67 protein-coding genes and 1 riboswitch (1 of these 68 running past the window's edge) are annotated in these 53,468 nt (G+C 54.4%); of the genes, 30 read left to right on the forward strand and 37 right to left on the reverse strand.

Annotated elements, in window-relative coordinates; translation table 11 throughout:
* Window positions 1-211 carry the 3' portion of a GNAT family N-acetyltransferase gene (locus WCK51_11130; protein MEI7577438.1) on the forward strand. It extends 467 nt beyond the left edge of the window, so 211 of the gene's 678 nt are visible here — the last part of the coding sequence; the start codon falls outside the window, past its left edge; it ends in the stop codon at window positions 209-211.
* Here the strand turns inward: WCK51_11130 and WCK51_11135 are convergent.
* The 3 genes from WCK51_11135 to WCK51_11145 all read right to left on the reverse strand — a co-directional run bounded on the left by WCK51_11135 (window position 195) and on the right by WCK51_11145 (window position 2,993).
* Window positions 195-902 carry an SPFH domain-containing protein gene (locus tag WCK51_11135; protein ID MEI7577439.1) on the reverse strand — a complete coding sequence of 236 codons (708 nt, stop codon included), beginning with the start codon at window positions 900-902 and terminating at the stop codon, window positions 195-197. The genes WCK51_11130 and WCK51_11135 overlap by 17 nt on opposite strands.
* A gap of 213 nt (window positions 903-1,115) precedes the next feature.
* Window positions 1,116-1,640, reverse strand: coding sequence for a DUF1697 domain-containing protein (locus WCK51_11140; GenBank protein MEI7577440.1), 525 nt, complete (start codon window positions 1,638-1,640; stop codon window positions 1,116-1,118).
* Window positions 1,641-1,649: 9 nt separating this feature from the next.
* Window positions 1,650-2,993, reverse strand: a complete 1,344-nt coding sequence (locus WCK51_11145) for an alpha/beta fold hydrolase (protein MEI7577441.1) — start codon at window positions 2,991-2,993, stop codon at window positions 1,650-1,652.
* A 76-nt stretch (window positions 2,994-3,069) separates the two neighbouring features.
* Here WCK51_11145 and WCK51_11150 point away from each other — a divergent pair, with 76 nt between their 5' ends.
* A complete protein-coding gene (locus WCK51_11150; protein ID MEI7577442.1) occupies window positions 3,070-3,660 on the forward strand; it encodes a hypothetical protein in 591 nt (196 codons plus the stop codon).
* Here WCK51_11150 and WCK51_11155 read toward each other — a convergent pair.
* Window positions 3,657-4,202, reverse strand: coding sequence for a TetR/AcrR family transcriptional regulator (locus tag WCK51_11155; GenBank protein ID MEI7577443.1), 546 nt, complete (start codon window positions 4,200-4,202; stop codon window positions 3,657-3,659). The two genes, WCK51_11150 and WCK51_11155, sit on opposite strands and share 4 nt — an antisense overlap.
* A 54-nt stretch (window positions 4,203-4,256) precedes the next feature.
* On the opposite strand from WCK51_11155, the gene WCK51_11160 reads away from it, so the two are divergent.
* Window positions 4,257-4,841, forward strand: coding sequence for an NAD(P)H-dependent oxidoreductase (locus WCK51_11160; protein ID MEI7577444.1), 585 nt, complete (start codon window positions 4,257-4,259; stop codon window positions 4,839-4,841).
* Here the strand turns inward: WCK51_11160 and WCK51_11165 are convergent.
* The 3 genes from WCK51_11165 to WCK51_11175 are packed head-to-tail and all read right to left on the reverse strand — an operon-like array spanning window position 4,838 to window position 7,035.
* A complete protein-coding gene (locus tag WCK51_11165; protein MEI7577445.1) occupies window positions 4,838-5,299 on the reverse strand; it encodes a nuclear transport factor 2 family protein in 462 nt (153 codons plus the stop codon). The two genes, WCK51_11160 and WCK51_11165, sit on opposite strands and share 4 nt — an antisense overlap.
* Window positions 5,300-5,309: 10 nt before the next feature.
* On the reverse strand, window positions 5,310-6,134 hold the full coding sequence (locus WCK51_11170) for an arylamine N-acetyltransferase (GenBank protein ID MEI7577446.1): 825 nt from the start codon (window positions 6,132-6,134) through the stop codon (window positions 5,310-5,312).
* 28 nt (window positions 6,135-6,162) lie between these two features.
* The gene (locus WCK51_11175) at window positions 6,163-7,035 is read right to left on the reverse strand and encodes a prepilin-type N-terminal cleavage/methylation domain-containing protein (GenBank protein ID MEI7577447.1); all 873 of its coding nucleotides are present in this window, start codon (window positions 7,033-7,035) and stop codon (window positions 6,163-6,165) included.
* A gap of 86 nt (window positions 7,036-7,121) precedes the next feature.
* Between WCK51_11175 and WCK51_11180 the strand changes: the two genes are divergently transcribed.
* The 3 genes from WCK51_11180 to WCK51_11190 all read left to right on the forward strand — a co-directional run bounded on the left by WCK51_11180 (window position 7,122) and on the right by WCK51_11190 (window position 9,372).
* Window positions 7,122-7,553 carry an iron dependent repressor, metal binding and dimerization domain protein gene (locus tag WCK51_11180; protein MEI7577448.1) on the forward strand — a complete coding sequence of 144 codons (432 nt, stop codon included), beginning with the start codon at window positions 7,122-7,124 and terminating at the stop codon, window positions 7,551-7,553.
* 200 nt (window positions 7,554-7,753) lie between these two features.
* Complete coding sequence (pnuC, locus tag WCK51_11185) at window positions 7,754-8,419, forward strand: nicotinamide riboside transporter PnuC (protein MEI7577449.1); 666 nt, start codon at window positions 7,754-7,756, stop codon at window positions 8,417-8,419.
* A complete protein-coding gene (locus WCK51_11190) occupies window positions 8,407-9,372 on the forward strand; it encodes an AAA family ATPase (GenBank protein ID MEI7577450.1) in 966 nt (321 codons plus the stop codon). The genes pnuC and WCK51_11190 overlap by 13 nt, the downstream gene beginning before the upstream one ends.
* 62 nt (window positions 9,373-9,434) lie before the next feature.
* On the opposite strand, the gene WCK51_11195 is transcribed toward WCK51_11190, so the two are convergent.
* Window positions 9,435-9,947, reverse strand: a complete 513-nt coding sequence (locus WCK51_11195; GenBank protein ID MEI7577451.1) for a nuclear transport factor 2 family protein — start codon at window positions 9,945-9,947, stop codon at window positions 9,435-9,437.
* 103 nt (window positions 9,948-10,050) lie between these two features.
* Here WCK51_11195 and WCK51_11200 point away from each other — a divergent pair, with 103 nt between their 5' ends.
* Both WCK51_11200 and WCK51_11205 read left to right on the forward strand, forming a co-directional pair.
* A complete protein-coding gene (locus WCK51_11200) occupies window positions 10,051-10,335 on the forward strand; it encodes an autorepressor SdpR family transcription factor (protein ID MEI7577452.1) in 285 nt (94 codons plus the stop codon).
* Entirely contained in the window at window positions 10,313-10,966 is a 654-nt protein-coding gene (locus WCK51_11205; GenBank protein ID MEI7577453.1) for an SdpI family protein, read from the forward strand. Before WCK51_11200 ends, WCK51_11205 begins: the two co-directional genes overlap by 23 nt.
* On the opposite strand, the gene WCK51_11210 is transcribed toward WCK51_11205, so the two are convergent.
* Window positions 10,943-11,491 (reverse strand): DUF1990 family protein, encoded by a 549-nt coding sequence (locus WCK51_11210; protein ID MEI7577454.1) that lies wholly within the window; start codon window positions 11,489-11,491, stop codon window positions 10,943-10,945. The genes WCK51_11205 and WCK51_11210 overlap by 24 nt on opposite strands.
* A 29-nt stretch (window positions 11,492-11,520) precedes the next feature.
* Between WCK51_11210 and WCK51_11215 the strand changes: the two genes are divergently transcribed.
* On the forward strand, window positions 11,521-12,447 hold the full coding sequence (locus WCK51_11215) for a DUF1731 domain-containing protein (GenBank protein ID MEI7577455.1): 927 nt from the start codon (window positions 11,521-11,523) through the stop codon (window positions 12,445-12,447).
* Between the two features lie 24 nt (window positions 12,448-12,471).
* Here WCK51_11215 and WCK51_11220 read toward each other — a convergent pair whose 3' ends face one another.
* Window positions 12,472-13,677 (reverse strand): DUF1343 domain-containing protein, encoded by a 1,206-nt coding sequence (locus tag WCK51_11220; protein MEI7577456.1) that lies wholly within the window; start codon window positions 13,675-13,677, stop codon window positions 12,472-12,474.
* A gap of 41 nt (window positions 13,678-13,718) precedes the next feature.
* Here WCK51_11220 and WCK51_11225 point away from each other — a divergent pair, with 41 nt between their 5' ends.
* Genes WCK51_11225 through WCK51_11240 form a run of 4 tightly spaced genes read left to right on the forward strand, consistent with a single transcriptional unit; the run spans window position 13,719 to window position 16,657 of the window.
* A complete protein-coding gene (locus WCK51_11225) occupies window positions 13,719-14,495 on the forward strand; it encodes a hypothetical protein (GenBank protein MEI7577457.1) in 777 nt (258 codons plus the stop codon).
* A gap of 3 nt (window positions 14,496-14,498) precedes the next feature.
* Window positions 14,499-14,855, forward strand: a complete 357-nt coding sequence (locus WCK51_11230) for a DUF5990 family protein (GenBank protein MEI7577458.1) — start codon at window positions 14,499-14,501, stop codon at window positions 14,853-14,855.
* A gap of 9 nt (window positions 14,856-14,864) precedes the next feature.
* Window positions 14,865-15,713 (forward strand): neutral zinc metallopeptidase, encoded by an 849-nt coding sequence (locus WCK51_11235; GenBank protein ID MEI7577459.1) that lies wholly within the window; start codon window positions 14,865-14,867, stop codon window positions 15,711-15,713.
* Window positions 15,714-15,766: 53 nt separating this feature from the next.
* A complete protein-coding gene (locus WCK51_11240; GenBank protein ID MEI7577460.1) occupies window positions 15,767-16,657 on the forward strand; it encodes a DUF4349 domain-containing protein in 891 nt (296 codons plus the stop codon).
* Here the strand turns inward: WCK51_11240 and WCK51_11245 are convergent.
* Entirely contained in the window at window positions 16,559-17,518 is a 960-nt protein-coding gene (locus WCK51_11245; protein ID MEI7577461.1) for a DUF2330 domain-containing protein, read from the reverse strand. The genes WCK51_11240 and WCK51_11245 overlap by 99 nt on opposite strands.
* A 35-nt stretch (window positions 17,519-17,553) precedes the next feature.
* Here WCK51_11245 and WCK51_11250 point away from each other — a divergent pair, with 35 nt between their 5' ends.
* Entirely contained in the window at window positions 17,554-18,951 is a 1,398-nt protein-coding gene (locus WCK51_11250) for an ABC transporter substrate-binding protein (protein MEI7577462.1), read from the forward strand.
* A gap of 234 nt (window positions 18,952-19,185) precedes the next feature.
* Window positions 19,186-20,004, forward strand: a complete 819-nt coding sequence (locus tag WCK51_11255; protein MEI7577463.1) for a prepilin-type N-terminal cleavage/methylation domain-containing protein — start codon at window positions 19,186-19,188, stop codon at window positions 20,002-20,004.
* A 70-nt stretch (window positions 20,005-20,074) separates the two neighbouring features.
* On the opposite strand, the gene WCK51_11260 is transcribed toward WCK51_11255, so the two are convergent.
* Both WCK51_11260 and WCK51_11265 read right to left on the reverse strand, forming a co-directional pair.
* A complete protein-coding gene (locus WCK51_11260; protein ID MEI7577464.1) occupies window positions 20,075-20,461 on the reverse strand; it encodes an exodeoxyribonuclease VII large subunit in 387 nt (128 codons plus the stop codon).
* Between the two features lie 4 nt (window positions 20,462-20,465).
* Window positions 20,466-20,987 (reverse strand): adenine phosphoribosyltransferase, encoded by a 522-nt coding sequence (locus WCK51_11265; GenBank protein ID MEI7577465.1) that lies wholly within the window; start codon window positions 20,985-20,987, stop codon window positions 20,466-20,468.
* Between the two features lie 27 nt (window positions 20,988-21,014).
* Here WCK51_11265 and WCK51_11270 point away from each other — a divergent pair, with 27 nt between their 5' ends.
* From WCK51_11270 to WCK51_11280, 3 genes are read left to right on the forward strand one after another with little or no spacing between them, the layout of a single operon-like run.
* A complete protein-coding gene (locus WCK51_11270; protein MEI7577466.1) occupies window positions 21,015-21,662 on the forward strand; it encodes an SOS response-associated peptidase in 648 nt (215 codons plus the stop codon).
* A 57-nt stretch (window positions 21,663-21,719) separates the two neighbouring features.
* A complete protein-coding gene (locus WCK51_11275; GenBank protein ID MEI7577467.1) occupies window positions 21,720-22,601 on the forward strand; it encodes a prepilin-type N-terminal cleavage/methylation domain-containing protein in 882 nt (293 codons plus the stop codon).
* Entirely contained in the window at window positions 22,601-23,620 is a 1,020-nt protein-coding gene (locus WCK51_11280; GenBank protein ID MEI7577468.1) for a metallophosphoesterase family protein, read from the forward strand. Before WCK51_11275 ends, WCK51_11280 begins: the two co-directional genes overlap by 1 nt.
* Here the strand turns inward: WCK51_11280 and WCK51_11285 are convergent.
* Complete coding sequence (locus WCK51_11285) at window positions 23,615-24,676, reverse strand: Mrp/NBP35 family ATP-binding protein (GenBank protein MEI7577469.1); 1,062 nt, start codon at window positions 24,674-24,676, stop codon at window positions 23,615-23,617. The genes WCK51_11280 and WCK51_11285 overlap by 6 nt on opposite strands.
* Before the next feature lie 96 nt (window positions 24,677-24,772).
* Between WCK51_11285 and WCK51_11290 the strand changes: the two genes are divergently transcribed.
* Window positions 24,773-25,780 carry an aspartate-semialdehyde dehydrogenase gene (locus WCK51_11290; protein MEI7577470.1) on the forward strand — a complete coding sequence of 336 codons (1,008 nt, stop codon included), beginning with the start codon at window positions 24,773-24,775 and terminating at the stop codon, window positions 25,778-25,780.
* 61 nt (window positions 25,781-25,841) lie between these two features.
* Here the strand turns inward: WCK51_11290 and WCK51_11295 are convergent, their stop codons facing one another.
* From WCK51_11295 to fbaA, 4 genes are read right to left on the reverse strand one after another with little or no spacing between them, the layout of a single operon-like run.
* A complete protein-coding gene (locus WCK51_11295) occupies window positions 25,842-27,074 on the reverse strand; it encodes a hypothetical protein (protein ID MEI7577471.1) in 1,233 nt (410 codons plus the stop codon).
* A gap of 59 nt (window positions 27,075-27,133) precedes the next feature.
* Entirely contained in the window at window positions 27,134-27,946 is an 813-nt protein-coding gene (locus WCK51_11300) for a carbon-nitrogen hydrolase family protein (protein ID MEI7577472.1), read from the reverse strand.
* A complete protein-coding gene (locus tag WCK51_11305; protein MEI7577473.1) occupies window positions 27,947-28,123 on the reverse strand; it encodes a hypothetical protein in 177 nt (58 codons plus the stop codon).
* 15 nt (window positions 28,124-28,138) lie between these two features.
* Window positions 28,139-29,158, reverse strand: a complete 1,020-nt coding sequence (gene fbaA / locus WCK51_11310) for a class II fructose-bisphosphate aldolase (GenBank protein ID MEI7577474.1) — start codon at window positions 29,156-29,158, stop codon at window positions 28,139-28,141.
* A gap of 17 nt (window positions 29,159-29,175) precedes the next feature.
* Between fbaA and WCK51_11315 the strand changes: the two genes are divergently transcribed.
* Window positions 29,176-29,982 (forward strand): VanZ family protein, encoded by an 807-nt coding sequence (locus WCK51_11315; GenBank protein ID MEI7577475.1) that lies wholly within the window; start codon window positions 29,176-29,178, stop codon window positions 29,980-29,982.
* On the opposite strand, the gene WCK51_11320 is transcribed toward WCK51_11315, so the two are convergent.
* Window positions 29,930-30,364 (reverse strand): hypothetical protein, encoded by a 435-nt coding sequence (locus WCK51_11320; protein MEI7577476.1) that lies wholly within the window; start codon window positions 30,362-30,364, stop codon window positions 29,930-29,932. The genes WCK51_11315 and WCK51_11320 overlap by 53 nt on opposite strands.
* Before the next feature lie 29 nt (window positions 30,365-30,393).
* On the opposite strand from WCK51_11320, the gene WCK51_11325 reads away from it, so the two are divergent.
* Genes WCK51_11325 through WCK51_11335 form a run of 3 tightly spaced genes read left to right on the forward strand, consistent with a single transcriptional unit; the run spans window position 30,394 to window position 33,447 of the window.
* Complete coding sequence (locus WCK51_11325) at window positions 30,394-32,913, forward strand: DUF5695 domain-containing protein (GenBank protein ID MEI7577477.1); 2,520 nt, start codon at window positions 30,394-30,396, stop codon at window positions 32,911-32,913.
* Window positions 32,914-32,941: 28 nt separating this feature from the next.
* Window positions 32,942-33,193, forward strand: coding sequence for a type II toxin-antitoxin system Phd/YefM family antitoxin (locus WCK51_11330; GenBank protein MEI7577478.1), 252 nt, complete (start codon window positions 32,942-32,944; stop codon window positions 33,191-33,193).
* Window positions 33,190-33,447, forward strand: a complete 258-nt coding sequence (locus tag WCK51_11335) for a Txe/YoeB family addiction module toxin (GenBank protein ID MEI7577479.1) — start codon at window positions 33,190-33,192, stop codon at window positions 33,445-33,447. The genes WCK51_11330 and WCK51_11335 overlap by 4 nt, the downstream gene beginning before the upstream one ends.
* A gap of 54 nt (window positions 33,448-33,501) precedes the next feature.
* On the opposite strand, the gene rplE is transcribed toward WCK51_11335, so the two are convergent.
* The 15 genes from rplE to WCK51_11410 form a co-directional block, all read right to left on the reverse strand.
* Window positions 33,502-34,098, reverse strand: coding sequence for a 50S ribosomal protein L5 (gene rplE, locus WCK51_11340; GenBank protein MEI7577480.1), 597 nt, complete (start codon window positions 34,096-34,098; stop codon window positions 33,502-33,504).
* A 112-nt stretch (window positions 34,099-34,210) separates the two neighbouring features.
* Window positions 34,211-34,606: a 50S ribosomal protein L24 gene (rplX, locus tag WCK51_11345; protein ID MEI7577481.1), complete on the reverse strand. Its 396-nt coding sequence runs from the start codon at window positions 34,604-34,606 to the stop codon at window positions 34,211-34,213.
* Window positions 34,606-34,977, reverse strand: a complete 372-nt coding sequence (gene rplN / locus WCK51_11350; GenBank protein ID MEI7577482.1) for a 50S ribosomal protein L14 — start codon at window positions 34,975-34,977, stop codon at window positions 34,606-34,608. Before rplN ends, rplX begins: the two co-directional genes overlap by 1 nt.
* Before the next feature lie 90 nt (window positions 34,978-35,067).
* On the reverse strand, window positions 35,068-35,334 hold the full coding sequence (rpsQ, locus tag WCK51_11355; GenBank protein MEI7577483.1) for a 30S ribosomal protein S17: 267 nt from the start codon (window positions 35,332-35,334) through the stop codon (window positions 35,068-35,070).
* Window positions 35,334-35,540, reverse strand: a complete 207-nt coding sequence (gene rpmC / locus WCK51_11360) for a 50S ribosomal protein L29 (protein ID MEI7577484.1) — start codon at window positions 35,538-35,540, stop codon at window positions 35,334-35,336. The genes rpsQ and rpmC overlap by 1 nt, the downstream gene beginning before the upstream one ends.
* Complete coding sequence (rplP, locus tag WCK51_11365; protein MEI7577485.1) at window positions 35,537-36,028, reverse strand: 50S ribosomal protein L16; 492 nt, start codon at window positions 36,026-36,028, stop codon at window positions 35,537-35,539. Before rplP ends, rpmC begins: the two co-directional genes overlap by 4 nt.
* Window positions 36,028-36,834 carry a 30S ribosomal protein S3 gene (gene rpsC, locus WCK51_11370; protein MEI7577486.1) on the reverse strand — a complete coding sequence of 269 codons (807 nt, stop codon included), beginning with the start codon at window positions 36,832-36,834 and terminating at the stop codon, window positions 36,028-36,030. Before rpsC ends, rplP begins: the two co-directional genes overlap by 1 nt.
* Complete coding sequence (rplV, locus tag WCK51_11375) at window positions 36,834-37,361, reverse strand: 50S ribosomal protein L22 (GenBank protein ID MEI7577487.1); 528 nt, start codon at window positions 37,359-37,361, stop codon at window positions 36,834-36,836. Before rplV ends, rpsC begins: the two co-directional genes overlap by 1 nt.
* Window positions 37,361-37,648, reverse strand: a complete 288-nt coding sequence (gene rpsS / locus WCK51_11380; protein ID MEI7577488.1) for a 30S ribosomal protein S19 — start codon at window positions 37,646-37,648, stop codon at window positions 37,361-37,363. Before rpsS ends, rplV begins: the two co-directional genes overlap by 1 nt.
* Before the next feature lie 105 nt (window positions 37,649-37,753).
* Window positions 37,754-38,587, reverse strand: coding sequence for a 50S ribosomal protein L2 (gene rplB / locus WCK51_11385; protein MEI7577489.1), 834 nt, complete (start codon window positions 38,585-38,587; stop codon window positions 37,754-37,756).
* Window positions 38,588-38,589: 2 nt separating this feature from the next.
* Entirely contained in the window at window positions 38,590-38,931 is a 342-nt protein-coding gene (gene rplW, locus WCK51_11390; GenBank protein ID MEI7577490.1) for a 50S ribosomal protein L23, read from the reverse strand.
* Window positions 38,928-39,599 (reverse strand): 50S ribosomal protein L4, encoded by a 672-nt coding sequence (rplD, locus tag WCK51_11395; GenBank protein ID MEI7577491.1) that lies wholly within the window; start codon window positions 39,597-39,599, stop codon window positions 38,928-38,930. The genes rplW and rplD overlap by 4 nt, the downstream gene beginning before the upstream one ends.
* Window positions 39,599-40,225: a 50S ribosomal protein L3 gene (gene rplC / locus WCK51_11400; GenBank protein ID MEI7577492.1), complete on the reverse strand. Its 627-nt coding sequence runs from the start codon at window positions 40,223-40,225 to the stop codon at window positions 39,599-39,601. The genes rplD and rplC overlap by 1 nt, the downstream gene beginning before the upstream one ends.
* A 254-nt stretch (window positions 40,226-40,479) precedes the next feature.
* Entirely contained in the window at window positions 40,480-41,538 is a 1,059-nt protein-coding gene (locus WCK51_11405; GenBank protein MEI7577493.1) for a phosphotransferase, read from the reverse strand.
* A 255-nt stretch (window positions 41,539-41,793) separates the two neighbouring features.
* Window positions 41,794-43,506, reverse strand: coding sequence for a hypothetical protein (locus WCK51_11410; GenBank protein ID MEI7577494.1), 1,713 nt, complete (start codon window positions 43,504-43,506; stop codon window positions 41,794-41,796).
* A gap of 483 nt (window positions 43,507-43,989) precedes the next feature.
* Here WCK51_11410 and WCK51_11415 point away from each other — a divergent pair, with 483 nt between their 5' ends.
* Window positions 43,990-44,484, forward strand: a complete 495-nt coding sequence (locus WCK51_11415) for an RNA polymerase sigma factor (GenBank protein ID MEI7577495.1) — start codon at window positions 43,990-43,992, stop codon at window positions 44,482-44,484.
* A 4-nt stretch (window positions 44,485-44,488) separates the two neighbouring features.
* Entirely contained in the window at window positions 44,489-45,790 is a 1,302-nt protein-coding gene (locus tag WCK51_11420) for a DUF4349 domain-containing protein (protein MEI7577496.1), read from the forward strand.
* A gap of 50 nt (window positions 45,791-45,840) precedes the next feature.
* On the opposite strand, the gene WCK51_11425 is transcribed toward WCK51_11420, so the two are convergent.
* Window positions 45,841-46,041 (reverse strand): hypothetical protein, encoded by a 201-nt coding sequence (locus WCK51_11425; GenBank protein MEI7577497.1) that lies wholly within the window; start codon window positions 46,039-46,041, stop codon window positions 45,841-45,843.
* A gap of 228 nt (window positions 46,042-46,269) precedes the next feature.
* On the opposite strand from WCK51_11425, the gene WCK51_11430 reads away from it, so the two are divergent.
* From WCK51_11430 to WCK51_11450, 5 genes are read left to right on the forward strand one after another with little or no spacing between them, the layout of a single operon-like run.
* Window positions 46,270-47,076 (forward strand): prephenate dehydrogenase/arogenate dehydrogenase family protein, encoded by an 807-nt coding sequence (locus tag WCK51_11430; protein MEI7577498.1) that lies wholly within the window; start codon window positions 46,270-46,272, stop codon window positions 47,074-47,076.
* Complete coding sequence (gene aroA, locus WCK51_11435; GenBank protein ID MEI7577499.1) at window positions 47,034-48,362, forward strand: 3-phosphoshikimate 1-carboxyvinyltransferase; 1,329 nt, start codon at window positions 47,034-47,036, stop codon at window positions 48,360-48,362. Before WCK51_11430 ends, aroA begins: the two co-directional genes overlap by 43 nt.
* Window positions 48,359-49,024 carry a (d)CMP kinase gene (gene cmk / locus WCK51_11440; GenBank protein ID MEI7577500.1) on the forward strand — a complete coding sequence of 222 codons (666 nt, stop codon included), beginning with the start codon at window positions 48,359-48,361 and terminating at the stop codon, window positions 49,022-49,024. The genes aroA and cmk overlap by 4 nt, the downstream gene beginning before the upstream one ends.
* 50 nt (window positions 49,025-49,074) lie before the next feature.
* Window positions 49,075-49,962, forward strand: coding sequence for a 4-hydroxy-tetrahydrodipicolinate synthase (gene dapA / locus WCK51_11445; protein MEI7577501.1), 888 nt, complete (start codon window positions 49,075-49,077; stop codon window positions 49,960-49,962).
* A 6-nt stretch (window positions 49,963-49,968) separates the two neighbouring features.
* Window positions 49,969-50,736 carry a DUF2231 domain-containing protein gene (locus WCK51_11450; protein ID MEI7577502.1) on the forward strand — a complete coding sequence of 256 codons (768 nt, stop codon included), beginning with the start codon at window positions 49,969-49,971 and terminating at the stop codon, window positions 50,734-50,736.
* A gap of 47 nt (window positions 50,737-50,783) precedes the next feature.
* Window positions 50,784-50,924, forward strand: a riboswitch (cyclic di-AMP (ydaO/yuaA leader).
* Between the two features lie 899 nt (window positions 50,925-51,823).
* Here WCK51_11450 and WCK51_11455 read toward each other — a convergent pair.
* Window positions 51,824-52,417 carry a hypothetical protein gene (locus tag WCK51_11455; protein ID MEI7577503.1) on the reverse strand — a complete coding sequence of 198 codons (594 nt, stop codon included), beginning with the start codon at window positions 52,415-52,417 and terminating at the stop codon, window positions 51,824-51,826.
* Between the two features lie 520 nt (window positions 52,418-52,937).
* Complete coding sequence (locus WCK51_11460) at window positions 52,938-53,189, reverse strand: hypothetical protein (protein MEI7577504.1); 252 nt, start codon at window positions 53,187-53,189, stop codon at window positions 52,938-52,940.
* Between the last annotated feature and the right edge of the window lie 279 nt (window positions 53,190-53,468).

A 53,468-nucleotide genomic window follows, 5' to 3' on the forward strand; every position in this document is an offset into this window, starting at 1 on the left:
CGCGATCTGCACTCACCTCGACCACCGTGGCAAGGGCTTGGGGCAGAAGGTCACCAACTTCATGCTTCAAAGAATCATATCCAGAGGCAATACCCCGTTTCTCCATACCGAGTCCGACAATCCGGCCCAACAGATGTACAAGAAGCTCGGCTTCGAACCAAGGGCACTTCTGCCCGTCAAGGTCTTGGTGCGAACTACTCTTCCGAGCTAGCCACTTCATGAGAGTTCGTGGAATCTACCATGAACGTCACGCGGGGCTTTTGCCCGGTAGACAGAATGCGTAGTTCAAGCAACTTAGGATTCTCTCGCACGAGTCGGGAAGTATTGAGCAAACTTCGCATTGTCGCCGCCTCATGCCGAGCTCGAGCCAGAGCCACCTGCCCTTCGAGATCAGCTTTGAGCAGGTCTGCCATGGCCGACTTCAGCCCGCCGGTCGGAGTCATGTCGATCAAGTAAGTCTCGATGAGATCGAAGCCAACGCCAGCCAGCTTTTCCCGAATACCCTCAGCAATATCTGTATGCAACGTCGCCCGGTTTTCATAGGCCTCAGCAAAGGTCTTCGACGTCACCCACTCTCGAATCCCAAGCTGCGTAGGCACGTGGGCGACATTCAGCACGCTCAAACTCCCGAACATTAGGCTCAGAATCCCCTGCTGATATGCCAAGAGTGGATCAACCAACTGGCAAACCACCCCAACTGTCACCCGGAAATTTCCACCGTCCGACGACGAAACGTCCTGACCACCCACAATCTCATACTTCGGCTGAATCGACACATCAAAGACCTCGTGCCCCGATCCCAAAAAGACGTGCTGCCCAGGCGACAGGAGTCGTTCGAGCTTGCCCTTATAAAAGTACAACCCCTTATTCCCTTCGTAAACAGTGTGCTTACTCGTAAACATTGACAAATCTCTTTCCCGGGAGTGGAGGCAGAGCGGTGAGGTGGGGGTTTTGCACCCGCATAACCTTTACAGTCCTACCCTTGCGGGTTGCCTCCTTCCCGTTTCAAGTTCGATCCACAGTCGAATGGTCCACGGCAAGCCGTGCTGATTGAGAGTTTCCGCGTACGCTTCTGTCCCCAGCTTAGTCCGCTTGAAATGACCGATCTGATTGTATCACGACTTGCAGAGTTCAACCAGCTTTTCCACCGTGTTCATATTCCGTGTCGTCGTTGACTTCTTATAACGTGGTTTTGCGAACAGCTTCGAGAGGTCAGTGCCAAGCGTATCCCCTTTCGGAACGACCCAGTAGAGGCATTTCGGACCTCTTGCAAGGCGCTCGGTGGGCGAAGGTTGACCGACCTCGACAAGCTCGTCGAGGAGCTCGTCAGAATCTCCGAACACAACATACCGGTGGCTCGTTTCCGGCACGTCCTGCCAGGGAAACTCAGTGGCACACCTCCGCAACTCATCCGGAGAAAGGCTTAGCACTTTCGCAGAGTATCCAAAGCGAGCCGATAGAGAAACTTCACTCAGTTCGACCTGATCCCCCGCCGGAGGTGTACAAACTACGTTGCCGGTATTAAACACCGTTTCAACATCCCGGAACCCGGCTTCTTCAAGGCATGCCTTCAGCTCCGCCATCGGAACTTTGACGCCGCCGACATTGATCCCTCGAAGAAGCAAAACAACCCTGGACACCAGAAGAGATTACTTCTCGGCAATCACGTCGCGAATCCACTTCATCATCATGTTGCTGAAGTTCATGCTGAACTTCCCTTTTGTCCAACCCTTCATAGAGTCTTTCTCAGTCGCCCAATCGTGGAACAAGTGATCCGAATCTGGACAAAGTTCAAACTTGCCCCAACCTGGATGAACGGCATTTACAGCATCAGCAATAACCTTGTGATCAGCGTCATAGGTGACGTAGTCGCTCACGCCTCGGACTGAGAGAACACGGCAGTTCGCATTCACCCACTGCTTGGGGAAGTTTATGTCGTTCAACTGGCGCCAAAACTCCAACGTCTTTTGGTTGAAGAGTCCTCCCGGAAAATAGGCATCTGCGTAGGGCGCGAGTTGAGGATGAGATTTTTTAAGCGCAGCTGGACTCTTTCGCTCAATGATGACTTGAGCAAAGACTTGCGCGGCGATGCGCATTTCATCATCGGCTGCCGGCAGGGTTTGACCAGCCAGGACTCCTTGGTAGCGAATGATATCGAGTAGATATTCGAACCACGTCCGCGCCGCTGTACCGTAAGTTGCGATACCTTTCACTGGGCTCTCGGCCGCAATCATTGGCCCAAAAGCCCCACCCATCGAGTGCCCAAAGATGAAGATATTGTCCTTGTCAACGCCGCCATGCTCCTTGATTTGCTTCAGAGTTTGACGATAGATATCAAGTTCGGTCGTGTAGTCCATGTCGGCAAACGGGCCGCCTTCGCTATCGCCGACGCCTGGTTTCTCGACTCGAAAGGTCACAAATCCCTCTGAGGCAAACTGATGAAGCAAAGGGCCATCGATCGTCTTCACGTCCCCAGTCGAAGTCGAGAGTGTGAAATCGTAGGAGTTTGGTGAGAAACCTTGGATGAAGAAGAAGGCGGGGTACTTGCCTGGCTTCTTCGGGGTCGTGATGATGGTGCGCATTCGCTTGCCGTTGCTTACGATGTGCGAATAGTTCACGGTATAGAGGTCTGTGCCGGGGTCTCTTGGCTTCTCAACCATATCGGTTCGTAAGGTGATCGTTTTGTCCCCACGTCGGATTTCAAAATTGACAACCTGTGTGCTTGGGAGATTTCGCGCCATCTCGCCAAGCGTCTGCGGGGCCACTGATTTGCCGTTGATCTTTGCGATGATATCGCCTTTCATCAGTTTGGCTTTATCTGCCGTGAGGCCGGGAACAACCTCAATAACCGTGAGGCCTGTTCCCTCCTCAAGCTTCAGACTGGCGGCCTGCTCCTTAGGAACGGGCCCGCTGGCGAGGCCAAGCGCGCCTCGGCGAGGCAATGCATCGGCTTGAAGAAGAGTGGCGAGAACGAGAGTCGAGACAACAACCATATTACAATCCGTAATACACTATACACGCGCCCGGGAGTTTCTTGGGTTTACTAATTGCGTAAAGAAACTTTGAAAAATGCGAAAGTCGCGAAAACTCTCAACCATCGAGCTGATGTTGCTCGGCCTCTCCCACGAAAACGGACCAGGTTCGACATACCAACTGATGAAAATGATGTCGATGTCCGGGTCGACATATTACAAATCGCGAGCGGGAACCGCGTATTCGGTCACAAAGCGATTGGTAAGCGGAGGGTACTTCGAGCATGTTCCGCAGGAGTCTGGCGAACCGCATATTCGCATCACCGCCAAAGGGATCGAAGCTCTTCGCGAATGGGTCACGCCTCCGATCTCTGCGCAGGATATCGCGCACTCCGCCGACCTGATTCGTCTACGGTTCTATTTTCTTAATGTCGTGGACGCCGAAGCCCGCATAGCCTTCATCGACGACTCGATCAGAGGCCTAGAAGCAAGAATGGAGTTTGTTCAATCGACCATGCGCCTTAATGCCGCCGATGGTCACTACTTCTCAACTGTGGCGACGCTTTCATCTCTGATGGAGACGAAAGCCCGAATCGAGTGGCTCCGCCACGCCCGAAACCTCGTCACCGACCCGCCGGAGGACAAGGCTAAATGGGTGGAGATGATCTTGAAGGATGCGCCGGTCTAAGCGCGAGCGTCGGCAAGCACTCTTGCTAGTATGTTCCTCAGAGCTGACAACGGCACTGGTGTAATCAATCGCTCGATCGTAAGGTCAGCAAGTCCATGGACGAAAGCCCAGAGCCCGAGACCAGAAAGTCTCACTTCATCGTCGCTCATCTCTGGATGGTGATGATGAATGGCCGCCAATACGTGGGTAAACGAGTGATCCATATCCGTACATTCTTCTAGAGTGAGATACACGCCACCGAACATGAGCCGAAATAGGTGGGGCTTCTCGATCGCAAAGTCAACGTAAGCGTTTCCTAATGCTTCAATATCGAATCCAGCTCGGATGGATCGGGCTGTCAGATCCTCAAAGCCCTTTGCCGCGATAGCTTTTAGCAGGTGCTGCTTACTGGGAAAGTGCACGTAAGGCGCACGTGGGCTGACGCCTGCCCGCTCGGCAAGATCACGCAAGCTCAGCTCCTCGGCTGACTTTTCTTCTAGCAATACCAGGGCATCCAAAACGAGAGCGTTCGCCAAATCTCCGTGCCGGTAAGTATTTTTCATCACATCATGTATACAATGCTTACAATTCTTTGAAAAGTATGCAATGATTACATTGTGACACAGAAATCAGTTCTCATCATCCTTGGACATCCGCAGGCTGGCTCTTTCAACGAGGCCCTTGCCAAGTCCTACCATGCCGGTGCGGTCGAGGCGGGAGCGTCAGCCGAAATACTCCGTGTGAGCGACTTGGAGTACGCCTGGAAAGCAGACCCCAGACCGATTTCAGAATTGGAACCAGCTCTCATCGAGGCGCAACATAAGATTAAACAAGCAGATCATGTTGTTTGGGTCTATCCCCTCTGGTGGGGTTCGGCTCCCGCCGCCCTCAAGTCTTTTGTCGACAGGGTCTTCATTTCGGGTTTTGCGATGCAGTATGAGTCTGGCAAAGCACTGCCAAAGAAACTGCTTATTGGGAAAACGTCCCGAATCATCATCACAATGGATGCGCCCAGCTATTGGCACGCTCTGATGTATAAGCGGTCAGGAACAACGTGGCTCCGCTGGGCGACCCTCTGGTTCTCCGGATTCAAGACAACGAAGGCATGGGAGGTTGCGGGAGTCCGCGAATCAACATCCGAACAGCGAGAGACTTGGCTCGCCAAAGCCCGAGCAATGGGAGTATCCGAAGGGCGGGCCTAGGCGCCTTCCCAAAGTACCGTGTGGATGAACCAGCGAGACCCGTCGAAATAGAGTTGGATCGAGTTGGTTCCTTTATCGAACGGCTTCTTGTCTTCGGCGAGCTTGCGTGATTCGTAATCGCTCATGACGTTCACTAAGTTCGCAGCCTTCTGGGATCTTCGCTTGGTCTCCTTCTCGAAGAACCCGTTCTTCTCGAGCCAGGGACCGCTTCGGGTGATGTAGTCCTCGGGAGTCATGATGACGCAGATTTTTTTTCCGTCCTTGTTGTTCACCATCGCCGACAGGGTTGCCTTCGGGCCGAATAGCCCCCGGAACCGATCCCAATCTCGTTTTGCTTCTGCAGGGCCCGAGATCACTTGGTAGAGTGCCTTGATGATCGAATCCTCGGATTTTCCATCTGGATTCGGAGCGGCAGGCGTTTGAAGCGCCAGAGCGAAAACGAAACTGGAGAGCAACATGTCAACTACTTTAGCGCGTTGGCCAAGGTTTATCGCCACTACCAAACCGAGTTCCGGCGGGAAAATCGAGCCCGAACTCTTGGCGGAGCACTTCCAAGAGTTCTTCGGCAGAGCCGATTGTCCTGCTCGCTAGCACGACTCCGCCTCGGCGACGGGTCAGCGTATCGTTCAGCAACCCCATCCGCTCACCGTTAGGCAGAGCGCGGCTTGCCATCAGATTCTTAGCGAACTTGGCATTTGGCGATGTGCTTGTCCACCAGTTCCCAACTTCACGATCAATCTCTGGCATCTCTTCCCCGGTGAACTCGTAAACATCCATCCACCGCCCTTCTGAGTTCATTTGATGAAAGAATCGCCCATCTTCTTTCAAGACTCGGCGAGTCTCGTGTCGCGTCGGTTGCTCAGTATCCGAGTTTCGACGGATGAGAGTGGTCAGAGAACCACCGCCTACCCCGGCATCAAAGAACCAGTCCTCACCATCCAGCCGAACACTCAAGGTTAAGTGCGTTCGAGGCGGAGTGAAGTGTCTCTCCTGACCCAGCCTAACGCGCCCCGAAAGCGGAGTGACATCAAAGCCGATTTGCCTTAGAACGCCGAGCATCAACCCGTTCTGCTGGAAGCAATACCCTCCTCGCCGCCTAAAGATCAGCTGATCTTCAAGGCTGGCTGCATCGAGTTGGATCGGGAGTCCGCGCAGGATATCCAGATTCTCAAATGGGATCGATGAGACGTGGAGGAACGCAATTTCATCCAGCACCTCGCGCGTGGGAACGAGGCTTCCTGCAAACCCAATCCTACGTGCATAGGCGTCCAAGTCAAAGACGTGTTTTTCCATTCCTGAATGCCATTATGACAAGCCCTAACTAGTTCTTCCGTATGCTCCACATGTTGTCGGTCGCCGACCGGTAAGTAGCCGCAAACGGAAGCGCCTTGACGTGACTATCCGCAAACGCAAAGAGTTGGACTTTTCCGTACCGAGTGTTCCTCACCGGCATTCGGGGCAAACCGTGAACGTTCTGATTCCATTCGCCTTCCAACTGACTATTCCAGTCGCCGCAGTACGGAGCCGTTGGCAACAATGAGCACGGCGGAGCCGCCTTTTCGTAGCTATAGTGATACGGATTAGCCGTATTCGTCCGGTCCTCTGCCCATGGGTCGAAGCAGATATCAAAGAACTCCGAACTCCAAAATGGATCTGCGGCGTTGCTGATTGGCAATGGTGAAGGGACTGTAACTCCAACCGCCTGAGCCCAATTTCCGGCTCGTAGCGCCGAGTAGATGGTGCTCGCCGAATCTTCGATAGACGTTGCGTTTCGACTCATTCCCGTCATGAATCCGTTATTTGCATACGAGCCCCACATGACCGGATCGCCCTTATCGGGGTCAGCCGGGTCAAACCAGACACTCTGCTTCGAGGGGGCCAAGCCGTTGGCGTTGATGCCGCCCTTGCCGTTTTTGATGTACGGATTGAGCGCCTCCTGGTAACTATGGATTGCCCACCAACTAATCGTCTCTGGAACTCCCGTCGCTATATCCATTGTTCGCGGCAAGACATCGTCATTGTCGCCCGCATACATCATCACTCCGGTGTTGATCTGCTTCAAGTTACTGAGGCTTTGGGTCTTTTTGGCCGCGAGCTTCGCCTGCGCGAAGACCGGGAATAGAATCGCAGCGAGAATTGCGATGATGGCAATCACCACCAGTAATTCAATCAGTGTAAAGGCAGATTGCTTCATAGCTTAAGCTATTATAGCCAAAGCAATGATATTTCTTGAGAGCGGTTCAGCGATCTTAAGAAACTTTGCTAAACTGTTTTTCAGCCTTGAGACTCAATGCATTTGAAAAAACTCGACGAGACCATTCGGACGAGACGCTTGAAGACGTAACGGAACTGATTTTCCGCCTATCGGGAGCGACTGCGGATTCGCCAGCAGAGGAAGTTCAGGTTCGGACGGCGAAACTTGTCGAAGCTCTGGGCGTCTCGCAGCCCACGGTGACAAAAATGCTGAACCGCCTTGAGCGCGAAGGCGTGGTTCACATCCACCGTCGCCAGTTTGTTCACTTAACCGACGAGGGCCTTGAGATCGCGCGGCGATCTGCAGAAAGGCATACGATGGTTGTAGCCTTCCTGCGTTCGCTTGGTGTCAGCGATGTGACCGCCGAGCTTGATGCCGAAGGCATTGAGCATCACCTCAGCCCAGAAACGATGGACTGTATTCGAGGCTATCTCGCGATTTCTGGAGAGCGGGGATGACTCCCTTGCCAAAGCTTTCCACCCCCGCGCGGAAAGCGCTGACTTCCGTCGGCATCACTAGTTTGGAAGATGTCGTAAAATTCACTCGGGCAGAAATTTTAGGATTGCATGGGATTGGTAGGACCACAATCACGCCTTTAGAAAGTGCTCTCGCCTCCGCCAAAATGAGCTTCAAGTCTTGAGATCGGTATTCTATGTACTTGGAAGCTAACTCAAGAAGAAGCTTACTGGCCTTCCCTATCGCGGCCATCGCCTGCATAATCGGGCTGATCATCAAATCTAAATTTGGAGGAGATTGGTACGAGTTTGTTGGCTTTGTCACCGGTATCGTTGGCGTCTACCTTGTGGCGATAGAGCATATTGCTAACTGGCCCATTGGGCTAGCGAACGTGTCAGTTTACGGCTATGTTTTCTTCGACAGCCGTCTTTATGCAGACATGTCTCTCCAAGTCTTCTTTTTTGCGCTTGGCGTGATGGGGTGGATCACTTGGCTTAAAGGTGGTGAGAATCGGACTGAACTAAGAATCAGCTGTATCTCACGAACTCACTGGCTCTTCGTCGCATTGGCTTGGACTATTGGCACGGCGATCTACTATCCGATCATTCGCCACTACAATGGAGCGGCACCTTTTATCGACTCTTCGCTCACAGTGGCGAGCATGCTGGCTCAGTTGCTTCTGAACTTCAAAAAGCTTGAAAATTGGATCCTTTGGATCACGGTAGATATCGTTTTTATTCCCCTCTACTTCTCCCGAGGACTGTACAGTACTGCGATTCTTTACTCCATTTTTCTGCTGATCGCCATCCACGGTCTTCTCTCCTGGCGCCAGAGTTTTATTGGATCTCAGAAAGAATGCTCGGCGTAATTATTGGGAAGTTCTATCCGCCACATCTGGGTCACTCCTTCCTGATCCAATGTGCGATAGACAGAGCCTCAGATGTCGTCGTGATCGTCTGCGACCATCCACAGCAGGTGATCCGTGGAGCGGTGCGCGCCGCCTGGTTGCAGGAGCAGTTCCCGGGGGTCCGAATTGTGATCACACCGGATGATCTTCCTGACGAGCCGGAGCCGTGGGCGGACAGAACCATCTCTCTCCTGGGAAGAGCTCCGGATATCGTTTTCTCATCGGAAGACTACGGTCCAGGCTTCGCCTCCGCATTGAAGTGTCAACACTTTATGGTTGACCGAGAACGATGCAACGTCCCGATCTCTGCAACAAAAATTCGGGAGAATCCACTTGGCCATCTGGAGCATGTACACGCTTGCGTTCGGCGCGACATCATCCTGAGAGTGGTCATCATCGGAGTCGAGTCAACCGGAAAGTCAACACTCGCTGCGGCTCTGGCAAAAGCACTCAGGACCGAATGGGTTCCTGAATATGGTCGAGAATACTCAGCCCAGAAAACTGGCACCTGGGAGACCAAGGATTTCGTAGCCATCGCTAAGGAGCAGCAGCGACGGGAAAGTGATGCTGCATCTTCAGCCAACCAAGTGCTCATCTGCGACACGAATGCGGTAGCGACCAGCGTCTGGCACCGAAGGTACATGGGGGAATACTCCGACGAAGTCGAGGGCGTCGCCACCAAAGATCGAGTGGATCTTTACTTGCTCACGTTGCCAGACTTTCCATTTGTGCAAGACGGCACGCGGGACGGAGAACACATCCGGCACGAGATGCATGAATGGTTTGTCAGGAGGCTCGCACTTCAGCGAACAAAAGTTGTCGAGATCGGTGGCGGGCAATTAGCCCGGCTCGAAAAATCGCTGAAGGAAATCCAAGTCGCGGTTGAAACGAAAAACCGCGATATGTTCAACTGATCGTTATTCAACTAGTAGCGAGAGCCATTCGCTCGGGAATGGCTCTCAGAGACAGGGTCCTCTTACTTACCTGAACCAGGCATCGGCATCACTTTGCCGTCCTGCTTCATTTCCATCGTCTTCCATTCCATGACCGACATCTTCCAGGTTTTGCCTTCTTTGACGTAGGTCTCGATGGTGTTTCCGCCGAAGCTCATCGTGTGCTTCTTCTTGTCCGGCCCGATCATCGTGCCTTCCATGATGTTGCTCACGGTCGCGGTGGCCTTGTTGCCCTGAACCTGAGCTTCGATCATTCGCGATTTGAACTTGGTGACCTTTTGGAAGGTCTTCACCGACATGCTCATTTGATCAAACATTTGCTTGCGGCTCATGCTCTGACCGTTCTCCTTGTACACAAAATCCTTCGTCGTGTACATCTCCAACAGCTTCCCGAACTGCTTGATGTCCTTTTTCAGCATTGCTGATTCGTACTTCTTGGCGTGGGCGTTGACTTGGGTTCGGAACTCGTCCTCTGGTCCGGCCACGCAAAGTGCGACCGACAAGATCATTGCTCCGGAAGTTATGAGTTTCTTCATCCAGACGATTATATCTGCGGCGACACCAAAATGTAGACACTTGATTCTTTTTCGCAACCAAAGATTCGTACGTGCAGTAAAGTTAGATGATCGTCTAAATATCATGTCCGAGGTTCTGAAAGCTCTGAGCGACCCCACTCGCCGAGAAATTCTCTTCGCACTTCGCGAAAGGGACCTCACTGCCGGCGAGATCGCATCAAGATTCGAACAGACCGGAGCGACGATCAGCCACCACCTTTCCGTCTTGCGCGAAGCCGACTTAGTTAGGTCGCGCAAGAACGGAACCCAGCTCATCTACTCTGCAAGCGCCAGCGTGCTCGAAGACGCAGTCGCGTCACTGCTGGCCCTGCTTCCGGTGAAGAAACATGAAACAGAATCGAACCCTTAGTATCGGGGGCACCATCGTCCTCGTCACCTCCGCGTACTCGGCTTGGAAGTATGCCACCCTTCCCGACCAGATGCCGATGCACTTCAACTCCAGAGGCGAGGTCGACCGGTACGGCTCCAAACTCGAAGCCGTGCTCTTCTGCCCGATCATCATGATCGTGCTTCTTGCCATTTTTGTCGTCATCCCGAAGATGCTGCCCGAGGGAAAGAAAATCGACCCGTTCCAAAAAGCTTGGGACACAGTCGTCATCACCATGATGGGGTTCATGGCCTGCGTCCAGTTCATGGTCTTAAACCCCGGTCTGCTTGGTACGGGTCAGGGCCAAGTCAAGTTCATGATGGCGGCGATGAGCATCCTCTTCATCATCCTCGGAAACCTGATGGGCAAAACCGAGCGCAACTATGTCATGGGAATCCGCACGCCCTGGACTCTCGAAGACGACGAAGTCTGGCACCGGACGCACCACCTCGGGGGACGGCTCATGGTCGGGGCCGGGCTCCTTTGCTTAGTTCTCGCGCTACTGGGCGTCAACGTTCTGCTGATCACCGGTGTGATTCTATTCTCAGCGTTCTATCCCGTCTGGTACTCGTATGCGCTGTACAGAAAGCTACACCCAGGTAGCAAAGCGTGACATCGCCGCCTTTCGCGCACGCTCTTGCATGTACCTAGCGACCGGGACCGCCAACCAGTAAACCAAGCTTTGCGGCCGAGCTTGGCACTCCACCATAAGTGTGTATTCATCGTCTTCCCACTTCAAAGTCGCCTGCCACCAGCCCTTGGCAAAATGCCTCGACGTCGTGTAGTAGCCGATACGACAATAGTTCTCTCGTCTCTCCGCAACAGAAATCTCCGTGACCGTTCGCGTGCGATATCCGAACAGGAACGGAAGCCTTGCCAACTGCAGAATACGGTCTCCTTTTCGAATATCTCGCCTTTCACGGCGAAACTCGCCTTCGAAAACAATGATCTCCGGTGGGTAGTAATCGCCGCGCATCATGTGGTCCGCAATCTGGTCAAAGAGGCTCTGACTATCTCCGAGACCCATGACCACGGAGTCATTAAACTCAATCAGTGCCCGTCCCGTCATCATCTCCGGTGCCCCTGTAACTGTTGGCTTTTCAAGTCCAAGAAGAGTTTTTTCACTAATTTCAATCATTAGTGAAATCAATATACCATAATGGATTCATGAAGGTTCTCATCCCCGGCGGGAGCGGACACGTGGGGCAAATACTAGTTCCTTTCCTCACAAAGAGCGGCCACGAAGTCAGAGTTCTTTCGCGCAAAGGAGACCTTGCCTGGAACCCTCGGTACCCCGATAGTTTGGTTCATCACCTGGACTGGGCCGATGCAATCATCAACCTCGCCGGTCGAAGCGTCAATTGCCGCTACAACGCAAAGAATCTCGCCGAAATGATGGAGAGTCGAGTTCAATCGGTCGAAGCAGTCTCCGAAGCTCTGACCGATTGTGCTTACCCGCCGACCGTTTGGCTCCAAGCCAGCACCGCCACCATCTATTCGCACCGGCTCGATGCTCCCAATGACGAGCAAACCGGGCGCATTGACCCGATAGTTGGACCCCCTAAGTGGCAAGCTTCCGAACGAATCGCGCTCGCTTGGGAGGCGGCACTTTTCGCCGATAGCCATCCAAGAATTCGAAAAGTAGCCCTGCGCTCTGCGATGACCATGTCCGCGACTCCGGGGAGTGTGTTCGATGTCATGGCTAAACTCGCTCGGTGCGGGCTACTTGGCACCTACAGCGACGGTAAGCAATATGTGAGTTGGATTCATGAACTCGATTTCTGCCGAGCGGTAGAACTGCTTCTCGGAGACACATCCCTGGACGGCCCCGTCAACCTCTGCTCGCCACATCCACTGCCGAACAGGGAGTTCAACCGAATTCTGCGCGAAGCCGTCGGCTCTCATTTCGGCCTTCACTCCCCGAAATGGGCCCTCGAAATCGGTGCCGCAATGATGAAGACCGAGACCGAACTCATCCTCAAAAGCCGCCGAGTGATCCCGAAGCGCCTACTCGACCACGGGTTCAGATTTGACTATTCCGACTGGCAGCCAGCTGCCCAAGACTTAGCCAAACGGCTGAAAGCTGAAGGCTGAAAGCTGAGGGCTGACAGCTGAAGCCTAATAAAGCAAATACTTCGCCCGCTTCGCCCGGAACCCAGCCGCCCCCGCGTTCCACTTCTGCCAAATCGCCGAGGCTGATTGCCCCGAGTTGAACATCGCCCGAACCGACCCCGTTCCGCATACCTTATCAAACATACTCGCCGTTGACGCCTGGAAGAAATCAAACCCTGGTTTGAGCTTCCGAACGGCATCCATCAGTTCAAAGTTGATTCGTGAAAGTTCTACTTTTCGCTCGTCGGTGAAGAAGATGTTCACCCCGCCGCAAGACTGCCCCTTGAACGCCGCATAGAACGGAGTCCAAGTCATCGGCCGAAATGTCACGCCTGCCAACCCCCGTCGGTTCATCTCGCTCGCCAAGGCCTCGGCCCCAATCCCCGGCGCTCCAGCGAGTTCGAATGGCAGAGTGTAACCAACCCCAATCGATACCGAGTCAAGCTCGCCAAAAATCCCCGTCGCCGCGTAGTAGGCAGACGAATCAGACCGTGGCACGTGCGGAGAAGTCAGCACCCAAGGCAGACCAGTCTCCGCCCAGTTCATCGACCGTCGCCACCCTTTCATCGGAATCACCTTCAGATCGCACTTCTTGCCCCTTAACCACCCCTCACCATTCGCCATTCGGGCGAATTCGCCGATGGTCAGACCATGGCAATAGGGCAGAGGATAAGCCGAAACAAACGACTTATAGCCATCCTCCGTGATGTTCCCTTCCACGCGATCACCACCGATCGGGTTCGGACGATCTAGGACGTAAAGCGGCAGATTATTCTCCGCCGCCGCCTCCATGCAGACTCCCAGAGTGCTGATGTAGGTATAGCTTCGCGACCCAATATCTTGGATGTCAAAGACCAACGCGTCGACCCCTCGGAGCATCTCCGCCGTCGGCTTGCGAGTCTTGCCGTACAACGAAAACTCCGGCACCCCAGTCTTTGGATCGCGCCCGTTCTCAACATAAACCCCGGCTGGCACCGAACCCCGAACCCCGTGCTCGGGTCCGTACAGAGCCACCAACTTCACTCCGGCCCCTACCATCAGATCAATGTTCGACTTGAGCGTCCGATCCACCCCCGTCGGATTCGTGATGAGTCCAATATTCTTTCCTTTAAGCTCAACAAATCCGTTGTTCCTAAGGACATCCAATCCTGATTCGACCGGAGGAGCAACCACAGAAGCGGCCAGTAGAACCGTAGCAGAGGCAAAGATCATCACGCTACAGAATAACTGATTCTGATAATCTCTCCCATGCCATGCGTCCGGACTTTGACAAAGCCCAGGAGTTCACCCGCCAACTCGCCGTCTGCTTCGAGGAAATGAACAGCCCCGATCCTGCGGCTCGGGAAAATTTTGACGTTGCGTTCCTAAACTCCCTGTTTCATCACAACTGGGAGCAGCCTTACATCAGAACCGAACTTGGAGATCTGAGCTACCAGTTCATCTGGCCCGAAGTGGGAGAGATTCAACCCACGATCCCATCATTGGCTCTCGATGAGATTGTCTTCCACCACTCAGGGGCGCAAGTGGTCAACAGTGATGGCAAAGTCATGGCTTCGCTAACCCCTGGCGACATGCTGGGGCTCAAGCTGTTCAACTGCCGCAGCCTCAACTGGAAAGGGGGTTGGGCCGAACACGTCGATGTCGATGTTTACAGAGAAGGCGGCCCGGTTGAGATAGGCGTGCCCAACGACGTCATGCTACCACCACTGGTGGCGCGAAGTCTGCAATATGCAATGTCTCTCTTTGGAAGCACGTCCACGTTCGAACCTCGAATATCCCTGGTGCGGCCCAAAGGTCGAACAAAAGCGTCGGATCCGTCGGACCTGATCATCAATTGTCCCGCTTTTCCGCCGCAGGAACTCGAAACTCAGTTAACAAGGTATGTCCACGTCGTGTGTCGTCACGCGCCCGATCACATCGCTCGACGGATATTTGCGAGCTCTAGTTTGGTGATCGATGATCAAGATCTCTTCCCGTTGAACTCCTTGTTTCAGGAACCTAAACTTGTCGAGGGTAGGCTCATACTGTAGGCCATGCCAACGCTCCGAATCACTCTCGTCGATCCGCCCGAAGAGTTCCTTGGTTACGGCAAGATTCGGCACCAGCTACAGCTCAAAAAGGGCTATCTTCAGCCCTCGTCGCCGAACGTATACGAAACAGAGTTCGAGTTGGTCGAAGGCGTCCCCAAAGGGCAGATCGTCCACTACCACGGCGACAAGCGCCGGTTCATCTACATCCAATGGGTCGGGGCGCACGGCCAGATGTTTAGGCGGATCAAACTCTACTTCGAACACTTCTTGGAGGATGACAAGGAAAACTACGATCTGCGGATTGCGGGCACTATGAAGGACGGCTCACCCGCCTGTTCAACCGCACGACTTATCCCGTAAACTATCCCTATGCGTCTTGATGAAATCGAAGAGAGTTCAAATGTGGAGGATCGGCGAGGGTCGATCCCTCGCGGCGGGATGGTTGCGGGTGGAGGCATTGGTGTGGTTGTCCTCGCCATCATCGTAACTCTTCTCGGCGGTGATCCTCAACAAGTCCTTGACGCATCCAAGACCATGCAAGGCGGCGCACCCCAGACTCGGGGCGATGCGCGGCCTATCGATGACGAAGCCAAACGCTTCGTCTCCAAGGTCTTGAAAGAGACTGAGGATGTGTGGACTGACATCTTCCGCGAAAAGGGAATGACCTACCAAAAACCCAAGCTCGTCGTCTTCACCGAACGAGTGGAGACCGGCTGCGGAATCGCCGACTCCGGCGTTGGTCCCTTCTACTGCCCTGCCGACAACCAGGTCTACATCGACCCAACGTTCTACGACACGATGGAGAAGCAGCTTGGAGCTGGCGGCGATTTCGCCCAAGCTTACGTCGTTGCCCACGAAGTAGGACACCACGTCCAAAACCTCCTCGGCACCTCCGACAAAGTCAATGCCGCCCGCCGCCGCATGTCTGAAACCGAATTCAACAAGGTTTCTGTCCGCATGGAACTTCAGGCCGACTTCTACGCCGGAGTCTGGGCGAAACGAGCGGGCAAACTAAAGATCGACCGTCAAGACATTGAGGAAGCGATGAACGCCGCCTCCCAGATCGGAGACGACACCCTCCAAAAGCGAGGTCAAGGCTACGTCGAGCCCGAGAAATTCACTCACGGAACCTCGGCTCAACGAGTGAACTGGTTCATGAAAGGATTCCAGTCCGGCGACATCCGCGACGGAGATACCTTCAGCGCCCGAAACCTTTGAAGGAACCTTTGAACGATTCCAGCGGTTAGTGGCACTAAGTTAAAGAGATCGTCATGAAAATTTGGTTGCCCCTCATCGCCATTTCTGTATTCCTTGCTGGATGTAGCGGAGGGGCCGATGCAGCAAAACGAGCCCCGGCCTCGCCGAATGTGATGTCGGAGATGTCCACTGCCTCACCCGCCGATGCCGAAGGCGGAGCTGCACCCGCAGCAGTCCCAGCCCTACCGCGAAAGATCATCTACACCGGCTCAGTCGCCCTGCGAACCGACGACCTAGACGCCGCCGAGAAGAAGCTGGACGCGATGGTGAAGCAATTCAACGGCTACCTCGGCTCGGCCAGCCGATCCGGAACCAAGGGTTCCCAACGCTCCGGCTCCTGGACAATCCGAATCCCGAGCACCGGCTACGGCTCCTTCGTCAAAGCTATCTCAACAATCGGCGAACTCGAATCCAGTTCGCAAGAAGCCCAAGATGTCAGCGAAGAATTCTACGACGTCCAGGCTCGGCTGAAAAACAAGAAAGTCGAAGAAGCCCGCCTTGTCGAACTTCTCCAAAAAGCCACCGGCAAGCTGACCGAGGTGCTACAAGTCGAAAAAGAACTGTCCCGCATTCGCGAAGAGATCGAGCAAATCGAGGGCCGACTCCGGTTCCTCACCAACCAGACCGACCTTTCAACCATCACCGTGACCATCAACGAAGTCAAACAATTCCGCCCCGCCGGTCCCCCATCGCTCTCAAACGACATCAGCCGAACCTTCTCCGAATCCATCGGCCAACTAGGCGACGCTGCCCGCGGTCTCCTGCTGATCGTCATCGCCGTCTTGCCCTGGGCAGTATTACCCGGGTTAGTCGTTGGCTATCTTCTGCTTCGAGCGCGCAAGGCGAAAGCGGCGGTAACCATAGACTCCAGCGAATCCGACCAGAACATACGCCCCAAGATCTAGCCACAACGGACGAATGGAGTGAATATGGAGATAGCCGTCGTCAGTAGCAGACGATGGGAACTGTAAATCATCCCAGCCTGTTATGTGCATGGAGTGGTCTAGGGCTCCGGGGGGAAGAGTAAGATCATCTAGGAGCCCAGGGACGGCTCCCGGAAATAAAGGAGCATCCCAACTCGGCTTTGGAAGGACAACACCTTCCGCAGTCGCAGAGCCGACCCCTGAACTGAGCAAGAACACCTGGAGCTTGGCCGGCTTCCCTTGATTAGACGCAGGTACGAGATATGGGAAAAATGGTCTATCCGTCTTGAAAGACATCCGAATCGGCTCAAGTTCAGTGCGTTCACTCTTCTTCTTCAGTTTGAAGGCTGTCAGATACCACTTCTTCTTCAAATAGAACTGTGTCCATTCTTCGATGTCCTGACTTGCTTGGTAGCCGTTCTGGTTAAGATAATTGGTCAGTGCGGCAGGGTCATCAGAACGTAATGTCGTTGCCTCATAATTGCCAACTTCAACAATTTGGGCAACCTCAATACCACCCGCAACGGCCGCCTTCGACATCGTAGCTTCGCCTGCCGCCGCGGCCATCAGGACGGGAACGGGCCGATGATCCTCAATGGTGCGAAAGGCTCGAGTAGATGCTGCCTTGAGCTCCGGAACCGATGGACTGGGTGCAATGAAACCCATTTCTGGACTCGTCGATTGAAAAGATGCCTTTCGAACAAAGTGCTCGGTCTGGGTCGAATCATCCCAAATGACAATATCCTGTTGGCCGCCAAAATACACTCGGCTCTTTCCAACCCCACAACATGCCCAACTTTGGTAGGCGGCGAAGAGGGCGAAAGTTGTTAGGAACCGCTTCATGGTCGCAAGTTTAGCAGGGTTGGTAAGCTGAGTCAATGCGTTCGTGGTTGCCCTCCTGTCTATTGCTTTCGAGCGTTTTGCTGGCTGGCTGCGGAAGCGGGTTCAGCGAGCGGGGCGAACGGACGGCGGGAGAGTATCGGTGGCTCCTGCGCTACGACGTAAAGACCCTTGATCCAGCGGCAATCAACGACTGGACGACCGGCGAGGTTCTTCACTATCTGTATCCGACCATTGGCGAAGCGTGCGAGATTGAAACTGCAGACAACGTAACATTCAAACTACATGTCAAGGAGTTCGATTTCTCAGACAAAATTGGTAACGAGGTCACCGGCGAGGACATCCAACACACCATTGAGCGATGCCTCATACCCGAAGTTCAGTCGGGGTTGGGAAGTCTATTCGCCGCTCAGATCGCAGGAGCAGATTCCTTCGCAAAGGGCACGGCACCTCACATAACCGGAATCACGGCGGAAGCGCACGACGTCACAATTCAGCTGTCCAAACCGGATACCGCATTTGCCGACAAACTCAAGAATCGAGCCTTCGGAGTCGTCAATCACGACGTTGTCAAACTGAACGAGCCAATCAAGGATTGGAAGCCAGGGTATGGCCTTGGCAGATGGTCGCTCAAATCGTTCGAACCTGGTCGAGAGTGGGTTATCGCCAAAGGTGCGGAGACGATCAAGTTCCAATTCGTAGGCGACTCGGCGTCTCGGAAGACGCAGTTTGATGTTGACAAAGCCGACCAGGCAATGTTTGCCGCCCACGAGATTCCTGTCGTCAAGGGGCACCCGATGTTAACCAAAGGCGGACCGACCACGCTGGTTTATCTCCAGTTCAATCAGAAGATCGCACCATTCAATGATCGGGCGAACCGACTAGCAATTATCTCCAATTTGGAAACGGGAGGTCTTGGGTCGATTCTTGACAACAAGGTCGATCCCCCGGCCGGATTCGGAACGCTCAGTAGCCTCGGCAAAAGCGTCACTGGCTTCAAAGCAACTCAGCCCAAGCCGTTTGAGTTCGAGTTGGTCTACGCCGACATCGGTCACTCGAACCCGGTAGTCGAAGTTCTGATCACGCAGATGCGAAAGTTCGGCATCAAAGCAAGCGCGAAGCCGATGACTTCGGGTGGCTTGATCGCCGCCAATAATCGCGGCGAGCTGGCTTGCTTATTCACCGGCTGGCAACCCGACTTTCCGGGCCCCCTCAATACGGTTCCCTATCTCTTTCATTCCAAATCACCGGAGAACCACTCCGGTTTCGCGGACCCGCAGGCCGACAAGTACATTGAGCTAGCTCAAACTGGAACAGACCCGGAGGCGAACATCGCGAGGGCCCTCGATATCATTCACCAGAACATTCCGGGAGTTCCGCTTTATGTTCAGCGTGACCTAGTTTTGAAGCGACGCGAGCCGCCTGAAGTGTTTTAGCGGGCCTAGGCAATGCCGATAGGGACGACATGATAGTAATCGGCTCATTTGGGAGAGATCGGCAATCAAAGTCATAGCGCACATTGCACTGCGCCCTCGAAACTCGGCCCAAGGTGCTTGAACGTAATGATTCAGATTCAAAAATGACGAACCTGGTGTTCAACAGAGACCAGCGTAGGTGGATCGTCAGAATTGTAAAATGATGCCAACCTGAACACCGTCAGCATCATTGTCATGCGACGAGCTTTCACCTTGATCGAACTTCTTGTGGTCATCGCCATCATCGCGATCCTCGCTGCAATCCTCTTCCCCGTCTTCGCCCAGGCGAAGCTGGCGGCAAAGAAGACGACGAGTATCAGCAACATGAAGCAGGTTGCGCTCGGAACCCAACTCTACATTGGGGATTTTGATGACGTGATGCCTCCTCTACGTTGGTACAACCCCGCTGATCTCTCCATTCCCAGCACATACGGGTTCTACTTCTATCCAGTGCTTTTGCAGCCCTATACCAAGAGCACAGAGCTGTTTTTGGACCCCAACGACCGCGGCGATGATTCGGCAATGCACTACACCGGTTGCCCGGGAGCCGCGCGGTTCGACAAGACGGGCTGTGCTTATTGGTACCTCACCGGAGCGTTTCCGAGCTATGGCTACAACCGGCGGTACATGAACACTTCGCTTCCAGGTGCCTTCGGTGCACTGACTTACTTTGGAGTTTCGGCGACCTCGCTTGGTTCGCCGGCACAAACCGTCGTCTTTGCCGAGGCTACCGGAAAGGATCTCGTTTCACCGGGTCAGCCGATTGTTCGGCAACCGGTCGGATACCACCGAGTGGATGCCCCTTCATTCTGGATTCCAGCGTCCGCCGCAGATCCCGCGGCGGTGGGCGTGGATGCACGAACCCAAGGTCAGCTTTGGGGGCGATACGACGCGAAGAAGGTGATCGTCAACTGGCTGGACGGTCATACAAAGTATGTTCCGATTGATTCCTTGGTTGGGCAAGGAGCGACCGTACAGGAGCGAGACAGGTTCTGGAACGGGATCGGGAACTGAGGTTTCAGTCTTCAGCCCTCAGCTTTCAGCAATAGACTGAGGGCTGAGGGCTGAGAGCTGACGGCTGATCCTACTTACCCAAAATCTTGAGCTTCGGAGCCTCGCCCTTCTTACCACCGACAGTGACTTGGTTTTTAACAGAGAAGCTGTCACCGATCTTGTGCTCTTTCTCGAACTTCCCTTCGACTTCGACTTTGTCGCCGTCTTTGGGTTCTTTGTCGAGCTTGCCTCGACCATAGACTGAGATCTTCTCCTTGCCGTCTTTCAAGTCGAAGACGTAGTAGTCGTTGCCAGCTTTGCTGGTTTTGGCTTTGAACTTATCGACAGTTCCGGTGACTTTGACAGTCTTTTTGTCGAATTCATCGGCCTTTTTGACGAGGTCAGCGACTTTCGCGGCGTCTGCGGCGAAGGCAACGACCACGAGTCCAGCGAGGATGAGAGAGAGGGTGCGTTTCATTTTCTTAGAACTCCAGCAAGGCATGGACGGGTTTGCCGCCTAATGCGGTTCGCCCGTCCAAAAATGTTAAATCAATCATAAAGCCGAAACCGGCAACTTCGCCTCCAAGGCGCTCAACGAGTCGCTGCGCTGCGGCGGCAGTTCCGCCAGTGGCAAGCAGGTCATCGATGATGTACGCCTTCTGACCGGGCTGAATGGCATCGGTGTGCATTTCGACCGTGTTCGTGCCGTACTCCAGCGCATACTCTTCAGTGATTCGCTCGTAGGGGAGTTTGCCGAGCTTGCGAACCATCGCGAACGGGAGCTTGGCCTGGAGGGCAATCGGGGTTCCGAACACGAAACCGCGACTCTCGATACCGACGATCACATCCGCTCCGCTTTCGAGAGCTTTTGCCGTCATAAGGTCAATGACTTCCTGGAAAGCCGCCGGATCTTCGAGAACGGGAGTGATGTCTTTGAAGAGGATTCCAGGTTTCGGAAAATCAGGTACATCGCGGATCAGCGACGCGGCGAGGAGCTCAGCCATATTTACGATAGAATACCTAGCACCTTCATGTGCTCGGTGTACTATGCCAATCTGACCGCCGAAAAGCTCCAGCGTGAGCTTCCATTTTCGGTGCTTGAAGGATACTCGCCGAGGCTAAACCGGGGGATTGTCCGCCCGACAGACTGGGTGGAGGCGATTTGTATGGCGGGGGTTTTACAGCCGATGCGATGGGGATTTTCGCCTTCATGGAGCCAGGAAGACTGGAAGGCAAAGCTCATCAACATTCGCTCGGAGACAGTCGAAGAGAAGCCGATGTTCAAGGCGGCTTTTCGGGGGCGACGGGCCGTGTTACCGGTCAGTGGGTACTTTGAGTGGGTTGAGGAGGAGGTTGAAATTCCGAATCCCCAGGGAAGCCTCTTCGGCGAAAAGCCGCAAACCAAGAGCGAACAGCGCAAATACGCCTTGGTCGTCCGCGGCCACGATCCGTTCTTTTTTCCTGCCTTGTTCGAAGACTATCTGGACCCGAACGGGTCCGAAATTCGAACTGTCGGTCTCCTGACGTGTGAGCCGAACGGATTTACGCGGAAGTTTCACACTCGGATGCCGGTGGTCCTGACCGGCGAGCAAGCATCGGAGTGGCTAGACCGTGGCTCTTCGAACCTGTTGGGACCGCCGCCGTTTGCGGCAATGGACGCGATTTCAATTGTTAAGTGAATGTAAATCTTTCAGCTTCTTAACGCAATCTTTACTTAAGAGTCTTAACATTGACTCATGCGAAGAGCGTTCACTTTGATCGAACTCCTTGTGGTAATTGCAATCATTGCGATTCTTGCCGCGATCCTATTCCCCGTTTTTGCTCAGGCCAAGGAAGCCGCAAAGAAGACTAGTTGTCTCAGCAACAACAAGCAGATGGCGACTGCTTCGTACATGTACGCGGCGGACGCAGACGATATTCTCATGCAAACAAGCTGGGAAGGAACGATCACTCCAAACCCGATCAACCCCGGTGATAAGTTCCAGATTCATTGGACCTACAATATTCAGCCTTACATGAAGAACATGCAAATGCTGGTGTGCCCCTCCGACACGGATGCTCAGGTTCCAAAATTCCCTTGCGATGGTGTCACCAAGGTTCTTGGACAGCTGAGCGGAGGAGTGATGACCTGCGACTGGATGGCTCCGAAGTACAGCTACATTCCAAACTATAACCTGATCCCAGCCCACGACTGGCTTCCCGTCTCAATGACTTCGTTCGATCAACCAGCCAATCTAATCATCTTCGCTGAGCGACGAAACAAGCTAAAGAACGGCACTCTCATGGGTCAACATAAAGGAACTTCCGGGTTCAACCCATCTCAGCCTTGTCCGAACTGGTCGATCGTCTCGTTCACTGCTCTGACAGGAAGTCCTAGCACGGGAACATATTCCTACTGGACTCAGGCTCAAGCTGCAAACAATCTCCTTGTCGATACAAACGATAAGCGAGATATTGACCGCGTTGCCTTTGATCGGCACACCGAAGGTAGCAACTATTCGTACGCAGACGGTCACGCAAAGTACATGAAGATTGGCAAGGTTCTTGACCCGGCGGCCTATCAGTTCGGCGAGAAGTGGTACCCAACCCCGATGCCAGGTGGCGCAGTCTGTCCATAATGATCGCACTTCTACTTGCCCTTACGCAGGTAACGAACACTCGAGTCGCATGGCTCGGGTGTAATCGTTTGGATGCTAAGGATTGGGAATCCCAAAAAGCCGAGAATCCTTCATCCGCGAATCTCGTTCAACTGCGCCAATCTCTCTCTGATCTCGACAACTTGTCTCCTCGGCCGTCGGTGGTCTTTATTGCTGGAGACTTTGTAAACGGCTACGCTGATGATGATGGCACGACGCTTCGGGAGCAACTTGCCGCTTGGAAGGAAGAAGTTCTCAAATCGTCATTGTCGCGCCACGCCAAGATCATTGTCGTTCCGGGCAATCACGAGGTCAACAAAAAGGTCGGCGACAATCGAATGCCGAACTGGGAGACAACCCCGATTTGGAACACATGGCTCAAAAGCTCACCGTTTTGGGACGGCGTTGTACCAGGGCCTACTCCCGATAACGATGTTGCCGACGAGCTGGCAGACGATCAGTCACTGCTCAATGGAACGCTCACGGTTGGTGTTGCTAAGTTCATTCTGGTGAACACAGACTGCAACAAGAAGTCGCAGAAGGAGAAGCCTGAGGTCGGATTGGTGGCAACTTCCTGGGTTGCGAGTCAGCTTGGAATTGCACAAGCAGATCAGTCCGTCAAAGCGATCTTTGCGATTGGCCACAAAAACTTGTTGCAAAACGGCGTCGGTGACGCACCGGTAGCCGAGAAGGACGCCAAAGTGCTGCAAACAAGCATGGAAGGTACGGCAAAGTTTAAGGGCTTTCTCTGCTCTCACGTCCATGCCTGGCACAAGCACTCGTTCGGCGACGCTAAGTGGCAGATCATCGAAGGACGCGGCGGAAGCAAGTTGGAGAAAGATTGGAAACCCGAGGAGGGGCGGACGTTTGGCTTCACGGTTCTGGACATCGCGAATGATGGGCAGACGACAGCCACACGATTCGACCGACCCGTACCGACGGGAAACTACTTTGACGGTCCAGCTACACCGGCGAAGCCAAGCGTCAGTTGGAAGCTATAGCGCCTCGGTCCCAGTCATCGCTTTGATCGAAGCTTGCTGAGCAAGTCTTCCCGCGATTTGCTTCAACGCGTCGGCTTGGGCTGACTGCGGGTAGGCAACGACGGCAGGAATCCCCTGATCTCCAGCTTGCGATACTTGAGGGTCGAAGGGGACGGAGCCCAGGTAAGGAACCTTGAGCTGGGCGGCGAGGTCTTCACCAGAAAGGCCCGAGAACATTCTAGTCTCTGCACCGGTGATGGGGTCGATCAGAACTCCCATATTCTCAACGACACCCAAAATTGGCGAATTGAGCCGCTTGAAAAGTTGGACCGCCTTCCCTGCGATATTTGCCGCAACGTTGTGTGGAGTCGAAACAATCACTACGCCGGTAAGTGGAACAAGCTGCGCCAGAGACATCGGTGCATCACCCGTTCCAGGGGGAAGGTCAACCAGCAAGTAGTCAAGAGTTCCCCAGTTGACATCGGCAAGCAACTGCCGCACGGTTCCGGCAACCATCGGCCCACGCCACAGCACAGCTTGGTCATCATCCAGAAGGTATCCGATCGACATCGTGTGGACTCCAAATCGGAAGACCGGAACGATTTTCTGCCCTTCAGTAAACGGCTTCTCGTTTTGCGCGCCAAGAAGCAAAGGAACCGAAGGTCCATAGACGTCGGCATCGAGAATTCCCACGCGAGCACCCTTTTGCGCCAACGCCACGGCAAGGTTTACGGTAACAGTGCTCTTGCCAACTCCGCCCTTGCCAGAGGCAATCGCGATCACATTAGCAACTTCCGGAAGCAGATCTTGAGCTTCGCCTGGCCTCGCTCGGACCGTGGCGGTCATTTCGATTTCAACCTCTGAGACTCCCTCCAGACCCCGGACGGCTTCGTCAGCCTGTGCCTTGAGTTCCTCTTTAACCGGGCAAGCCGGAGTCGTGAGGTTGATGGTGAACGAAACATTGCCTCCCTCAATCACGACGTTTTTGACAAACCCGAGCGTCACGATGTCGCGGTGCAGGTCGGGATCCATCACGACTTTGAGGGCGTCAAGAACTAAGGACTCAGAAAGGGGCATTGGTTTAAGGGTACCAGCCAAGCTATGTGCTGATCGCTTGGATCTCATAATCATCATAGGCATCCACGACTGTAACGAGTGGGGTACACCTTAAGCGTGCCAAGCCACATTGCGATAGTCGGAGCGACGGGTGCCGTCGGGGCCGAATTTTTGAACTTGTTCCAAACTCGAAAGTTTCCTGTCGACTCGTTGAAGTTGCTGGCATCGGCCCGCTCGGCTGGAAAAAAACTGAAATTTGGGACTCAAGAAATCGCGATTGAAGAAGCGACTACAGACTCCTTTAGCGGAGTTGACGTTGCCTTCTTCTCCGCTGGAGCGACACGGTCCAAAGAACTGATCCCCGCCGCTCTAGCCGCAGGCGCCCTTGTCATTGACAATTCAAGCGCATTCCGAATGGATCCCGAAGTTCCCCTGGTGGTCCCCGAGGTGAACTCCTCGGAAATGCTCCCGACAAGTCGCCTGATCAGTGTCCCCAACTGCACCGCAATTCTGCTCTGTGTTGCCATCAACTCCCTCCGCACTCTGGGAAAGATGGAGAGGCTGATCGTAAGCACTTACCAAAGCGCAAGCGGAGGCGGTGCGGCAATGATGCACCAACTTGAGCAAGAAACCCGTGCGCTCTTGGCGGATGAAGAGCTCCCGGCCAGCAAGCTAAACCACCGCTACGCTTTCAATCTATTTAGCCATAACACCGCAATCGGAGAAGACGGCTACAACGAGGAGGAGTCAAAAGTGATCGAGGAGACTCGAAAGATTCTGGGAATGCCGTCGCTCAAAATCAACGTGACGTGCGTTCGCGTGCCTGTCCTTCGGGCGCACACCGAAACTGTCACGATCGAGTTTGATGGTCCCGCTCCGTCGGTCGAAGCCGCGAGATCTGCATTATCGAACGCACCTGGAGTTCGACTGGTGGATGATCGCCAAAAAAATATCTTTCCGACTCCTTTGGATGCCAGCGGTCGAGGTGACGTCTTGGTGGGACGAGTGCGACAAGATTTGTCGAATCCAAATGCCCTCTCGCTCATGCTCTCCGGTGACCAGCTCCTGAAAGGTGCCGCGTTGAACGCGGTTCAGATCGCCGAGCTTGCCCTTAGCTTGAAGTAGCCAAAGACACAAAAAAACGTGAGCAACCTATGGTTGCCCACGTTTTGTACCAAAAGCCGACTTAGCGTCGATTGCGTCGGCTTCCGAACGAGAAGTGGAACGGTTGACCACCAATCGAACGGCCCTGCGAGTTGGTGAAGTAAGTGGTGAACCCAAGATTTGTTCCGGCCACCAGGCGCGTGGAGGACGATCCATCGGCGTTCATGACGTACAACCCGCTATCACTTGCATTGCCAGTGAAATTGATGAACGACACTTTGCTCTCAGTTTCGTTAACACCGAACCCACTCTCAAACACGAGATCAGTTGAGGTGACACGGGTCGCAGTACCACTAGGGTGAGTGACTGTATAAAGTTCAGTCTGGGTGCCTCCACCGCCGCCCGAGACGGGCTGCTGGCTAGCGAAGTAGACCTTCGTTCCAGCTCGGTTCCAGCTAGGGGTAAATGCTTCGGTGTTCAGCGTCGTCAAAGCGGCAACACCTGCTCCGGTCGTGTAGTTGATCGAGTACAGGTCAGAACTAGTTCCTGAAGGGTTGTCCTTGCTGTAAACCACGATCCGCTTGCCGGAATCTGGGCAGACGGCAAAGTCTCCACCATTGTCCAAAATCGTCTCCGTTCCGCCTGATGCCGAAACGACGAACAGCTTATAGTTGGCGTCTCCCGGTCGAACTGCGCTAAAGAGGACGTAGGCTCCGTCGGGGCTGAACTGGACGTCCAGGACGTCATCAAAGACGGTTGAAGTTAGCTGCGTGGAAGTCGCCGGATCGAGAGCAGAGTTACCCTTGTAAAGGCGCATCTGAGTTGTGGTGGCGTTAACAATATTCACGAACGCGAACTGGTTCGTCGTGTTCGGATTTGCCGCAACCGCCTTCGTAGTGTCTCCGCTAAACGATGCAAGAACGGTCTCATTGGTGCCATCCTCCTTGATCGACTTTAGGAATACACCGGTGCCATCCAATTGAGTAAAGAGAATCGCGTTGGAGGGAAGCGACCCTGCTGTGCCGCCTGCCGTAGAGGCTGTCGTTGCAGTCGTAGCTGTGGTTGCCGTCGTGGCGGTGGTTGCTGTGGTTGCCGTGGTTGCCGTGGTTGCCGTGGTTGCCGTCGTTGCGGTCGTGGCTGTGGTCGCGGTTGTGGCCGTTGTCGCAGTCGTTGCAGTGGTCGCAGTTGTAGCAGTAGTAGCCGTCGTTGCGGTCGTTCCGGTGGTTGTTCCGCCGCCGCCACCGCCGCCGCAGGCGATCAACACTATCGAGCCGGCGACTGCCGAGATTGCTACCAAATTAGATTTGCGTTTCATCACAAAGAATGCCCCTAAAAGCCGTAGGGCTACTTTACAGCATTTCCGGCGTTTTTTGCCTACTTCGGAGCGATAATCTGCCCGTAAAGTTCGGGGCGACGGGATTCCAAGATCGTCGTCTCGTGCTTGCCAGGAACAGTGATGTTTCGCTTGTTCCTGGCCAGATCAAGATCGAAGTCAGCAACTAAGACTTTCGCGTCATTTCCCACGGCTTGATCAAGCAATTGTCCGCCCGGAGCGATCAGCTTACTCTTGCCGATGAACGAGTAACCGTTCTCTGTACCGATGCGGTTGGCAGTCATCACGAAGACTTTGTTCTCTACTGCGCGAGCGATACACAAGTTGTCGGCTGAGATATCGGCACCGGTGGGCCAGTTGGTGGGAATTGCGATGATGTCGGCTCCCTTGAGCCCAAGTGTTCGCGCGGCCTCAGGATGACGAACGTCGAAACAGATCAGAACTCCGATTCTACCAACGCTCGTGTCAAAGACATCCAAAGCATCGCCGGGGCAAACAAAGTTGTCGTAACCAAGCTCGGGCAAGTGAGTCTTTCGGTAGTAAACGGCTTCTCGGTCAGAATCGAAAAGCGCGGCGGTATTATGAAGTCCCTTCTCGGCAAAGCCGACGACGACGACCATCTTTGCTTCGGCTGCAGCGCGCTGAATCGGGGCCAGCGAGCTCAACTCCATCCCGATCTGCACGGCTTCCTCTCGAGTGGAAACGCAATACCCCGTGAGAACACATTCGGGAAAAACCGCGAGCTGCACACCACTTTCGGAAAGAGAATTAATTTGCTCAACAACCCGAGCGATGTTTTCGCTCGGATTGTTGAAAGCGACGTCCATCTGGACGCTGGCGACGCGAACGGTCATTTAGACCGCCGCGACTGCGATGACGTTACTGATGCAAAGGAACAAGGTCTCGGAGTCCTTTTTCACTTTCAAGAACTGAGCGTCTGCAGCCTCCAGCACTCCTCGGTGCTGGGCAACGTTTGCTCCGGTCTCGACGTGAACCACAACCTTTTTGCCAACCAATTCTTGAACGATCATTGCTCTGATTATCCCCTACTTTCCATACAGCGTGACGCCGAGGCTCTTGAGCTCCGTTGCCGCTTGGATGACCCGAGCTTTCATGCCCGCTTCGGCCTTCTTCATGTACGATCTCGGATCGTAGACCTTTTTGTCACCCATCTCACCGTCGATTCGCAGGAGGCCGTCGTAGTTCTTCATCACATGGTCGACCACTGGACGTGAGTAGTGGTATTGGCAGTCGGTATCAACATTCATCTTGACCACCCCATATTCGAGAGTGGCGTGAATGTCGCTAAGCTCCGAGCCGCTTCCGCCGTGGAAAACGAGGTCAGCAATGGCGTTGTACTTCGCCCGAATCGCGTCGTTTCCGTTCTTGAGAATCATCGGATCGAGCTTGACGTTGCCTGGCTTATAGACGCCATGGACGTTTCCAAACGTCGCCGCCAACGTGAACTTGCCGAGCGCATGGAGGTGCTCATAAACCATCACCATGTCTTCTGGAGTGGTGTACAGCTTGCTGTGGTCGGCGCTCGAGTTATCGATTCCGTCCTCTTCTCCACCAACCAGTCCAGCCTCAACTTCTAGAACGATTCCCATCGGACCCATGAGCTTCAGGAGCTCAACCGAAGTCTTCATGTTCTCGACCATCGAAAGTTCCGAACCGTCGAACATGTGTCCGTTGAACAGCGGTACTTGTCCCGCATCGACCCGCCGCTGGCTCTCCGCGATCAGCGGACGAACGAACTTGTCGACCTTATCTGGGACGCAGTGGTCTGTTGTGAGTGCGACGTAGCAAGGCAGGTCCGCCGCCACCCGGTGGGTGTACTCGGCAAGAGCGATTGCTCCTGTCGACATCGACTTGATCGGACCACTCGCAAACTCCGAACCGCCAGTGCTGAACTGGATGATGCCGTCCGTCTTTGTCTCGGCAAACGCTGCCAGAGCGGCGTTCAGCGTGGAGCTAGAAGTGACATTGATGGAAGCCAATGCATAGTTCCCCTTCTGAGCTTCGTCGAGCATTCGGTGAAATGTTGGCGCGTCTGGTACCGGCATAATATCTATGTTATCCGATGAAGCGACTTATTCCCTTGCTCGCCTTATTGCCGCTCGTCGTTTCAATTGATCAGTCACGCTATTTCGTCTATCCGTGTCTCTTGCTTCTGGCGTTACTTTCACTGCGATTGGGCCTAGCAATGTCTTCCCGTAGAGAGGTCATGTACGTACCGATGCTGCTATTCCTGGTATCGCCTGCCGCACTCATGTGGGCTCTGAGTGAGCGGCGTGAGGGCCGAGACGTTTGGCCTCCGCTCGTAGCCATCGAGCTTGGACTAAGCGCACTGGGAACACTCTGGCTCCTGAACTCGGGCCGGATCAGCAATCGCCACGTCCCCTTTATGCTGGCAGCCGTGCTCTTGTGGTGCCTTTCCTTTGTGAGCGGTTCCTCGGGAGGCGCGGACCACATGCTCCCCTACTATTCCGTATTCGGCTTGAGTGCGGAGCAAACCTTAACTCTGATTCTCTGGAGTCGCAAACTCGTCCATGTCGTCTTCTACTCGACTATGGCAAACCTGTGGTATGCCTACTTTATTCGAACTAACTACGTCGACTGGACTGCCTCAGACAGGCATGATCAAAAAGATCGCGACCAACAAACGTTGCCCCAAGACGAGCGAAGGCCAGCGGTGCAAGTAGCGCTCGAACTCACCGCAATCGTAGCAATCTGCGATGAATGGCGACAGAACATGATGCCGAACCGAGAAGGATCGTATCGAGATGTACTGCTCGACCTTGGTGCAGCCACAATATGGCTCTGGTGGCGTTATCTCAGAACGAATTCAGCCAAGCAAGAAGCTCCAAGTTCTGACTCTCAAACATAAAACCGAGTGGATCCTCTTCTTGATTGATCCATCTTAGAGCCTGAAACTTATACTTATCGGGCTGGATGTCAACACCTGGTCCTAGACGGAAGGTCGGTATCAGCATCCCCATCTCTTCGCCCCCCAACGGCTTACCGCAAACGATCACCGCATCTGCTTTGTCCAAAACCAAATCCCTGTCCAGCTTGAACACTTGGTACCTTAGCTCGCGCTCTTTGAGGAAGAAGCGAAGCACGCGGCACATCACATCACACGCCTCCTCGTTGTCATCCCAACACCGGATTTCTATCGGGCGGTCAGCAAAGAAGTTTGCCAATGTTGCCGAAATCTTCGGAGCTACCTCAACATCTCCAAATCCCAAAATCGCTAACCGCTGAATCACCGCGAGAATTCTACAGTAAGATTAAGCCCGTGGACGATTTCGATTTCGGGTTCGAGCCGACGGAGCTCTCAACATCCGCGATCAGCTTCAATTTTCTTCCTTCCGGACGAATCAACAGCCTCTGGCTGAACGAATCTAATGGACCATTCTCATCCGATGTCCAGTTTGTCACCGGGCCTGTCGTCATGGCCGATGAAACGACGGATGATTACCTTCCTGGCACCGTGCTGCTGGGGGCCCGAACCAGCCCGGACGAACCTTGGATGGTGAGCCGAAACTCCACTGCAACCGTTAGAAGCGAAGAGAGCAATGTCGAAGTCGACTACGACTTCCCCCTGCTTCCCGAACTCGCCGTTACCGGCAATTTTTATGAATCCGACGAACAGCCGGGAGTTGTGATTTGGGATCTCGTCATCAAGAATAAGAGTCGGAAGAGCATCGAAATCGGGGAACTGGGCTTCCCATTCGCCTTCCTCAACACCCTGGACGGCTTTCCGCTGAACGACGAGGGCATGAACTCGCTACTCACCGAGAGAATGGTGCTCCAGCACCATATCGGCGGAGCTGGTAGCTATCTCGCCGCTCGTCGCATGTGCGGAGATTCGCCAGGCCTGCTGGTTTATCCTGGTATCGGAACGTCTTGGGAGTTCCATCATTCCGCTCCGATGTCGCTTCGGGTGAGCCCGGGCTGGTCGGGTGTGCCAATCGTTTATGTCCACAGTCGAGCCACGGCGGATCGCGAGGGTTGGGCCGATTGGTTCTATGGGCATAGTAGCCTTGTGTTGGAACCCAAAGAGGAGCAGCGTTACCAGATCTGCTTTGCCCCGATCATGGGTCGGCACGGATTCGAAATTCCTCTCGCGTTGGCGGAGTACAAGATTCCGACATTCCGACTGAGCCAAGGCGCGATCGCCCCGATTGATACCCAGAACTACATCGAGATCGCTGGCACTCGCCCTGCACAATTTGTTCCTGAGGCAGACGATGCAGAAATTGAGTCGGAGAGCGATGAGCACGGAGGAATTTTCGCGGTGTCTCGCCGACAGTCGGGTCCTCTTCGGGTTCTCGTAGAGGACATGGATGGTCGCGAATCCTGGTGCCATCTCTTCTTTGTCCGGCCGTTGGCCGAGTTGATTGAGGCACGAGCGCAGTGGATTTTTGATAACCAGTTGATCCGGAACGGTACGTTCGAGCATGGCATTTTGCCCGCGGACAACAAGGAAAATGCCCCAGAACTTGACTGCTTCCAAACCCCCTGGGGGATCGTTGGCTCACTCGCTGATGCGACCTTCTTGGTCGAGAAGAACATTGTCTACATGGATCCCGAACAAGTCATCGCGATCGACCGATATGTAGAAGATTTCTTGCTCAAAGTTTTCCATAAACCTTTGCAGAATACGTTTGCCTCGGTTTGCCCGCCAGCCGCGGGAGCCATTGCCTACGACGCCTCTCGGGCGCAAAATTACGTCCATGCAATCCGGTTGTATGAAGCGGTTTCTCGGCTTGCGCGCCACGCGAAGCTGACCCGAGACGAGCAAGGCTACATGGATCTTGCCAACGGCCTGATCGAGGGCTTGCTCAAGTTCGCAGATCGTGAGGGGCTATACTCCACGGCTCTGTTCGGTGCTTCCGATCTGATTAATGAGCCGGCTTGGAAGGAACTCCGGGATAAGTATTTGGAGCAGTACCGCTTGCCATTCTGGGTTGGTCGACACTTCTCGCTAACGACTTTAGACGAAGTCGCCGCGATCGCTGATCAGACTCACGCCATTTCCGCGACAGGCTCTGTGGAGCAGCTTTTGCTTACTCACCGATCAACCGCGCCGAACTGGTGGTCCTACGGAACGGAAGCGCGTCCTTTGGTTGATTATGAGCTGCACCCCGAGCTCAGCGACTATGGCGCGATGTACCCTTCATACACCTCAACATCCCTCTCTCACACCTTGCTTAGCTGGCTGAACCGTGACTACACGCGCCTGGATGAGCCATCTTTGAGGCTCGCTTTTGGTGGTCTGATGGCACCCTGGGCCATGGTTCGGGAGGATGGAGCCGCAAGCATGGGCTTCTGCCCTGATATGGCGTCCTCGCAGCGCGGGCTTTCGACGAGGACGGGCGACATCGGGTTCGCGTTGGCCGAATTCATTCGACGTGCAACGGTCTGGGTCCTGCCTTCGGCAGAACGAGGTTTTATCACATTCGGGGGGAACGTCGAAGCGTATCCCCGCGAGGGTAAACCCTGTCTTCGAATCGTTCCTTGGGATGGTGTCGGGCGCCGAGTAGTGATTCGACACATGAACGTTGAAATCACCGTTGAAGGAGCCAAAATAGACTCCCTCGAACTCAACGCCGACCTGCGATGGATGCTGATTACTCTCGACAATCCGAACGAAGCGGTACGGCGAGAAGCCACGATCCGGATAGAGGGCCTATGGGGCACAGCGTTTAGTTGCTCAGATGGAGCAGCTTCAATGGAGGGATCCGCCCTTGTGATCAGGCTGGCCGTTGAAGGTGCTCGGCTCCGAGAGATTGAAGTGAAACCTGTACAGTAACTTGTACAAGTTGTGGTACAACTTGATCATGAAGCCGATGACCTACTCTCAGTTTAGAGAGAACATGAAGAAGTCGATGGACATGGTCTGCGAAAGCCGAGAGCCTCTGACTGTTACCCGTCGCGACGCGGACCCTGTGGTCGTGATGTCGCTAGAAGAGTATTCGTCGATCATGGAGACGTTCTATTTGATGCGCTCCCCGAAGAACGCAGAACACCTACTTGCGGCGAAAGCAAGACTGGAAGCTGGGGAAGGCTTAGTGGTTGATCTCGATCTATGAGGCAACTCATCTTCGACCCGGTTGCCTGGGAGCACTACCTTGAGTGGCAGCGAGTCGACAAAAAGATGACTAATCAGATCAATATGCTCATTCTTGAATGCATGCGATCGCCTTTCGTTGGGAGAGGTCAACCAGAGCAACTCCGCCATGAGTTGAGCGGACTCTGGTCTCGTCGAATAAACATCGAACATCGGCTGGTGTACCGTGTGACAGAAAATGCGATTGAGATTGCGAGCTGTCGCTACCACTACTAACAACAAGCCCTGCCCATCCGCCAGGATGAGCAGGGCCTCGAAGTGAGCCTGAGCTTACTTCTCGCGAATCGGAAGACCCATGGCCTTCAGGAACACATGCGCTTCCTCGTCGGTCTTGGCGGTTGTGCAGAACACAATGTCCATTCCTCGGATTCGGTCGAACGTGTCGTAAGGGATCTCAGGAAAAACGAGCTGTTCTTTAAGACCAATCGCGTAGTTTCCGCGTCCGTCAAACGACTTGGCAGAGAGACCCTGGAAGTCTCGAATTCGAGGAAGAACGACAGTGGCGAGTCGGTCGAAGAAGTTATACATCTGGTCGCCGCGCAGGGTGACCTTACAGCCGACCTTCATGCCTTCTCGGAGCTTAAAGTTCGAGATTGCTTTCTTAGCGTGGGTGGTGATTGGCTTCTGACCAGCAATGAGGGTAAGGTCTCGAATCGAGTTCTCGATGTGCTTGCTGTCCTTGTCGGTCGAGCCGGTGCCCATGTTGATGACGATCTTGTCCAACTTAGGGATCTGCATCGAGGACTTGTACTTGAACTGCTCCTGCAGCTTCGGCATCACTTCGGTCTTATACTTCGCGCGCAGGCGAGGTGTAGGGAGTGCGCCGCTTGGTGCATTCACTTTTGGTTCTTCTTTCTTCTTAGCCATTTCGTTTTTCCTGTTTTGCCTAATTTCTGACTAGGCGTCGGAAGCTGTCAGCTGTCTGCCTTCAGCTATCAGCGAAAATGCTGATGGCTGAAGACTGAAGGCTGACGGCTTATCAGTCTGCGTTTTTGATCGTCGTTCCGCTCTTCTTAGCGTAACGAACGAGCTTGTCGCCTTCTTTCCGTCGTCCAACTCGAGTTGGTTCGCCGGTCTTCGGGTCGAGGAGCATGACGTTCGAGACGTTGAGAGGGGCTGGGAGCTGGATTCGAGCGCTTCGCTCGCCTTGCTGCTTTGCCTTGCGGTGCTTAATCACTGCGTTCAACGGCAGTGGCTGCTCGGCGTTCTCTGGGTTCTCAGCCAGAACGATGACCTTGTTCTCCTTCGGGGACACGGCGGCGATGAAGCCCTTCTTGCCTTTGTCCTTTCCGGCGATGATCATCACCTTGTCTCCGCGTCGAACCTTGAGCTTGACGGGGTTTGCGAGTCTTTTAAGATCAGCTTTTGTCGGCATTACAGCACCTCCGGAGCGAGCGAGACGATCTTCATGTAGTTGGCGTCGCGAAGTTCGCGAGCAACTGGGCCAAAGATACGGGTGCCCCGTGGCTCACCGTTGTTCGGGTTGATGACAACGCAGGCGTTCTCATCAAATCGCAGAGTTGAACCATCAGCTCGTCGAACGGGCTTCTTGGTTCGAACGATGACGGCTCGGACGACGTCGCCCTTCTTGACCGGCATGTTCGGGGTGGCAGCCTTAACTGCGCAGACGATCACGTCACCGATTCCGCCGTATCGGGGCTGTGAACCCTTCAGGACGCGAATACACATGACGTCTCGTGCGCCGCTGTTATCGGCAACCTTGAGTCTTGTAAATTGTTGGATCATTTCAGTTTTCCTTTCTCAGAGGCCGTCCTCGAAACAACATTTCGGGGGTAGGCGTGATCGTTTGTTTGTTGCCCCGCAAGGGAGCAGAAGTTATTTGACCTTTTCAAGAATCTGGGTGACTCGCCATCGCTTATCTTTCGATATTGGGCGGGTCTCCATGATCTCAACGCGGTCGCCTTCGTCGCAATTGTGCAGGTCGTGTGCCTTGAACTTTTCAGTTCGGATAACAACCTTTCCGTACAGCGGGTGCTGGACGCGTCGCTCAACCTTAACAACAACCGTCAGTTCCATCTTGTTGGAAACAACGATTCCTTGTCGGGTTTTACGACGATTGCGTGGTTCTTGAGCGTCTGCCATTAAGCGTTACCTCTTTGCTTTTCGCCGATCACGGTGAGGATTCGCGCGATGTTGTGTCGTCGAACCTTCACGCTTGCTGTATCTGTGAGCTGGCGGAAAACGATGTCGCGTCGTGCCTTATAAAGGGCAGCTTGCTCGTCGTTGACCATCGTTTGCAGATCAGCAACTGATTTGTCTCTTAACTCTTTTGCTTTCAAGCTTTTCATTGTGCAGCAGCCTCCCGCTTTGCGGCGGCTTTCTCTTGGTAACCAGCTTCAAGCGCAGCTTGCTCGGCTTCCAGTTCGGCCTTGGTGTAGAACTTACAGCGCATTGGCATCTTGTAGATGGCAAGTCGCATAGCTTCTCGGGCCAGTTCGACCGAAACGCCGTCCATCTCGAACAGCACTCGGCCTGGCTTGACGACTGCTACCCAGCCTTCGACGCCCGCCTTACCCTTACCCATACGGGTTTCAAGTGGCTTCTTGGTGTACGACTTTTGTGGGAAGATCCGGATCCAGACCTTACCACCTCGTTTGACGTGTCGGGTCATGGCGATACGAGCGGACTCGATCTGCCGGCTGGTAACCCATGCTGGCTCCAATGCGACGATGGCGTAGTCGCCAAAGTCGATATGGTTACCCTGGGTTGCCTTCCCTTTCATTCGACCACGGAACATTTTCCGTCGGCCTTCTTTAACTCGTTTTGGCAATAGCATTAGGCTTGTTCTCCTTCTGTTACAGGAGTAGCGACTTCGGCTGCAGGAGCATCCTCAGTCTTGGTTGCAGCAAAAGCCTTCTTAGGTGCGCGATCTTCTCGCTCCTTTCGTCGGTTCTCTTGCTGAGTTTGCATAATGGCGTCAAGCTCTCGAAGTCGCTTCTCAGGAAGAACCTCGCCCTTGTAAATCCAGACTTTGCAGCCAACGATTCCGTAGACGGTGTGAGCTTCGGCGAATCCGTAGTCGATGTCGGCTCGCAGGGTGTGGAGAGGAACCTTACCGGTCTTATCCTTTTCACTTCGAGCGATTTCCGAACCACCAAGTCGTCCAGAAACCTGGATCTTGATGCCTCGTCCGTTCAATCGAACAACGCGAGTCATGGCTTGTCGCATGGCCCGTCGGTGGCTGATTCGCTTTTCGAGCTGAGCACAGATGTTCTCGGCGACGATTTGCGCGTCGAGCTCTGGCTGTCGCACTTCGGTGACGTTGACTTGAACGCCGAGGGTTCCGTCGAACTCGCGGACCATTCGATTAAGAATGTCGGTCAGCTCGTCGATACCCTTTCCGCCTCGTCCGATGATTGCGCCCGGTCGCGCCGTGAAGATGTTGACCTTCAGGCGGTTTGCGGCTCGCTCGATTTCGACGCGGCTAACGTTTCCAAGTCCAACGCGGCCCTTAACGACAAGTCGTATTTCGTGATCCATCTTTACGGCTGCGGCGTAGCCTTGCTTCTTGTAGAACCAGTGGCTATCATGGCCTCGGATGACGCCAATTCGAAAGCCTACTGGATGAATTTTCTGTCCCATTAGTTTCCTTCTCCTTCCGGCGCGTCAGCGACGGCTACGTTTTCGACTGGTGCCTCGGCCATCGTCTCTTCGACGACCTCTTCAGCAACAACTTCTTCGACCTTTTCGGCCTTCTTTGCCTTCGGAGCGGCAGGTGCAGCGAACTTAGGTCGCGGCTTAGCCTTGGTTCCATGTGGCTTGACAGCGACCTTCGGTTCTGCGTCTTCCACAACCACGGTGATGTGGCTGGTCTTCTTCACGATGCGGTTAGCGCGGCCCATAGCGCGAGCTTGGATTCGCTTGATGCGAGGTCCTTCGTTCACTTCGATGGTTGCGATTCGCAGGGTCTCAGGCGAGAGCTGATTGTTCTCGACTGCGTTTGCCATAGCGTTGATCAAAACCTTTCGGAGCAGCTTTGCACTCTTGCTGGTGTGATAGCGGAGCTTGTGAGCTGCCATCGTTGCGTCCATCCCTCGGATTTCGTCGGCGATGATGCGAACCTTTCGTGGCTGCACGCGGAGATATTTAGCGGTTGCGCGTACTTCCATTATCGAATCTTCACTCCTCGCTCAGGGATACCGCCTTGGTGGCCCTTATACGTTCGGGTAGGAGCAAACTCTCCCAGCTTGTGACCGATCATGTTTTCGGTAACAAAGACTGGAACGTGCTTGCGTCCGTCGTGAACCGCGAACGTGTGTCCGATCATGTCTGGGATGATCGTCGATCGTCGGCTCCATGTTTTGATAAGTTTCTTCTCATTCGCTTCGTTCATCTTATCGACCTTCTCGATAAGGTGATCGTCCACGAAATATCCTTTCTTTAAGCTTCTTGCCATTTATAGATTTCCTGTGTTGACCTTCGCCTTGGGTTGCCCCAAAACGGGCAGTGCACGAGGAGCTTCCCTCTCGGCCAAAACCAAGAGGAGAACTCAAATTGACGATTACTTTCCGTAACGTCGGCGAACAATGAGCTTGTCCGTCTTCTTGTTACTTCGAGTTCGCTCACCGAGCGACTTGTTACCCCATCGGTCGACTGGACCTTTCTTGCGTCCAACCGGCGACTTCGCTTCACCACCACCGTGTGGGTGGTCGCGTGGGCTCTTGACGACACCGCGAACGTGAGGCTTGCGGCCAAGGTTTCGGCTCTTTCCAGCCTTACCTAGCGACTCGTTCTCATGCTCTGCGTTTCCGACTTCACCGACCGTAGCGCGGCAGGTGTTGTGCACCATTCGCATTTCGCCCGAAGGAAGCCTTAGAGTGACGTAATTTCCTTCCTTTGCCATGACCTGCGCGGAGGTTCCGGCGGATCGCACCATCTGACCGCCCTTACCAGGGTGGAACTCGATGTTGTGGACAAGGGTACCGAGCGGGATGTTCTTCAACGGCAAGCAGTTGCCAGGAAGAATGTCCGCTTCGGTTCCGCTGGAAACCTTTGCTCCCACTACCAGATGGCGAGGAGCAAGGATATATGCCTTGGTTCCGTCGTTGTAGTGGAGAAGCGCGATTCGGCAGGTGCGGTTTGGATCGTATTCGATCGCCGCGACAGTTGCCTCAACGCCATCCTTGATGCGCTTGAAGTCGATGATTCGGTAGCGTCGCTTGTTTCCGCCACCTACGTTAACGCTGGTAACTCGGCCGTAGCTGTTGCGTCCACCGGACTTTCGAAGACCAACGGTCAGCGACTTCTCCGGACGAATCTTTGTAATTTCCGCGTAGGTCGAAACCGCCTGATGGCGTCGTCCTGGCGATGTTGGTTTAAGCTTTCGTACTGGCATGGTTAGACTCCGTAATCCTCCAGCATCTGACCCTTTGCCAGGGTGATGACTGCCTTCTTGCGATTCGGCTCATAGCCGCTGTGCTGGCCACGTCGTCGCTTTTTACCCAGAACCTTGATGGTGCGAACGGAAGTAACTTCGATTCCCTCACCCTTCTTCTTTCCGGTGTTGTAAAGCGCTTCGAGAGCAGCCTTGATTTCAATCTTGTTCGCGTCGCGGGCAACGATGAACGTGTACTTTCGCACAAGCTCAGAATCTTCCTTGATGCGCAGGTCGCCGAAGCTCAGAGCCACCGACTTTTCGGTCAAGTGGGGAGCAACGATCACTTCGTAGGGACTTCTCACTTGGACCAAACCTCCTCAATTCGCGCCAAAGCTTCTTTGGCAATCACCAGCTTGTGAGCAACGAGTACGTCTCGTGCGCTGAAAGCTTGCGTCTTAGGACCCTCTTCACCCTTCTTCACCGAAGCCGGAGCGGTTCGCACCACAACGTTCTTCAGGTTAGCGAAGGACTTGAGAACGACTTCGTCGTACTCAGGAAGGATCAACAGAACTCGGCGAGTATCTTGCAACCCGAGAGCCGTCAACAATGCGATTGCATCCTTGGTCTTCGGAGCCGCGAAAGCGACCGAATCAACCACGCTGACATGACCAGCTTCGAAGTGCATCGCAAGTGCGCTGACGATAGACGCCCGTCGCTCTTGCTTGTTGATCTTCTTATCGTAGTTGCGAGGCTTGATCGCCAGAGCCATTCCACCGTGCGCATAGTGCGGTCCACGGATAGAACCCTGTCGAGCATTACCAGTCTTCTTCTGCTTGTACGGCTTTCGTCCACCACCACGAACCTCAGCTCGGGTCTTGGCGCTTTGCGTACCTTGGCGAGAGTTGGACTCTTCGGCAACAACCGTTCGGTGAATCGACGTGTGGCTAGCAGAGATGGTGGTCAGGAATCCACTAAGATCGTGGCTACCAACCTTCTTGCCGGCTTTATCCTTGATTTCGATAGCAGCCATTATTTCTTCACCTTGTTAACCGTAACGTTTGCGCCGTTAGGGCCAGGTACGGAACCGTCGATGAGCAACAGATTTCGCTCAGCGTCGATCTTCACGATCTTGAGACCAGCCTGAGTCACCGTATCGGTACCCATACGACCCGGACCGCGCTTACCTTTGAAAACCCTCTGGGGGCCGGTAGCACCGTTCGAGAGCGGGCGTCGGTGAGTCATGAAGCCGTGAGTCATGTGCTGACCCTTGAAGTGGTACCGCTTGACACCACCAGCAAAGCCGCGACCTTTACTGACTCCGGTCACCGTCACCGCCTCGCCTTCCGCAAACAAAGAAACGTCGAACTCTTGACCGAGTTCGACGCCATCAGTTTTTGCTACACGGAATTCGCGGAGGGTGCGAAGGTTCTTCGTGAGGCCCGCCTTTTTGAGGTGGCCAAATTTGGGGAAAGTGAGCTTGCGCTCTGGCGCGTCTCCGAAACCGACCTGGATTGCGGTGTATCCGTCTTTCTCTTCGTTCTTCAACTGAGTTACGTAGACGGGCCCCGCTTCCACGACGGTAACGGGCACCATTTTGCCCGCATCGTTAAAGATGTGGGTCATGCCTATTTTTCGTCCTAAAATGCCTGGAAGCATAGATTTTTCCTCGCTTCAATGCATCGTTCGACCTGTCGGATTCGTCATGAATCACTGACGTTGCCCAATCGTTATTGGCGTTGAAACCAACCGGGGTCGCCCAGTCAAGCGAGCTTGGAAGCTGCGTGACGCCAGACACAGTCCGGCGCAAAGAGAAGTTATACCCTAGGTGTTGGCGGGTTTGCAAGCGAGGGGCGCAAAGCCAAGTTAAGTCGCTTGCCTTCGAGCGACGATTTGATTCCCCGGGGTCTCTTTCACAAGATTTGAATCGGCTTTAGAAACTGAGCCTGATGCTCTCTGAGCCGGTTAATCAGTTGCGCCGTCCATTCCGGATTTCCATTATCCCAGCCGCACACTTCAGCCCATTTTATCTCGAAGTCCATCTCAACAAGCACTGCCAAACACATTGCTGCGTCAAAAGCAGAACCCAAGACTCTAGGGTCACCATCAAAAGCGCCCAGGTACGTCCTTTTTAGGTTTTCTTGCGATGGTGTCGAACGAACGTATCCCCAAGGACCACCAGACTGATTCTCATCCATTGCCCAGCCCGATGTTAGGAGTTTCTCCATTGAGAAGAATGGATGTGCGACGCTACCTGTCTCCCAATCATAGATCAAAGCCGATCCATCACTCATAAGAACCGCATTCCCAGAATGAAGGTCTCCGTGGTGGATCGAATAGTCGACCCCTGCCGCCGAAACTGCTCCGATGAGCGTCGGAAGCAGTGCCTCGACAGAAGCCAGGAGTAAGGGAATCGTCTCAATAGGACCTTTCAAAGCTCGACTTAGTTTCGAGTCGTCGTCTGCAAACCAGACCCTCTCGAAAGCCTCCAGTATCTTGCTTTGGCATCGCCCGAAGACGAGGTGGAGGTCGTCTAGCTTAAGGATAGCCAAGTTCGCATGCGCAATCTGAGCCCGGCTGACCCTGAGCTGGATGTGTGATAGCGAGTTCGCAACTGCAACCAGCCCGTCGAGACCCATCTCAGATGCCGGGGATCCCTCGAACCTCTCCAGTAACAGAAGCGAGGCATCATCATTTTGAGCTGACCCAAGCACGCGCGGCACGTAACCACCTCCTGCTGATGCCGCAAGGATGTGAATTGCGGCTGAGTTGGCCAGGAGCGGAGATTTGTTGGCCTTTATGACGACCGACGGATGCTCAATCGAATCAGTCCGAAGAAGCGCGGTAAGCCGCAGATCAGGCGGGTCTTCATACGAGGCAAAGACGACTTCGGGTTCGTCGGAAAACTGCGCCCCGAGGCTCTGATTCACGCAGGCTACAAGCATGGCAACGTCAAGAGCTGGATGATACATTGCTCAGATCATATCTGCTTCACCCGCTCGACCAAGGCAGAAATCAAAACGGTTGACGACACAAGATCGATGGAGAGTTATGAAGCATTTATTGCAATTTCCCTAGTTGTTGAGCTTACACCCGCCATGGGGCGCGGGTCCCGGAGTGACGGGGGGGGGCGGGGTGAGCGATAGCGACGCCCCCGGCGACACTTCGGGTGGGGCGTGGCATCGGACCGGCGGGAGGAACACTCACCGCCTCCAACTCAAAGGAAACTACAGCCGAAACGCGTAAATCCGCTCTTGCCCCTCGTGAAAGGGAGCAGACTTCACCACCAGCTCCGCAGTCGACAAGTCCATCCGATTCTCAAAGGGGCGAGCCGAAGGCGTCCAGTCGGCCTTATCGAAGTCAATCAGATACTTTGCGTGAATCTGGTGGCAATACTTCCACAGCTTCGGCGAGAGCGAATCGGCGCCTTCAACAACAATCGAATCCCCAACCGTTTTGTAGTAAGGCAAAGAGGCCGTCAGACCGTCCAGGTTCTCCATCTTCGCATCGCTCAGCAGATAGTTAAAGTAGCCCGAGTTGAAGCAGACGATCAGATCGTCCTTCTTCCAGACCTTCCGAAACTCGGCAACCAACTGATCCTGGTTCTTGTAGCACTGATAGTCCGGGTGCTCATACCTGGCCGACAAAACTTCCCAGTCATTGACTCTGAATTTTGACGCAACCCCAAACACCGCAAGCAGGGCCAAGAACGCAGGCTTAAACGTCCCCAACACATTCCGGCTCATTGCCAAGCCGATCAGGGTCGGAACCGCCACGATCATCAGAGCCTGCTCGGGCATCAAATACCAAGTCGTGTAGCTGAGGACAGGACTCATTGCAAAGATGTTGAACAGCGCGTTCGGCACCACAAACGCGAGCAATAACCCAGCGACTTGCCACAACCGCCGATTGTCACACTTCCCAACAGGCTTTGCAAACAATCCGAGAAGACCAAATATTCCGACCAAAAACGCCAGAGTACGGACCGACAGAATCGTTGCAACTTGGTTCTTGTAAACATTCACCGCGGCTCGAGGTTCACTCGGCATCGCGGTGTGGCTACTGACCGAAGCAAGCGCATCCTGTCCAAGAAGCTTAGTCGGAATCGCCATTCCGTGGTCGGCAAACAAGGTCGCAAGGGTCGCCTTCGCCTCAAGAATCTTCATATGCCCGCTCAGCGGCATCGCTGAATGGAACCGCGAACTTGCAAACCCAAACCATCCGCAAACAGGCAACAGGAACGCAAGACAGGTCGCAACCGAAACTCGCCAACTCGGCCGAAACTTGAGCAAGATCGCCGTGATCACAACGACGCAACTGACGGCATAGTTCGTCCGAGTAATCCCGAGAAGGCCAAGGATCAATGCGCCAAACAACAAGCGGCGACGAACTTCCCAGCTCGACTGAGTGATCACCACCAAGAAGCTGGCGAGCAAGAAGAGCCCCAGCGTGTTCTCCTTTCCGGAGAGCAGCGAGACCTGCAATGGCAACGCAATCGTGGCCGCAGCAACCACAAACGGACTCACCCAACGGCTATTAACGATCCTCGCCGTCACCACGCCAAGCATCGCGGTACCGCCGATAAACAGAAACGCCTGAACGCCGGTAATCAACTTCAGGGCAACCTGGAGGTTCGTACAAACTTTACAAAGAGCCGCCTGAACCAAGAACCATAACGGCTGAAACCCATAAACTTCGCCCACCCAGCTCGTCGTAATCTGCCCCGTCCGACCCCAATTCCAAGCTGGCAACAGATAGTAGTAACTGTCATCTTGCCAACGGTAAGTCGTTGCCGCAATCGGCTCCCGAAAAATCAGAAACACCAGCCAGAAAGCCATCAGCAAGGGAAACCCGAGCGCGGCGATTGTGTCCATCGTGGTAGCCCTGACATTCGACTCTTTGGTGGAACTCAGTTTCAGATTCTTCAACGCAATTGCCATTTCAATACAAAGAAGCAAGAACTGCGCCACTCGGGCGACCGTTGGCGGAGCCTTAACAAACTCAGTTTTGGTTCGCGCACCGATCCATCATGTGTACAGTCAGATCATCACCCGACGCCTCACGCTTGGATTCGTAGAACCGCCGAAGCTCCCGGTTAATCGCTTTGAACCTGCCAAACCCACGTTTTGGTTGCCTCTAAGTGAAGATCAAGATTTATAGACTTGCGCGCGGCACGTCCCGATGCAATCGGGACGACTCGCCCGCCCCCACCGAGTCCGAGCAATGCGATGAACGAGGCCCCCAACCTCAAACTCAAATCCTTGTCCCCACTCAAACTGAAAAATGAGCACCCATTTGAACCCAATGTCTCCACAAAGGCGTCGCAGTTCTCAGCCCAACTTCGCAACTTCGAAACTGCGAAACTACCGATTCTTTGAACCCTCTACCCACCAACCGTCACCAACCTCTGTATGATGCTTCTTGTGAACGAGGCCGTGGCTCCAAAAGCGAAGCTGGAGATTGGTCAGTTGGTTGCGAGCCACTATGACCAAGTCTTCCGCTTCTGCTCGGTGCGCGTGGGATTCCACCACGCCGGGGATGCGGCTCAAGAGACTTTTATCACTGCCCAGAGGGCCCTTTCTAAGTTCAGGGGCGACAGCAAGCCGCTGACCTGGCTGATGGGAATCGCGCTCAATGAATGCCGGCGGATCAACCGCTCGCGTCGAGACGGCGAACCGATGGTCGAGTTCGGCGCGCCGACCCCCGAAGGCCAGATCATCGACCGCGAAGCCCTTCGGGTCGCCCTCGCCAAACTCTCGCCCGAGCACCGCGAAGTCGTGCTTCTCCACGAGGTGGACGGCTTTACCTACGACGAGATCGCGCAGATTGCCGGAATTCCGGTGGGGACGGTCAAAAGCCGACTCTACCACGCATTTTTGAACCTAAGACAAACCCTGGCGCCTTCGGAGGTGGCCTAAAACAATGGAAAACCTAAAGAGCTTTTTGGACGGAGAACTAGACCTGGCCGGTAGCGCCGAGGTCGAGACCCACTTGCGACAGGACGCCGAGCTGGCGAAGATGTCCGCCGACTTCTCCGCCCTCTCTGGCGCGCTGAAGGCCATCGACCCCGGTCAGCCTTACGGCCGCGAACAGCTAGAATCCCGCCTCGTCGCCGGAAGCGTCGCCGAGTCAAAGAAGATTTGGCGGTTCGCCGGCTGGTCTTCGGTTTTGGGGCTGGTGCTGGTTGTGGCGATGATTCCAGGGTTAAAGGCTGGGGGGCCATCTTACACGTTGAGGAATCCGCCGAAATCCAAGAATGTGATTGTCGGACGGCAAGAGAATGCTGAGGCTTCGACTCCTTCAATTTCCGGAACAGAATTTACGTCGAAGACACCAATGGAAAGTGAGGGAAGTGAATCGAAATCTGGGTTGGTGTCGACTCAGGCTAAAGCAGCACCACCATCGAGTAGTTTGTCGGATGAATCGGCCAACGCGTACGGACTGCGCACTGAAGATGACCGCGGGCGACTACTTCGTGGACTCAGTTCGGCAAATCCGACGATGGATAAGGCGAAGAGTGTGCTGCCGGCAGACGATGCTGCGAAGCTGGATATGAGCATCGGTAAGAACTCACCCGGCGCACCCTACGGCGTGTACCTGGAGAAGTCCGGCAACGTCACTGTCGAAGTCGAGGACCTAATGCGCTCGGTCGATGAAGCCACCGGAATGGTGACGAGCCTCAAGGGATTCGTCGTCACCAGCGACATGCAAAACACCGCAGAAGGCGGCAAGGCCCAGATGACCCTCCGCATCCCTTCGGACAACTTCCCCGCCGCCATGAACAAGCTTCAGGCGATGGGCGCAGTGAAGCAGGTGAACTCAGCGAGCCAGGACATCACCGGCGAAACTGTCACGTCGGCGGCCAAAACCCGCTCGTGGGCCGACCAAGAAAAGCAGCTCGTCGGTGAGCTTGCCAAGTCGAAGAACCGAGACGAGAAGTGGCGCATCCGGGGCGAACTCAGCAACGTGAGGGCCAACCTCGAAGCCGAGAAATGGCAGCTGAACAACCTCAAAGAACGAGGCAACTTCTCCACCATCCAAGCCACCTTCACCCGTGGCACCGGAGGAGGAGGCTGGGCAAAAGGCGCCTTCGGCGATGCCAAGAGCGGCCTCGGCTCAGTGGGCCAAGTCCTAGGAACCCTAGGCATCTACCTCCTAGTCTTCATCCCCGTCTGGCTCCCGCTGGCGGTGGCAGGTTGGATGGTGAGTCGGCGACGACGATGACGAGAGGGACTCTCCAAACGGTATTGGTCGCTTGACCAATACCGTTCCGATTACGGCAGAGTGCGCCTACCGCCGCCGAGAGCTTTTCCCCCGGTACCTCGGTAGATCAGGTAGACCACCCCACCAACAATGGCGAGCGGGAGCAACAACTTGGCAATGAACAGGATTGGCGCAACCACGATCTTCCAGACCAGGATAGCGGCGATGATCATTCCAACGATCTTGAGCAGATTCTTGTTTGAATCAGACATACCATTCAATACGGCAATCCATTGAAAAGGATTCAAGCGGGGCGGAAGTCCCTCTTCGGCCCGATGTTTAGAGACTGCGACGTACGGGGTAAGGCGTCTTGATATGCTAACCTGTTAACTCCAAATGAAGCTGTTTCAGCCTTGGTTTTGTCGTGTTTTGAGCTGCTGGCTTTTTGTAGCACGAGGTGAAGGTGCGGCTTGCGCCGCACACATTAGTGGTGAATCGGCGTGACTATCGGGATCGTCGGGACCGGGCTCATCGGAGCCTCGATCGGAATGGGGCTGAAGGCTAAAGGACACCGCGTCGTCGGGTTTGATCTCGCAACCGAGAACACGGATATTGCGGTTCGGCGCTACGCAATCGACGAAGCAGTCTCTCTCGAGGAAGCTTGTCTACCGGACGTCGTCTTCGTAGCAGTTCCGCCGGCCGCGACGGTTGCTGTCTTAGATGCAGTCTACAAAGCTCGCGGACGAGAAACCTTGGTAACAGATACCGCGAGCATCAAAGCCGACGTTGTCGCCTGGGGAGCAGAGAAAGAGTGGTTCGTCGCTAGCCATCCCATGGCAGGACACGAGAAAGGGGGACCCAAGTTTGCATCGAACTGGCTGTTTCGTGGAGCGAAGTGGATCATCTGCCCAGGTGCAGCTCCGGCTTCACAGATGGCTCGGCTCGAATCAGTCGTGAAGGAGTTGGACGCCATACCTGTTCGACTCAGTGCTGCCGAGCATGACCGGACTGCCGCGATCCTCTCACATCTGCCTCACGTCTTGGCTGGACTGCTTCTGGAGACCGGTGCTCAGTTGGAATCCACTGAGGCGAGTGGTGGTTCATGGAAAGACCTGACCCGAGTTGGCGGAGTTGACCCTGATCTGTGGACCCAAATCTTGCTCGGAAACCGAACAGAAGTTGCTTCAGTATTGGGTGGATACGTTGCGCGACTTGGTGAGCTCCAGGGCATGATCGAGCAGAGTGACAAGAAAGGCATTGAGAAGTGGCTGAAGGAGATGGCAAAGCTCAAGGGAAAGCAGAAGTGAAGCTCACTATCAACCCCGTGTGCTCGATCAACGGTTCGATCAGACCGCCAAGCGACAAATCGCTCACGCACCGAGCTTACATGTTCGCGGCGTTCGCTTCATCCGAGTCTGTTGTTCGAAACCCATTGCGTGGTGAGGACTGTGAAAACACTCTTCGAGCGATGATCCACCTCGGCCTGCGACACGAGATGTTAGGTCCGGAGGAGCTGAGGTTGATCCCAACTAAGGAATGGATGCAGCCGTACGGACCAATCGATTGCGGCAACAGCGGAACCACGATGCGCCTCCTAGCTGGCCTTGTCGCCTCGCGTCCTCTGAACATAACTTTCATTGGCGACGCAAGTCTTTCAAAGCGACCCATGGGTCGGATCAGGACTCCTCTCGAACTGATGGGAGCCGAAATCGAGGGCGAGCGACCTCCGCTGACAATTCGAGGCGGCTCCCTCAAAGGGATTGACTACATCAGCCCGGTCGCAAGCGCGCAAGTCAAGAGCTGTACCCTTCTTGCCGGACTCAGGGCCGAGGGCATCACTTCGGTTTCCGAACCTTCACTATCGCGCGACCATACGGAAAGAATGCTGAGAGCGATGGGGTGCCAACTCACGACTGAAGGACTGAAAGTGAGCATCGAAGGTGGCCAGGAAGGACACGGATTTGAGTTCAATGTCCCTGGCGATATCAGCTCTGCTGCATTCTTCGTAGTGGCAACGGCTCTGCTTCCAAACAGCCGCTTAGAAGTAATCGAGTTGAGCGTAAACCCAACCAGGACTGGTTTGCTGGATGTTCTCACCCAATGTCAAACTCCCTTTGCCCTGTTCGACATTCAAGAACAACTCGGCGAGCCTGTGGGCTCATTAGTTGTCGAGACTGCTAACCACCTTCAACCATTCTCTATTGAAGGCGACCTTGTGCCGAGACTCATCGATGAAATCCCCGTTTTGGCGGTCCTCGCCACTCAATGTGAAGGCACCTCCATTATTCGGAATGCGAAGGAGCTGAGAGTCAAAGAAAGTGATCGGATTGAGCTTGTCGCCAATGGTCTCCGAGGCATGGGAGCGAAAGTAGAAACTTTCGAGGATGGCATGGCAATCACAGGTCCGACGAAGCTACGAGCCACGAAGATCGACGCCCACGGTGATCACCGGATCGCGATGGCCTTCGCTATCGCCGGGCTTATTGCCGAAGGCACTACGGAGATCGACGGCGCCGACTCCATCGCAACCAGCTTCCCCGGATTTGAAGTCGAGCTTGCCCGACTCTGTCAACCAGTAAACTCCAACCTATGAAACCAGTCATCGCCATCGACGGACCCGCAGGAGCCGGGAAGAGCACGGTGAGCAAGCTCATCGCTAAGGAGCTTGAGCTTAGCTACCTTGATACGGGCGCGATGTATCGTTGCCTCGCGTTTAAGGCTCTAGAAGCTGGTCTTACAGTTCAAGACGGCCACAAAGCCGCAGAGATGATGGGTGACATCCACATCACATTCGGCGTCGGCGAGCCGCAACCTGTTTTCATCAATGGTGAGGACGTCACCGCCCGTATCCGAACTCCTGAAATTGGTGAGGCCGCAAGCGCCCTGAGCCAGTTCACACCCGTCAGGCAAAAGATGGTTGCGCTTCAGCAGGAGCTGGTTCGGGGAGGCGGGGTGATTCTTGAGGGTCGAGATGTCACAACCGTTGTCGCTCCGGATGCGACGCTCAAAATCTATCTTACTGCTAGCTTGGAAGAGCGGGCGAAGAGACGGCAGCGCGAGTTTATTGAGAAGGGGATGGAGGCTGGGTTTCAGGATGTTCGCAACCAGATCGAGTTAAGGGATCACCGGGATATCAATCGGGACGATTCGCCTCTGAAGGTCGCTGATGATGCGATTATTGTCGAATCCGCTGACCGGTCTCCGGAAGAGGTTGCGGCGAAAATCATCTCTCACCTGAAAGCCAAGTTGCAGTAAACTCGGCGGGTTCCCGACCAGCGTCGGCACGGGACACCAGTGTAACAAAAATGGCTGCATTTTCGGGACCCCGCGACTGGGGCAGACTTCTTACGGCGATGGTGACCCCGTTCGACGCGAACGGCGGAGTGAATTTTAAGGAAGCTCGGCGGCTTGCGGCTTACTTGGTGGATGTTCAGAAAAACGACGGGCTTGTTGTGAACGGGACCACCGGAGAGTCGCCGACCCTCTCGGAAGACGAGAAGTTCCGGCTTCTGACCGAGGTATTGGAAGAAGTTGGCGACCGGGCGGCAATTGTTTTTGGGGCTGGTTCTAACGACACAGCCGATTCCGTTTTTTGCACCAAGAAGGCGACCGAGCTAGGGGCGCACGGGATTATGATCGTGAATCCGTATTACAACAAGCCGGGGCAACGAGGTTTGGTGGCACATTTTAAGGCTTGCGCCGAGGCGACTTCCCTTCCAGTTCTGGTCTACAACATCATCCCACGTTCTGCCATCAATCTCGAGACGCCTTACTTGCTTGAGCTGGCTAAGATTCCGAACATTGTCGGAGTTAAGGAGGCCAGTGGTTCGGTTCCTCAGATCAGCGATGTCTGCGGATCGGCGCCGGAGGGTTTCCGGGTTTATTGCGGTGACGATGCTCTGACGCTCTCGACCTTGGCGCTTGGGGCGCATGGCGTGGTTAGCGTTGCTGGGCACGTTGTTGGCGCGCAGATTAAGCAGATGATCGAGCTGTTTCCGACCGACCCGGCGGGGGCGGCGAAGATTCACCATGAAATCATGCCGGTGATCAAGGCTTGCTTTGTTGCTCCGAATCCGGTTCCGGTGAAGTGGATGCTTTCGCAACGTGGCTTTGATTGCGCTTCAGTTCGACTTCCGTTGGTTCCGCTTGATGAATCGGAACTGAATTCGATCAAATCTGCGTTCAAAGGGTAAAACCCGATGATGTTTCGCCGCCTCCTTTCCGCCATCTGTTTCTGCCTGGTGGCGGGGGCTTGTCAGGCTTATCCGGCGTTTTATGACGTGCTGATGAAGCAGTATGCCTTCAAGCCGGAGTCGGCGGCGGCGAAGGCGAAATGCCAAATTTGTCACGATGGCAAGCCGCCGAAGTTGAATCTGTTTGGAAAACAGGTCAAGCCAGTTTTGCCCCCGGATTACACTTTGACTCCCGCCGCATTGGAGAAAGTATCGGCTGCCGACGCGGATGGCGACGGTCTCTCGAACGGTGACGAACTGAAGGCTGGGCAACTTCCTGCCGTCAAAGAGGCACCGACTGGACAACCCGACACTCCTAAAGTCATCGAGACAAGCAGCGGCCAGCTAATCCCCAAACACTCGATGCACCCAGCGGTGGCGCACTTCCCTTTGGCTCTTTGGGCGGTGGCGGCATTCTTCGAGCTTTTTGGTCGGTACATGAAGCAGAAGCTTTATCACGATGTTGCGGTTGCGAACCTCGGTTTGGGCCTGATCGCCTCGATTGCAACGATCGGAACCGGAATCGCCGCAATGCTCCGCCTTGGCTACTGGCCGCTCACCGCGAACCCGATGATCATTCACCTTGCGCTAGCGAGCGGAAGCACCCTCCTTGCCCTCGGAGCCTGGTCACAGCGCAAGAAAGAAGGTCTCGGATTTCTCGCCCTGCTTTGCCTCAGCGCGGGTTCGGTCCTGCTCGCTGGGCATTTTGGCGGAGACATGGTTTTTGGTCAATAATTTGGAACAGAAACACTCCTTTCTGAGTTAATATTGATATGCAGGCTGTGTAGCCAGCGCCGAGTTCCGCCTTTCAAAAAGCGGGAACGGGGGACCCATCACTTGGGGTGAATTCTTGGGAAACCGAGGAAGGGACGCTCTTGGCCCTAACCCGTCAGCTAACCCCGTAGGCGAACGAGAGATGTAGCGCGAGCAATCATCCCCCGGTTCACAGTTTGGGTCGCCATTGTGCGCCCCTTGCACCTCCTGGTCGGGGCTTCGGACGTTCACGTTCGGGGCCTCGGTTGCTTTTGGGAGCTCCCAGTTTTCGGAAAGAACTGCGACGCATTTTGGTGGGTAGTCCGGTTCAACTACGAGCCGAAATTTCGTTTTTGTTGGGTAGGGTTGGGTAGGCGCGTTGAGGCTTGAGCGAGAGAGAACTGCGACGCATTTTGTGGGGCGCGTAGGTTCGGAGATTGTTCACTTTCAGAGATTTGTGGGGCGCAAGGGGCGCTGAGGAGTCTTGAGATTGGCAGAGAACTGCGACGCATTTTGGTGGGGACAATAGGTTCAAATGGGTTCTCATTTTTCGTTTTTAGTGGGGACAAGTGGGGACAAGGTTTTGATTTGGGAGTTGGAGCCTCGGTGGTCGCTTTGCTCGAACTTGGCGTGGCCAGGCGAGACGCGAGGACCCATCGGGGTCTATCACGAGCAAGTCTCAAAATTTGGATCATCACCTTGTAGGCAACGTAAAGTGGGGTTTGTCAACCTTTTCTTGGTATTTCGGGCTTCACTAATCGGCTATTGAAGGCTGTAGTTGGGAACAGGTTGGCACTGGGAGCCTGCTAAAGCCCCGATTTCATCGGGGCACTCCCAAAGTTGCTCTGGCGCCGTCTGCGTTGGCAAAGGTTTTAGCCTGCGGGGTCGCGGACCGCCAGGCATCAGAAGTTGGGTTGGATTGGGAGTCATGTGCCGGGGTTCTCTTTGACCGGCCGCGACAAGTCGCTGGTATGAAAAGCGGTGCCATGCCACCGCACTCCAAAAGGTGCTTTTGCAGCCGCCTAATCTGGCGGTGGCCTTAGCGAGCGGCGTCGCGGATCCCGAGGCATCAGAATGGGTTTGTCTCGTTTAGATTGTGCGAAGCACTAAAGGCTCTCGCCCGGTCATCCTTGTGGCCACCGTTGGTTGCAAAGATTCCCAAGACCGACACCACCAGGTCCCGCTGTGCTTTCGTCTTGACTTTGGCTCTGCCCATGGACTCGATAACCGCGATTCTAAGCCCGCGATCGTCAGTATTTCGAAAACCGTGACAGACAGTGAGGTAGGAGATAAGATCTCTATCGTTGAGCCGACAGGCTTCAAAAGTGTCCATCAGCTTGTACTTATCCAGGTTCGTCCGGGAGTTCTCAACGGTGCGACACCATTCGTCCACATGCGTGCGAAAGTACTTCGCCGATACCTGAATCGCCTGAATCCGGATCTCCTGGTCAGGATCATTAATCAACTCAAGTCTCTGTTGATTTGGGAGTCTTATGATGAGTTTTCGCAACTGCTCGCCGGCTCGGCTGGACACTTCGTAGTCCTCAGAGCAAGATAGCCTTGCGAGCCGAAGCCATTCGCCCCTCTCAACTTGTTTTAGAGTCCCTGCGGCCGGATGAGCCGCGAAAACATTCACACACACTGCAGCAAGTAAAGCTCCCATCTACTAGTTGATACCTCCAAGGCATTCCATTAACCTACCAGTAACGTCTCTCCTTTCCGGATGTTTTGCACCTCCACCTGCCCCCGGGCAGTTTATAAATTCGTGAACAAGAGGATCAGATCGGGCGTGGGGGTGGCACACCTGTAGGGTGCACTTGGAGCATGAACGGCTTTGGACCGCCCCTTTCGACAAAATCTGGAGGCGCCGAGTAACTTCTGTTCCATCCAAGATGATGTTGGAGACACTTTGGCCCACGTTCTCGACCTTCTTAAGGCCGTCTCAATCGTAGGTGTAGGTGTTCAACGTCGCATCCTCAGCGAATGTCGCCATCCGGTTCTTCTAATCATCCGACAGAATTGCGTGAGCTTGGAGTTAGCGAAAGGGTCCGAGGCCGAGCTCGAGTTGGGTTGTTTTCCTACACAGCTCTGCCGACTCCAAGTTGGTTCACTGGTAACCTGGCTCACCGAGAGCGTCAATTGGTTCTAGACGCGGTTACCAGTGCCACCCCAGTTACTTCTGCTTACCCAGCCCACGATAGTGGCTCGCCGGTTTCTCGGTAGCCAAAGGTTCCAACCCAGCCAAAGCCGCAGCTTGTTCCGGTAGACCAGATATTGCGTCCATACGCTGAATAGCGTGTGTCATACGTTCTGGTCTGAGACTGATCGATCTCAGCCGTGATAGAACCTAGGTGATCGGTCAGAAAGTCTTTCTTCACACCCGATGCTTCGTAGCCCATCATCTGGCCATTCACACTATAGAAACGCTTCTTCATTGCCATTAGAGCTCACCGAGATAGTCCGTTCCGTCCCAGATCAGAGTTACGACCACGAGTCTCGTTTGGCGCTGACCGGGTGCGATACCTTTTGGAGGAACGACTACTCCAGTAGTCAAATTCAGCGATTGCATCAAAGCCCGACATTCCGTAAGTACTTCCATAAGCCCAGAGCTTCAACCGCTTCCCTTTCTGCGAAGGGTGCCATAATCTTCCATATTCCAGTACCGAGCAAGGACCGAACCAGGATTGCGTTGAAACAGGATATTTTCCCGAAAG

The organism is Armatimonadota bacterium, from assembly GCA_037138755.1.
Taxonomy (GTDB): Bacteria; Armatimonadota; Fimbriimonadia; order Fimbriimonadales; family Fimbriimonadaceae; genus Fimbriimonas.

What these genes read in the sequence shown, in the direction of transcription:
- WCK51_11135 (MEI7577439.1), bottom strand. Translation starts at nt 902, where the DNA reads ATGTTTACGAGTAAGCACACTGTTTACGAAGGGAATAAGGGGTTGTAC.
- WCK51_11145 (MEI7577441.1), bottom strand. Translation starts at nt 2,993, where the DNA reads ATGGTTGTTGTCTCGACTCTCGTTCTCGCCACTCTTCTTCAAGCCGAT.
- WCK51_11150 (MEI7577442.1), top strand. Translation starts at nt 3,070, where the DNA reads ATGCGAAAGTCGCGAAAACTCTCAACCATCGAGCTGATGTTGCTCGGC.
- WCK51_11155 (MEI7577443.1), bottom strand. Translation starts at nt 4,202, where the DNA reads ATGAAAAATACTTACCGGCACGGAGATTTGGCGAACGCTCTCGTTTTG.
- WCK51_11165 (MEI7577445.1), bottom strand. Translation starts at nt 5,299, where the DNA reads ATGTTGCTCTCCAGTTTCGTTTTCGCTCTGGCGCTTCAAACGCCTGCC.
- WCK51_11170 (MEI7577446.1), bottom strand. Translation starts at nt 6,134, where the DNA reads ATGGAAAAACACGTCTTTGACTTGGACGCCTATGCACGTAGGATTGGG.
- WCK51_11175 (MEI7577447.1), bottom strand. Translation starts at nt 7,035, where the DNA reads ATGAAGCAATCTGCCTTTACACTGATTGAATTACTGGTGGTGATTGCC.
- WCK51_11190 (MEI7577450.1), top strand. Translation starts at nt 8,407, where the DNA reads ATGCTCGGCGTAATTATTGGGAAGTTCTATCCGCCACATCTGGGTCAC.
- WCK51_11195 (MEI7577451.1), bottom strand. Translation starts at nt 9,947, where the DNA reads ATGAAGAAACTCATAACTTCCGGAGCAATGATCTTGTCGGTCGCACTT.
- WCK51_11200 (MEI7577452.1), top strand. Translation starts at nt 10,051, where the DNA reads ATGTCCGAGGTTCTGAAAGCTCTGAGCGACCCCACTCGCCGAGAAATT.
- WCK51_11205 (MEI7577453.1), top strand. Translation starts at nt 10,313, where the DNA reads ATGAAACAGAATCGAACCCTTAGTATCGGGGGCACCATCGTCCTCGTC.
- WCK51_11210 (MEI7577454.1), bottom strand. Translation starts at nt 11,491, where the DNA reads ATGATTGAAATTAGTGAAAAAACTCTTCTTGGACTTGAAAAGCCAACA.
- WCK51_11215 (MEI7577455.1), top strand. Translation starts at nt 11,521, where the DNA reads ATGAAGGTTCTCATCCCCGGCGGGAGCGGACACGTGGGGCAAATACTA.
- WCK51_11220 (MEI7577456.1), bottom strand. Translation starts at nt 13,677, where the DNA reads ATGATCTTTGCCTCTGCTACGGTTCTACTGGCCGCTTCTGTGGTTGCT.
- WCK51_11225 (MEI7577457.1), top strand. Translation starts at nt 13,719, where the DNA reads ATGCGTCCGGACTTTGACAAAGCCCAGGAGTTCACCCGCCAACTCGCC.
- WCK51_11230 (MEI7577458.1), top strand. Translation starts at nt 14,499, where the DNA reads ATGCCAACGCTCCGAATCACTCTCGTCGATCCGCCCGAAGAGTTCCTT.
- WCK51_11235 (MEI7577459.1), top strand. Translation starts at nt 14,865, where the DNA reads ATGCGTCTTGATGAAATCGAAGAGAGTTCAAATGTGGAGGATCGGCGA.
- WCK51_11240 (MEI7577460.1), top strand. Translation starts at nt 15,767, where the DNA reads ATGAAAATTTGGTTGCCCCTCATCGCCATTTCTGTATTCCTTGCTGGA.
- WCK51_11245 (MEI7577461.1), bottom strand. Translation starts at nt 17,518, where the DNA reads ATGAAGCGGTTCCTAACAACTTTCGCCCTCTTCGCCGCCTACCAAAGT.
- WCK51_11250 (MEI7577462.1), top strand. Translation starts at nt 17,554, where the DNA reads ATGCGTTCGTGGTTGCCCTCCTGTCTATTGCTTTCGAGCGTTTTGCTG.
- WCK51_11255 (MEI7577463.1), top strand. Translation starts at nt 19,186, where the DNA reads ATGCGACGAGCTTTCACCTTGATCGAACTTCTTGTGGTCATCGCCATC.
- WCK51_11260 (MEI7577464.1), bottom strand. Translation starts at nt 20,461, where the DNA reads ATGAAACGCACCCTCTCTCTCATCCTCGCTGGACTCGTGGTCGTTGCC.
- WCK51_11265 (MEI7577465.1), bottom strand. Translation starts at nt 20,987, where the DNA reads ATGGCTGAGCTCCTCGCCGCGTCGCTGATCCGCGATGTACCTGATTTT.
- WCK51_11270 (MEI7577466.1), top strand. Translation starts at nt 21,015, where the DNA reads ATGTGCTCGGTGTACTATGCCAATCTGACCGCCGAAAAGCTCCAGCGT.
- WCK51_11275 (MEI7577467.1), top strand. Translation starts at nt 21,720, where the DNA reads ATGCGAAGAGCGTTCACTTTGATCGAACTCCTTGTGGTAATTGCAATC.
- WCK51_11280 (MEI7577468.1), top strand. Translation starts at nt 22,601, where the DNA reads ATGATCGCACTTCTACTTGCCCTTACGCAGGTAACGAACACTCGAGTC.
- WCK51_11285 (MEI7577469.1), bottom strand. Translation starts at nt 24,676, where the DNA reads ATGCCCCTTTCTGAGTCCTTAGTTCTTGACGCCCTCAAAGTCGTGATG.
- WCK51_11295 (MEI7577471.1), bottom strand. Translation starts at nt 27,074, where the DNA reads ATGAAACGCAAATCTAATTTGGTAGCAATCTCGGCAGTCGCCGGCTCG.
- WCK51_11300 (MEI7577472.1), bottom strand. Translation starts at nt 27,946, where the DNA reads ATGACCGTTCGCGTCGCCAGCGTCCAGATGGACGTCGCTTTCAACAAT.
- WCK51_11305 (MEI7577473.1), bottom strand. Translation starts at nt 28,123, where the DNA reads ATGATCGTTCAAGAATTGGTTGGCAAAAAGGTTGTGGTTCACGTCGAG.
- fbaA (MEI7577474.1), bottom strand. Translation starts at nt 29,158, where the DNA reads ATGCCGGTACCAGACGCGCCAACATTTCACCGAATGCTCGACGAAGCT.
- WCK51_11315 (MEI7577475.1), top strand. Translation starts at nt 29,176, where the DNA reads ATGAAGCGACTTATTCCCTTGCTCGCCTTATTGCCGCTCGTCGTTTCA.
- WCK51_11330 (MEI7577478.1), top strand. Translation starts at nt 32,942, where the DNA reads ATGAAGCCGATGACCTACTCTCAGTTTAGAGAGAACATGAAGAAGTCG.
- WCK51_11335 (MEI7577479.1), top strand. Translation starts at nt 33,190, where the DNA reads ATGAGGCAACTCATCTTCGACCCGGTTGCCTGGGAGCACTACCTTGAG.
- rplE (MEI7577480.1), bottom strand. Translation starts at nt 34,098, where the DNA reads ATGGCTAAGAAGAAAGAAGAACCAAAAGTGAATGCACCAAGCGGCGCA.
- rplX (MEI7577481.1), bottom strand. Translation starts at nt 34,606, where the DNA reads ATGCCGACAAAAGCTGATCTTAAAAGACTCGCAAACCCCGTCAAGCTC.
- rplN (MEI7577482.1), bottom strand. Translation starts at nt 34,977, where the DNA reads ATGATCCAACAATTTACAAGACTCAAGGTTGCCGATAACAGCGGCGCA.
- rpsQ (MEI7577483.1), bottom strand. Translation starts at nt 35,334, where the DNA reads ATGGCAGACGCTCAAGAACCACGCAATCGTCGTAAAACCCGACAAGGA.
- rpmC (MEI7577484.1), bottom strand. Translation starts at nt 35,540, where the DNA reads ATGAAAAGCTTGAAAGCAAAAGAGTTAAGAGACAAATCAGTTGCTGAT.
- rplP (MEI7577485.1), bottom strand. Translation starts at nt 36,028, where the DNA reads ATGCTATTGCCAAAACGAGTTAAAGAAGGCCGACGGAAAATGTTCCGT.
- rpsC (MEI7577486.1), bottom strand. Translation starts at nt 36,834, where the DNA reads ATGGGACAGAAAATTCATCCAGTAGGCTTTCGAATTGGCGTCATCCGA.
- rplV (MEI7577487.1), bottom strand. Translation starts at nt 37,361, where the DNA reads ATGGAAGTACGCGCAACCGCTAAATATCTCCGCGTGCAGCCACGAAAG.
- rpsS (MEI7577488.1), bottom strand. Translation starts at nt 37,648, where the DNA reads ATGGCAAGAAGCTTAAAGAAAGGATATTTCGTGGACGATCACCTTATC.
- rplB (MEI7577489.1), bottom strand. Translation starts at nt 38,587, where the DNA reads ATGCCAGTACGAAAGCTTAAACCAACATCGCCAGGACGACGCCATCAG.
- rplD (MEI7577491.1), bottom strand. Translation starts at nt 39,599, where the DNA reads ATGGCTGCTATCGAAATCAAGGATAAAGCCGGCAAGAAGGTTGGTAGC.
- rplC (MEI7577492.1), bottom strand. Translation starts at nt 40,225, where the DNA reads ATGCTTCCAGGCATTTTAGGACGAAAAATAGGCATGACCCACATCTTT.
- WCK51_11405 (MEI7577493.1), bottom strand. Translation starts at nt 41,538, where the DNA reads ATGTATCATCCAGCTCTTGACGTTGCCATGCTTGTAGCCTGCGTGAAT.
- WCK51_11410 (MEI7577494.1), bottom strand. Translation starts at nt 43,506, where the DNA reads ATGGCAATTGCGTTGAAGAATCTGAAACTGAGTTCCACCAAAGAGTCG.
- WCK51_11420 (MEI7577496.1), top strand. Translation starts at nt 44,489, where the DNA reads ATGGAAAACCTAAAGAGCTTTTTGGACGGAGAACTAGACCTGGCCGGT.
- WCK51_11425 (MEI7577497.1), bottom strand. Translation starts at nt 46,041, where the DNA reads ATGTCTGATTCAAACAAGAATCTGCTCAAGATCGTTGGAATGATCATC.
- cmk (MEI7577500.1), top strand. Translation starts at nt 48,359, where the DNA reads ATGAAACCAGTCATCGCCATCGACGGACCCGCAGGAGCCGGGAAGAGC.
- dapA (MEI7577501.1), top strand. Translation starts at nt 49,075, where the DNA reads ATGGCTGCATTTTCGGGACCCCGCGACTGGGGCAGACTTCTTACGGCG.
- WCK51_11450 (MEI7577502.1), top strand. Translation starts at nt 49,969, where the DNA reads ATGATGTTTCGCCGCCTCCTTTCCGCCATCTGTTTCTGCCTGGTGGCG.
- WCK51_11455 (MEI7577503.1), bottom strand. Translation starts at nt 52,417, where the DNA reads ATGGGAGCTTTACTTGCTGCAGTGTGTGTGAATGTTTTCGCGGCTCAT.
- WCK51_11460 (MEI7577504.1), bottom strand. Translation starts at nt 53,189, where the DNA reads ATGAAGAAGCGTTTCTATAGTGTGAATGGCCAGATGATGGGCTACGAA.